At 43.8% G+C, this 57,671-nt stretch carries 46 protein-coding genes and 1 pseudogene (1 of these 47 running past the window's edge); 30 read left to right on the top strand and 17 right to left on the bottom strand.

Annotated features, from left to right (window positions below; genetic code table 11):
- A protein-coding gene (locus QO189_RS13410) for a DUF4105 domain-containing protein (RefSeq protein ID WP_371533111.1) crosses the window boundary here: on the top strand, positions 1 to 1,087 show its 3' portion. 224 nt of this gene lie to the left of the window's left edge; only the last 1,087 of its 1,311 coding nucleotides appear in the window; the start codon falls outside the window, past its left edge; it ends in the stop codon at positions 1,085 to 1,087.
- 33 nt (positions 1,088 to 1,120) lie between these two features.
- Here the strand turns inward: QO189_RS13410 and QO189_RS13405 are convergent, their stop codons facing one another.
- On the bottom strand, positions 1,121 to 1,918 hold the full coding sequence (locus tag QO189_RS13405) for a hypothetical protein (RefSeq protein ID WP_371533110.1): 798 nt from the start codon (positions 1,916 to 1,918) through the stop codon (positions 1,121 to 1,123).
- A 45-nt stretch (positions 1,919 to 1,963) separates the two neighbouring features.
- On the bottom strand, positions 1,964 to 2,557 hold the full coding sequence (locus tag QO189_RS13400) for a YcgN family cysteine cluster protein (RefSeq protein WP_371533109.1): 594 nt from the start codon (positions 2,555 to 2,557) through the stop codon (positions 1,964 to 1,966).
- A gap of 144 nt (positions 2,558 to 2,701) precedes the next feature.
- Here QO189_RS13400 and QO189_RS13395 point away from each other — a divergent pair, with 144 nt between their 5' ends.
- The 5 genes from QO189_RS13395 (at position 2,702) to mutY (ending at position 10,769) form a co-directional block, all read left to right on the top strand.
- Positions 2,702 to 3,439, top strand: coding sequence for a dienelactone hydrolase family protein (locus QO189_RS13395; RefSeq protein ID WP_371533108.1), 738 nt, complete (start codon positions 2,702 to 2,704; stop codon positions 3,437 to 3,439).
- 170 nt (positions 3,440 to 3,609) lie between these two features.
- Entirely contained in the window at positions 3,610 to 6,768 is a 3,159-nt protein-coding gene (locus QO189_RS13390) for a DUF2339 domain-containing protein (protein ID WP_371533107.1), read from the top strand.
- Positions 6,769 to 6,893: 125 nt separating this feature from the next.
- Entirely contained in the window at positions 6,894 to 7,850 is a 957-nt protein-coding gene (ylqF, locus tag QO189_RS13385; protein WP_371533106.1) for a ribosome biogenesis GTPase YlqF, read from the top strand.
- Positions 7,851 to 7,979: 129 nt separating this feature from the next.
- On the top strand, positions 7,980 to 9,377 hold the full coding sequence (locus tag QO189_RS13380) for a P-loop NTPase fold protein (RefSeq protein ID WP_371533105.1): 1,398 nt from the start codon (positions 7,980 to 7,982) through the stop codon (positions 9,375 to 9,377).
- 105 nt (positions 9,378 to 9,482) lie between these two features.
- Positions 9,483 to 10,769: an A/G-specific adenine glycosylase gene (gene mutY, locus QO189_RS13375; protein WP_371533104.1), complete on the top strand. Its 1,287-nt coding sequence runs from the start codon at positions 9,483 to 9,485 to the stop codon at positions 10,767 to 10,769.
- Between the two features lie 94 nt (positions 10,770 to 10,863).
- On the opposite strand, the gene QO189_RS13370 is transcribed toward mutY, so the two are convergent.
- Positions 10,864 to 11,766 carry an acyl-CoA thioesterase gene (locus tag QO189_RS13370; protein WP_371533103.1) on the bottom strand — a complete coding sequence of 301 codons (903 nt, stop codon included), beginning with the start codon at positions 11,764 to 11,766 and terminating at the stop codon, positions 10,864 to 10,866.
- Between the two features lie 430 nt (positions 11,767 to 12,196).
- Positions 12,197 to 15,085, bottom strand: coding sequence for an RNA polymerase-associated protein RapA (gene rapA / locus QO189_RS13365; RefSeq protein ID WP_371533102.1), 2,889 nt, complete (start codon positions 15,083 to 15,085; stop codon positions 12,197 to 12,199).
- Between the two features lie 450 nt (positions 15,086 to 15,535).
- Between rapA and QO189_RS13360 the strand changes: the two genes are divergently transcribed.
- Positions 15,536 to 16,492, top strand: coding sequence for an NAD(P)-dependent oxidoreductase (locus tag QO189_RS13360; RefSeq protein WP_371533101.1), 957 nt, complete (start codon positions 15,536 to 15,538; stop codon positions 16,490 to 16,492).
- On the opposite strand, the gene QO189_RS13355 is transcribed toward QO189_RS13360, so the two are convergent.
- Both QO189_RS13355 and QO189_RS13350 read right to left on the bottom strand, forming a co-directional pair.
- Positions 16,482 to 18,044, bottom strand: coding sequence for a flavin-containing monooxygenase (locus tag QO189_RS13355; protein WP_371533128.1), 1,563 nt, complete (start codon positions 18,042 to 18,044; stop codon positions 16,482 to 16,484). The genes QO189_RS13360 and QO189_RS13355 overlap by 11 nt on opposite strands.
- 146 nt (positions 18,045 to 18,190) lie before the next feature.
- Complete coding sequence (locus tag QO189_RS13350) at positions 18,191 to 18,904, bottom strand: RluA family pseudouridine synthase (protein ID WP_371533100.1); 714 nt, start codon at positions 18,902 to 18,904, stop codon at positions 18,191 to 18,193.
- 407 nt (positions 18,905 to 19,311) lie between these two features.
- Between QO189_RS13350 and trxA the strand changes: the two genes are divergently transcribed.
- The 3 genes from trxA to QO189_RS13335 all read left to right on the top strand — a co-directional run bounded on the left by trxA (position 19,312) and on the right by QO189_RS13335 (position 21,969).
- Positions 19,312 to 19,638 (top strand): thioredoxin, encoded by a 327-nt coding sequence (gene trxA, locus QO189_RS13345; RefSeq protein WP_201600264.1) that lies wholly within the window; start codon positions 19,312 to 19,314, stop codon positions 19,636 to 19,638.
- Positions 19,639 to 20,163: 525 nt separating this feature from the next.
- A complete protein-coding gene (gene rho / locus QO189_RS13340) occupies positions 20,164 to 21,432 on the top strand; it encodes a transcription termination factor Rho (protein WP_055125334.1) in 1,269 nt (422 codons plus the stop codon).
- Positions 21,433 to 21,738: 306 nt separating this feature from the next.
- Positions 21,739 to 21,969: a glycine zipper 2TM domain-containing protein gene (locus tag QO189_RS13335; protein WP_201600262.1), complete on the top strand. Its 231-nt coding sequence runs from the start codon at positions 21,739 to 21,741 to the stop codon at positions 21,967 to 21,969.
- 161 nt (positions 21,970 to 22,130) lie between these two features.
- Here the strand turns inward: QO189_RS13335 and QO189_RS13330 are convergent, their stop codons facing one another.
- Positions 22,131 to 23,021, bottom strand: a complete 891-nt coding sequence (locus QO189_RS13330) for a neutral zinc metallopeptidase (protein ID WP_371533099.1) — start codon at positions 23,019 to 23,021, stop codon at positions 22,131 to 22,133.
- A gap of 530 nt (positions 23,022 to 23,551) precedes the next feature.
- On the opposite strand from QO189_RS13330, the gene QO189_RS13325 reads away from it, so the two are divergent.
- The gene (locus QO189_RS13325; RefSeq protein ID WP_201600258.1) at positions 23,552 to 23,926 is read left to right on the top strand and encodes a hypothetical protein; all 375 of its coding nucleotides are present in this window, start codon (positions 23,552 to 23,554) and stop codon (positions 23,924 to 23,926) included.
- A 236-nt stretch (positions 23,927 to 24,162) separates the two neighbouring features.
- On the opposite strand, the gene QO189_RS13320 is transcribed toward QO189_RS13325, so the two are convergent.
- From QO189_RS13320 to rpmI, 5 genes are all read right to left on the bottom strand, one after another.
- Positions 24,163 to 24,462 (bottom strand): integration host factor subunit alpha, encoded by a 300-nt coding sequence (locus QO189_RS13320; RefSeq protein WP_201600256.1) that lies wholly within the window; start codon positions 24,460 to 24,462, stop codon positions 24,163 to 24,165.
- Between the two features lie 248 nt (positions 24,463 to 24,710).
- Positions 24,711 to 27,116 carry a phenylalanine--tRNA ligase subunit beta gene (gene pheT, locus QO189_RS13315; RefSeq protein WP_371533098.1) on the bottom strand — a complete coding sequence of 802 codons (2,406 nt, stop codon included), beginning with the start codon at positions 27,114 to 27,116 and terminating at the stop codon, positions 24,711 to 24,713.
- 102 nt (positions 27,117 to 27,218) lie between these two features.
- The gene (gene pheS, locus QO189_RS13310; protein WP_371533097.1) at positions 27,219 to 28,274 is read right to left on the bottom strand and encodes a phenylalanine--tRNA ligase subunit alpha; all 1,056 of its coding nucleotides are present in this window, start codon (positions 28,272 to 28,274) and stop codon (positions 27,219 to 27,221) included.
- 327 nt (positions 28,275 to 28,601) lie between these two features.
- Positions 28,602 to 28,958, bottom strand: coding sequence for a 50S ribosomal protein L20 (rplT, locus tag QO189_RS13305; RefSeq protein WP_011281252.1), 357 nt, complete (start codon positions 28,956 to 28,958; stop codon positions 28,602 to 28,604).
- Positions 28,959 to 29,093: 135 nt separating this feature from the next.
- On the bottom strand, positions 29,094 to 29,291 hold the full coding sequence (gene rpmI / locus QO189_RS13300) for a 50S ribosomal protein L35 (RefSeq protein ID WP_062845610.1): 198 nt from the start codon (positions 29,289 to 29,291) through the stop codon (positions 29,094 to 29,096).
- A 435-nt stretch (positions 29,292 to 29,726) separates the two neighbouring features.
- On the opposite strand from rpmI, the gene QO189_RS13295 reads away from it, so the two are divergent.
- The 7 genes from QO189_RS13295 to QO189_RS13265 all read left to right on the top strand — a co-directional run bounded on the left by QO189_RS13295 (position 29,727) and on the right by QO189_RS13265 (position 36,049).
- Positions 29,727 to 30,170, top strand: a complete 444-nt coding sequence (locus QO189_RS13295) for a thioesterase family protein (RefSeq protein ID WP_371533096.1) — start codon at positions 29,727 to 29,729, stop codon at positions 30,168 to 30,170.
- Between the two features lie 201 nt (positions 30,171 to 30,371).
- Positions 30,372 to 31,229: a phosphoribosyl-AMP cyclohydrolase gene (hisI, locus tag QO189_RS13290; RefSeq protein WP_371533095.1), complete on the top strand. Its 858-nt coding sequence runs from the start codon at positions 30,372 to 30,374 to the stop codon at positions 31,227 to 31,229.
- A 225-nt stretch (positions 31,230 to 31,454) separates the two neighbouring features.
- On the top strand, positions 31,455 to 31,697 hold the full coding sequence (tatA, locus tag QO189_RS13285) for a Sec-independent protein translocase subunit TatA (protein WP_201600244.1): 243 nt from the start codon (positions 31,455 to 31,457) through the stop codon (positions 31,695 to 31,697).
- A 26-nt stretch (positions 31,698 to 31,723) separates the two neighbouring features.
- Entirely contained in the window at positions 31,724 to 32,389 is a 666-nt protein-coding gene (gene tatB / locus QO189_RS13280; RefSeq protein ID WP_371533094.1) for a Sec-independent protein translocase protein TatB, read from the top strand.
- Positions 32,389 to 33,276, top strand: a complete 888-nt coding sequence (gene tatC / locus QO189_RS13275; RefSeq protein ID WP_371533093.1) for a twin-arginine translocase subunit TatC — start codon at positions 32,389 to 32,391, stop codon at positions 33,274 to 33,276. The genes tatB and tatC overlap by 1 nt, the downstream gene beginning before the upstream one ends.
- A 162-nt stretch (positions 33,277 to 33,438) precedes the next feature.
- Positions 33,439 to 34,938, top strand: a complete 1,500-nt coding sequence (locus QO189_RS13270; RefSeq protein WP_371533092.1) for a UvrD-helicase domain-containing protein — start codon at positions 33,439 to 33,441, stop codon at positions 34,936 to 34,938.
- A 76-nt stretch (positions 34,939 to 35,014) separates the two neighbouring features.
- Positions 35,015 to 36,049, top strand: a complete 1,035-nt coding sequence (locus tag QO189_RS13265) for a tRNA dihydrouridine synthase (protein ID WP_371533091.1) — start codon at positions 35,015 to 35,017, stop codon at positions 36,047 to 36,049.
- A 46-nt stretch (positions 36,050 to 36,095) separates the two neighbouring features.
- On the opposite strand, the gene QO189_RS13260 is transcribed toward QO189_RS13265, so the two are convergent.
- Together QO189_RS13260 and QO189_RS13255 are read right to left on the bottom strand one after the other, a co-directional pair.
- The gene (locus QO189_RS13260) at positions 36,096 to 36,524 is read right to left on the bottom strand and encodes an MAPEG family protein (RefSeq protein ID WP_371533090.1); all 429 of its coding nucleotides are present in this window, start codon (positions 36,522 to 36,524) and stop codon (positions 36,096 to 36,098) included.
- Positions 36,525 to 36,535: 11 nt separating this feature from the next.
- Positions 36,536 to 36,949: an OsmC family protein gene (locus tag QO189_RS13255; RefSeq protein WP_075106436.1), complete on the bottom strand. Its 414-nt coding sequence runs from the start codon at positions 36,947 to 36,949 to the stop codon at positions 36,536 to 36,538.
- A gap of 451 nt (positions 36,950 to 37,400) precedes the next feature.
- On the opposite strand from QO189_RS13255, the gene QO189_RS13250 reads away from it, so the two are divergent.
- On the top strand, positions 37,401 to 37,922 hold the full coding sequence (locus tag QO189_RS13250; protein ID WP_114701778.1) for an RNA pyrophosphohydrolase: 522 nt from the start codon (positions 37,401 to 37,403) through the stop codon (positions 37,920 to 37,922).
- Between the two features lie 148 nt (positions 37,923 to 38,070).
- On the opposite strand, the gene QO189_RS13245 is transcribed toward QO189_RS13250, so the two are convergent.
- Both QO189_RS13245 and QO189_RS13240 read right to left on the bottom strand, forming a co-directional pair.
- Positions 38,071 to 38,913: an NRDE family protein gene (locus QO189_RS13245; protein WP_371533089.1), complete on the bottom strand. Its 843-nt coding sequence runs from the start codon at positions 38,911 to 38,913 to the stop codon at positions 38,071 to 38,073.
- Between the two features lie 90 nt (positions 38,914 to 39,003).
- The gene (locus QO189_RS13240) at positions 39,004 to 40,659 is read right to left on the bottom strand and encodes a DUF4139 domain-containing protein (RefSeq protein WP_371533088.1); all 1,656 of its coding nucleotides are present in this window, start codon (positions 40,657 to 40,659) and stop codon (positions 39,004 to 39,006) included.
- Between the two features lie 388 nt (positions 40,660 to 41,047).
- Here QO189_RS13240 and urtA point away from each other — a divergent pair, with 388 nt between their 5' ends.
- The 11 genes and pseudogenes from urtA (at position 41,048) to QO189_RS13185 (ending at position 55,943) form a co-directional block, all read left to right on the top strand.
- Positions 41,048 to 42,400, top strand: a complete 1,353-nt coding sequence (urtA, locus tag QO189_RS13235) for an urea ABC transporter substrate-binding protein (RefSeq protein ID WP_371533087.1) — start codon at positions 41,048 to 41,050, stop codon at positions 42,398 to 42,400.
- Positions 42,401 to 42,832: 432 nt separating this feature from the next.
- On the top strand, positions 42,833 to 44,428 hold the full coding sequence (urtB, locus tag QO189_RS13230) for an urea ABC transporter permease subunit UrtB (RefSeq protein WP_371533127.1): 1,596 nt from the start codon (positions 42,833 to 42,835) through the stop codon (positions 44,426 to 44,428).
- 10 nt (positions 44,429 to 44,438) lie between these two features.
- Positions 44,439 to 45,509: an urea ABC transporter permease subunit UrtC gene (gene urtC / locus QO189_RS13225; RefSeq protein WP_371533086.1), complete on the top strand. Its 1,071-nt coding sequence runs from the start codon at positions 44,439 to 44,441 to the stop codon at positions 45,507 to 45,509.
- Between the two features lie 35 nt (positions 45,510 to 45,544).
- Complete coding sequence (gene urtD, locus QO189_RS13220) at positions 45,545 to 46,354, top strand: urea ABC transporter ATP-binding protein UrtD (RefSeq protein ID WP_371533126.1); 810 nt, start codon at positions 45,545 to 45,547, stop codon at positions 46,352 to 46,354.
- A 118-nt stretch (positions 46,355 to 46,472) separates the two neighbouring features.
- Positions 46,473 to 47,171 (top strand): urea ABC transporter ATP-binding subunit UrtE, encoded by a 699-nt coding sequence (gene urtE, locus QO189_RS13215; RefSeq protein WP_371533085.1) that lies wholly within the window; start codon positions 46,473 to 46,475, stop codon positions 47,169 to 47,171.
- A 306-nt stretch (positions 47,172 to 47,477) separates the two neighbouring features.
- The gene (gene lgt / locus QO189_RS13210; protein WP_075106443.1) at positions 47,478 to 48,362 is read left to right on the top strand and encodes a prolipoprotein diacylglyceryl transferase; all 885 of its coding nucleotides are present in this window, start codon (positions 47,478 to 47,480) and stop codon (positions 48,360 to 48,362) included.
- A gap of 153 nt (positions 48,363 to 48,515) precedes the next feature.
- Positions 48,516 to 49,145, top strand: a pseudogene (gene thyA / locus QO189_RS13205) (thymidylate synthase); the annotation flags it as partial.
- A gap of 99 nt (positions 49,146 to 49,244) precedes the next feature.
- Positions 49,245 to 50,480: a tyrosine-type recombinase/integrase gene (locus QO189_RS13200; protein WP_102092489.1), complete on the top strand. Its 1,236-nt coding sequence runs from the start codon at positions 49,245 to 49,247 to the stop codon at positions 50,478 to 50,480.
- Positions 50,477 to 53,332, top strand: coding sequence for a tyrosine-type recombinase/integrase (locus tag QO189_RS13195; RefSeq protein WP_371533084.1), 2,856 nt, complete (start codon positions 50,477 to 50,479; stop codon positions 53,330 to 53,332). The genes QO189_RS13200 and QO189_RS13195 overlap by 4 nt, the downstream gene beginning before the upstream one ends.
- Complete coding sequence (locus QO189_RS13190; protein WP_371533083.1) at positions 53,332 to 55,440, top strand: site-specific integrase; 2,109 nt, start codon at positions 53,332 to 53,334, stop codon at positions 55,438 to 55,440. The genes QO189_RS13195 and QO189_RS13190 overlap by 1 nt, the downstream gene beginning before the upstream one ends.
- The gene (locus tag QO189_RS13185; RefSeq protein ID WP_371533082.1) at positions 55,437 to 55,943 is read left to right on the top strand and encodes a hypothetical protein; all 507 of its coding nucleotides are present in this window, start codon (positions 55,437 to 55,439) and stop codon (positions 55,941 to 55,943) included. Before QO189_RS13190 ends, QO189_RS13185 begins: the two co-directional genes overlap by 4 nt.
- Positions 55,944 to 56,114: 171 nt before the next feature.
- Here QO189_RS13185 and QO189_RS13180 read toward each other — a convergent pair whose 3' ends face one another.
- On the bottom strand, positions 56,115 to 56,966 hold the full coding sequence (locus QO189_RS13180; RefSeq protein ID WP_371533081.1) for a thymidylate synthase: 852 nt from the start codon (positions 56,964 to 56,966) through the stop codon (positions 56,115 to 56,117).
- Positions 56,967 to 57,671: the final 705 nt, after the last annotated feature.

Below are 57,671 nucleotides of genomic sequence, written 5' to 3'. Positions count from 1 at the left end.
CGTACTCACTTGGCTTGCAACACTCATCATCGTGGGTATATTAGCCGCACTGCTTGGTACGCGTTATTGGCATACAGTCACAAAGATACTGCTCAGTGTCTCATCGGCTGATAAAGCGTCCATTGGTAAAAAGTCGGTTGGTAAACATACAGCTACTAAGCGGCTAATTGGTTTATACGGAGCAACTTGGCTCATAGGTCTAGGCTGGTTTTTTTCTATCGAACCCAAGCAAGATCGCGACTGGATGGCTGAGGTCGACCAGCAAGTCTCTTATGAGCGCGATGCAACCAACCCTGACTTGATTACCTTAACCAATGTCCGTAATTTTGATTGGCAAAATAAAGAAGACGCCACAGAGCATTGGGAGACGCGCACGATTGATTTATCTAAACTCTCTGGCGTTGATGTGACCAACTCTTACTGGATGGGGCCGCTGATTGCTCATACTTTGGTCAGTTTTCGCTTTGAAGACGATAGACCACTTGCCTTCTCATTTGAGATTCGTAAAGAAAATGGCGAGTCGTTTTCGGCACTGGCAGGATTTTTTCGACGGTATGAGCTGAGCCTGATTGCCGCAGAAGAGCGTGACATCATCTATACGCGCAGCAACGCACGCGGTGAGCAAGTCTATCTATTTCCTATCAGCAATTTGCAGCAACATGAAGTGCGTGCGCTGTTTGAGTCTTACCTAACCGCGATTGATAGGCTCAATACCAAACCCGACTGGTACAACACGCTGACGAGTAACTGTACTAATATCATCTTTTATATGGCGCGCATCGTTAGTGGCGATCGCCTGCCGTGGGATTATCGGATTTGGGTATCGGGCTGGTTGCCCAATTATTTATACGACGTCGGTATGCTCGATGCGGCACCAACAAAAGACAATCAGCCTTGGTCGATGGATACGTGGTATGAGCGCACCCATATCAATCCAAAATCTATGGGCTTCAACAACCTGCACTCTGTTGCCAATAGCCGTGAGTTCTCTCGGAAAATTCGTCAAGATATTCCGATACCACCACTGGCCGGCTCTCAATCTAGCGCTGAAGCACAAGCCAAATCGACTGCTCAGGCTTCTCAGTAATAGTATTGATCGTATGTTAAATAGCCCTAACCATTAAAGCGTAGTTATCCGATATTGCGTAAATTCAACCATTACCAAGTAACCGATAAGGTCAGTCAACTCATTCTCTATGCGTTGGCGCTCGATTTCATTAGACGTTGGGCGGTAAATCGTCACATTAATAGTATTGGTCATTGGGCTAAAACCAATACTTTGAGCGTCAGGATAACGCTTTAATATCTCAGGCCACGCTTTTTCTTGCAATGCAACAATCTGCTGATGCGTTTTATCACTAGTGGCTTGGATATAAATAGGAAAAGAATAATTTTCAAATTCCTTTTGCTTAAAGTGATACACGTATTTTGGCGGGACGGCTTTAACCTTGGTTAGTGTCGTTACTTTAATAGAAAATTCATCAGGGTCATTATTATCATAATAAACGGCGGCAACATTTGCGCCTAAGTGCTCTGTAATTGAGTTAATCAGCGGCGAGCTAATCCCTTGCAATAATAATCGACGCTGCGCCTCTTCAATAGAAACATTAAAATCTTGTGCATAAAACCAAGGCGCACCATTCCTTTCTTCCTCGGATAAAATATTTAGATAATAGTCAGCCAATGGCTCGTCTTCATATTTTTTATCTGCGGCTGCCTCTATCTTTTGCCAATCCACCACAACTGGCGCGTCTAATGCAGGCGCACTCACAGATGTTAATCCACCTTTTACAGGTATTACTTGTGCAGTTTGATGAGTAGGAAAATTGGTCTCAGACAAGTGAGCAATATTTGAGCAGCCAATTGACAAAAAAGCAGCACTGAATATCAAACCTGTTGTACGGCAAACTTTATGCATATTCCAATCCTTGGATCATAACTTTTTATATCAGCAAATAATGAACTACGGCTGTACCCAATGTACCACGCGCGTTTCCATTTCTTCATCAGACATACTGGTTTCAGACACACAGCGGCCAGCGACACCCACATTGGCGGCGCGCATTTCGTGCTGAGTGACTACAGCATCCTCAGTCAATAACAGATGCCAGCTTGGTAACCCCTGCCCTTTATACAAACGCTTATAGGCGCAATGCGATGGCAGCCACATCATGTTGGGCAAGTTGTCCATGGTCAGCTGAATACAGTCTGGCACATGCTCTTGGCGCGTCGCATAGTGCTGACAGTATCCTGTTGCGCAGTCCATCAGCTGACACGTCACATCGGTATATTCAACCAACGTTTCATCGTTGTCATCATCGATATATTTGATTAAGCAGCAGCTGCCGCAGCCATCACACAACGCTTCCCATTCGCTATGATTTAGCTCGTTTAAGGCAAACCGCGACCAAAACTGCGGACGCAGTGGCTCAGACTTAGAATCAGTGTCAGCATTATCAGGAAATAAACTTATCGATTGCGCAAGCTTACCATCTAGATTGACGCCTGAATGCAAGCCTGATTGTTCATTATTTTTGTTTAAGAAATTTATAGTCATAGGGTCGCAGTAGCATTTTGATAAAGAGCGTTACACTATTATAGCTGTTTTTGCTAGATATGGGCGTTAAGGTAGTACGAGTTAGAAAACGAACTATCATAATGACGAATAATTAAAACTCATAACATAAAAAGGGACAATCCTATGTCAGTTAAGACTTTCGAGTTAATCAGTACCACCGAAAACGGTGTTGAGCTTATCAGCTATGTCGCACTACCAGAAGGGGCCTCAGATGAGAACCCAGCAGCAGGTATTTTGGTTGCGCCAGAATGGTGGGGCGTGGTTGATCATCCCAAATCTGTGGTCGAGCGCTTGGCAGAAGCAGGCTACGCAGCAGTCGCAATGGACGTTTATGGCGAAGGCAAACTCACCACCGATGCGGCGCAAGCCAATATGTGGATGGAACAAGTACTGGCTGATCAAGACATGCTCATGTCACGCTGCCAGTTGATCCTCAATGACTTTAGCGATCAGTTATCAGTCGATGGTGACAAGCTTGCGGCAATTGGTTTTTGTTTCGGCGGCAAGGTGGTATTAGATATGGCTCGCGAAGGCATGCCACTAAAAGCGGTTGCTACCTTCCATGGTAACCCAACGCCAAAACATCCAGCAGATAAAAACTTTAAAGCAAAAGTATTGGTCGCGCATGGCCGTGATGACTCAATGGTATCAATGGATGCCATCGAGGGCCTAAAATCAGAGCTAGACGCGGCTGACGTGGACTACACAATCGATGTCTATGACAATGCTAAGCATGGCTTTACCAACCCACATGCCGATGAGCGCGCGGCAAACAATGATGTGGATCTTGGCTATAACGAAGCCGCTGCTAAGCAAAGCTGGGAAAATATGCTTGAGTTTATGAAAGCCAATTTGGCATAAGAACCATTTGATATAAAACTCATCGAGAAGGGCAGCTTAACTATTAAGCTGCCCTTTTATTTTGCGTTTTATTTGACTAATAGATGCTCAGATGAGTTATCAGCGTGCTCTTGTACTTCTTACCAAATCGCGTCATTATCACACTACTATCAGCTGGATTGAGCAACAAGATGTTATACCTATGGATGACCCAGTTAGGTTGGCTGGCTTTTACAATTTTATTGATTGTAGTAGTCGCTTTATACACCAAAATAAAGCGAGAAATCACGTATTTGCGCCGCGATGTGACAAAACTACAGGATGAGCTTGAGCAGCAAGCAAAACGTAGCATAACATCCTCTGCCACGCAGTTGGTTGATGACGGTGCCCATACGCGCAAGAATTTTTCTAAAGACGCTGATGCCGTTACTGAAACGGATACGGTTGCTGGCACTAGGGATAACGCTACCCAAGACCCCATCGTTGACTCAAACCGTCGAACTCCTATATCGTCGCCACCGCCACTACCTACTACTGACTCGACACCAACCAACGATATAAAATCAGACGCTTCTGATCAGAAATCCGTAGACCCTCTTGACCCAGTAGCAGCAAAAAACAACGACAAAAACACCCCCATTGAACCTGATGAGCGCTCACTTCCTATCGTCACCTCGCTCATGCACTCAATCAAAAACTGGTTTTTTGGCGGCAATCTTGTCGTACGAGTTGGCGTATTGGTACTGCTGGTGGGTGTGGTACTGCTGCTGCGCTTGCTCAGCGAATATATCGAGATCTCAATTACCACAAAGCTTGTCACCATCGGCGCTGCAGGTTTGGCATTGGCAGCACTGGGACTCAAACTCACCGCAAAACGCTTCTCGTATGGTATTACGCTACAGGGCGCAGGCTTAGCGATTACATATTTGAGCACCTTTTTTGCTTACAGCGTTTATGAAATCATGCCAAGTGTACCGAGCTTTATTGGGCTTGGAATACTATCTGCCATCACTATCGCTCTTGCTGTACGTCAAAACGCTTTTCCGCTCGCGTTGTTAGCATTGTCTGGTGGGTTTTTTGCGCCGATTTTGACCAGTGAGGATACGGGAAGTTTGACGGCGCTTTTTGGTTATTATCTGCTTCTCAATATCACCATCGCTGTCATCGCCCACTATCGCCCGTGGAAAGTACTGAATCTGCTTGGGGTCACTGTCACGTTTGGATTGGCCTACTATTGGGGCTTGACCGAAGACTTAACCGCCATTATTGAGACGCAGCGCTGGTCGTTGGTACTGATCACTGCGCTGCACGTGCTGCTGTACTTGTTTGTGGTCATTCGCTATGCGCAGCATGTTATTGACTACAACACTACCAGTACTACCAACGATCAAGCGCCCGACAGGCTATCTTTAGCCAACTCACCATCGCAAGCAATCTTCCCGATAGATACCAGCTTACTGTTTTCAGCACCCGTACTGGCCTTTGGGGTGCTGGCCGCCTTGCTTGATGGCGTGTCGCATGGATTGACGATTACTGCTGGTATTTTGGCATTGCTGTACTTAGGCACAGGATATGTCTTTGTCAAACAAAGCCCGCGTTATCTACTGGTGACCGAGAGTATGCTGGCGTTGGGTGCTGGGTTTTTGGCGCTGATGATTCCGCTGGCGCTAGATGCGGAATGGATTGCTTTTGGTTGGTCGGTGCAAGGACTTGCTCTGGTATGGTTTGGCAGGCGCTCGCTGCGGTCATGGTCTGTATTATTCGGCTTGCTATTACAGCTTGTCAGTATCGGTATGCTCGTGACCACAGCGATATTCTCTAGCAACGACTATCCCGTTTTAGCCTTTAGTATTTCAGCAATTGCTTATCTGGCGACCGCCTTTATCTTACGCGCCAGCAACTCCCCTGCGATGTTAATGAATAAGCTGCATAACAGTAATAGTCAAAATCATGACGCTATAACGCCTTTTACCACAAAGGCACAAAAGTGTGACAACCCATCAGATACGATGACCAATTACGCTCATGCACTGGGTATCAACAATCAAGCAGCACAGCAATGGCTGAACGCTATCAATCATCAAAGCTATGCGTTCAAACTCGTCTGGCACAGCCCTAGATTAATAAAGTTTTTAACATTGACGGCGATAGCGTGGATGCTACAAGTGCTGATACTTGATTTGCATCATTGGTTTGATAGTTGGCAATCAGATACGACGGTAATTGCACTAGCAGCACTCATCAGTCTGGCCGCCTATTGGGTCATCAACCGCTATCGTCCGTGGGCGGAGGTTAGACAGCTGAGTCGTGGATTACTAGCCCTGTTCTACTTCATGCTAGTGCTACAACTGCCACAAAAATTCGAGCGAAATCTAACGTGGGTAACAGCGGAGTGGTTGGTATTCATAGGTTTGATAATCGGCTGGTTACTGATAGGTCAGCTATGGCTGAAAACTTGGTCTGATAATAACAACAAGGCACGTTACACTGAGGTAAGCTGGCTCGGTACAGGGCTGTTACTGATTGCTGCCGCGGCGCATTATGGCCTACCAGATTCTGATGGCGTGATGGCTATCTTGTTTTCAGCGACACTCATATTATTTGGGTTATGGTTCAATCTTCGTTATCTCAGTCAAAATGAAGAAAATACATCAATTAATAAAGCTTCAAAACAAGGTCTGCTGTATTGGTTTGATTGGCAACAGGCACTATTAGGATGCGCTGCCATTTTTGCTCCCATTGCTTTACTGTGGGTTGTTCTTACCAATTGGTCTTATGATGGTGTGATTTGGGGACTGTCTTATTTTCCATTATTCAACCTATATGACCTCACCGCTTGGTTGACGCTGTTGGTTGGCTTTAGTCTCTATTATATAAGCCAAAAAAACCGTGACGAGACACTTATCGAAGCAAATGCAGCTGCCAAATCTAAGCGCGTATTCACCACTGAGAGTCTGCTAATTGTATTGGGACTGATCAGTTTTTGGTTGATTTCCAGCATATTGGTCAGAACGCTACACGCCTTTATTGGTACGCCACTTTGGAATGACTATCAAGGCGGCGCATGGCAGAGCGAGAAAGTACAAACAGGACTGACGATTTTGTGGACGCTCTTGGCATTGGTCGCCACCATCATGGCGAGTCGCTACTGGCAACGCGCGCTTTGGTTTATGGGTATTGGATTGTTAGGTATCGTCGTACTTAAGCTTGTCTTGGTAGATTTGTCACAGACTGAGGCAATTTGGCGAGTGATATCCTTCCTTGGTGCAGGCAGTTTAATACTATTAATTGGTTACCTTGCCCCATTACCACCCGCGCATGAGGAAACAGAAAACCAAAATCAAGCGTAATCACAAAGCTGGTTGGGTGAAATTGTACCGTGAGCAATGTGGTTCTGTAGTAAACTGGACACCATTAGAAAGTAAACGTTGATTGTTTTACTTTTAGCATTTTTTATAAAAGGTTATGAAAGCAGATGGATAAGAGAGCAAGTATTCAGTGGTTCCCTGGGCATATGAACAAAGCCCGTAACGAAATCAAAGAAGTCATGCCGCAGATGGATTTGGTCATCGAGGTCATCGATGCGCGTATTCCATATAGTAGTGAAAACCCAATGGTCGCAGCACTGCGCGGCGAAAAACCTGTTATCAAAATCCTGAACAAAGCTGACCTTGCCGATCCTGAGTTGACTCAAGCATGGATGGATTATCTCGAGCAGCAAGATGGGGTCAAAGCCATTGCTTGCGATACTGAAAAAGCCAATGATGTAAAACGCATCATCGCCATCTGTAAGCATCTCGTACCCAATAAAGTCGGGACTGGTCGTCAAATCAAAGCGATGATTATGGGTATTCCAAACGTTGGAAAATCAACGCTGATCAATACGCTAGCAGGACGCGCTGTGGCAAAGACAGGTGATGAGCCAGCTGTAACCAAATCGCAGCAGTTGATTAAACTCGACGATGACATCATGCTCTACGACACGCCCGGTATGCTATGGCCAAAGGTTGAAAATGAAAACTCGGGCTATCGTCTAGCCGCAACGGGCGGCATCCGTGATACGGCGTTTGATTTCGCTGATGTGGCAAGCTATACCGCTGAGTACTTGATGCAAGCCTATCCTGAGCTGTTAAAAACTCGCTATAAAATTGAGGAACTACCCAAGACCGATTGGGAGTTTTTTGAAGTGGCTGGACGTAATCGCGGCTGTGTACGTTCGGGCAATCAAGTCGATACCTACCGCATGTCTGAGATTCTCATCAACGAGCTGCGTAGCGCAAAGATTGGTCGCATCACGCTAGAGACACCAGCGATGACTGAAGCGGAAGAAATCGTCGTCGCAGAGCAACGCATCGCTGCTGAAGAGAAGAAAAAAGCTCGTGAGGAAGAAAAGCGATTACGTCGTCTAAAGACGCGGAAGAATCGGAAGTAAGTTTAGATCAAGGCTCATTACTCAAAAAATAATTGCCTATATAAAAGCCCTTGTGGGCTTTTTTTATGCCTTTATTCTCTGTATAACATAAGTATCGTATGTCAAAAATACAAATATAGAGAATAAGTAATGACAGATTACAACTTAATGAAAGATTTCACATTTGATGAAAGAGATGAGTTTACACGTAAGCCTATTGCCGAAAAAATCATTAAGTTATTAGATTCAGCTATTGATGTGTCACCACTTATTATTGATGGTAAATGGGGGACAGGCAAAACCGAGTTTTGCTTCAAACTTAAAAATCTGATTGAAGCAGATAATACGAATGACTATAAAGTTGGCTATGTAAATGCTTTTCAAGCTGATCATGCCAACGAGCCGCTCTTAACACTTATAGCTGAGGTGGCTAGTTTCTACGATGAAAAAGACGACAAGCGAAAGAATTTTATAAAAAATGCAGTGCCTTACCTAAGGCTTATTTCTGGTATAGGTCTCAAAGCAGGATTAGGATTTGCATTCGGTAGATACGCGGCAGATATTCCTGATGCACTAGCAGATGGAATGGAAGAAATAAAGGATGGGTCAAAATCTCTTATCGACCAGTCACTTGAGTCTATGATTAAAGATCAAGCAGAAGCGGAAAAGAATTTATCAACATTGCGTGATACTCTATCAGATATTGCTTCCACCAACCCTATCATTTTACTCATTGATGAGCTTGATCGCTGCCGACCAGATTTTGCAGTGGCAATGCTTGAAACCATTAAGCATGTTTTTGACGTTGAAAACGTGCAAATTATCCTCGTTACCAATGCAGATCAACTAAAGGCGACTATTAAACATAGCTATGGCAACGAGACCGACTCGAATAGCTATTTATATAAATTTTTTAAGTATCAAATTAACCTACCTACGACTAGTAAAGGTGGGGAGAATCAAGCGATTGACAACAACGACACTTACTTTAGAAAAGTAGTACAAGACAGCAAGGTGATTCCACACACACTTAAAGACAACCAGTTCATCTATGAGATTCCAAAATTTTTAGATCTCGGTGAATTATCACTTCGTAATATCGAACAAGTTGTACGTTGTATTGAAACATTGATTGTTTTTGAAGATAAAGACAAAAGTAAATCTCCCATTGCTGAGGAGATTTTTATGGTCTTTCTATCTTTTGTTTATATGATGGATAAAGAGCTACTAAACCAAATCGTAACAAGACATATAAACTCTACTAAGTTTTCAAATTTTACTAATAGTTCTAGGTTAGATATAAGCCATCCACATTCTAGGTCTGACATTCTTAATGACTTGTCCGTTAAGCATCTTTTCTTGTTCGTATTTGATGGGTATTTTATAAACTCTTTTTTAGATCTGCCAAGTAGTACTATTGAACGACAAACAGTGCAAAGGCATATTAAGATTAGTTTAGGCAAATATGATTATGTCAGCGATATACATAATGATGAATATATTAAGCAGGTAATCAATAACCTCTTACTCTTCGACATTATTAAGTAGTTATTTTTATTACATTATTTAATAGCATTACGTTAAAGTTGGGTCGTAGCAAATACGCCTATCAGGTATAATTACCTACCTTCAAAAAACCAAATAATAAAGCCTATGACCCAGCCAACTGCCAATTCTGAATCTTCTAACACGACTTTTAACCACACTACCTCTTCCCTCAATGCCTTCGCCACGCGCCTTCTCGATTGGTTTGCCAAAAACGGTCGCCATGATTTGCCGTGGCAACAGCACCAAACTGACACGCCCAACCCTTATATCGTTTGGCTATCTGAAGTCATGCTCCAGCAAACGCAGGTCACCACCGTACTGCCCTATTTTGCACGGTTTATGGATACCTTTCCTACTGTGCAAGATTTAGCCGCAGCAGAATGGGATTTGGTTGCCGAACACTGGGCAGGGCTTGGCTATTATGCGCGCGCGCGTAATTTGCATAAAGGCGCGAAGCAGCTGGTTGAGGTAATCGAGGAAACGGGCGAGTTTCCACAAACACTCGCAGGTTGGGAGGCGATTTCTGGCGTTGGCCCATCAACGGCTGGCGCGATTATGGCGATGGGATTGCACCGTTATGGCGTCATCTGTGATGGCAATGTCAAACGGGTATTGACGCGCTGGGCAGCGAATGACGGTGACATTACCAAATCTACTACCACCAAAGAACTATGGGCATTGGCAGAGCGACTGACACCGACAGAGAACTCCGGACTGTTTGCGCAAGCCATGATGGATATGGGTGCAACGCTATGTATTCGCCGTAAGCCTGCGTGCCTGTTATGTCCATTGCAAGCCGACTGCCTAGCCCATGCCGAGGGGCGCGAGACTGATTACCCCGTCAAAGCGAAAAAGCAGCCCAAACCTAGTAAATTCAGCGATGCGTTACTTATTGAAAGTGCAGACGGTAAAATACTATGGCTACAACGCCCTGATAATGGCATTTGGGGCGGTTTGTGGAGTTTGCCATTACAGTTCGTAGAAAAAGTCGACGGTAAAGCGAATAGCAAGGCAACTGGAAAAACTGCTGATAAAAAATCAGTCACGAGTGCTGATAAGCCATCGAAAGTAGCAAGTGATGTCCGTAGTCATGAAAAAATATACGAAGCAGAATTTACCACGGCTGAGCAAATTATCAATGAATGGCTCATAAAAAACGAGTTGGTCACCCAATCAGTCAGTAAGTCATTGCTTGATGATGCTCCCATTAAGCACTCACTAACTCATTTTCATTGGTATTTAACCCCGCGCAAACTAACGGTTGACTCTGCGCAAATACTAGAGCTCAATGAAAAGTTAGCATCGGCTGAGATTGATTTTAAATGGCTGACCGAACAAACAGCGCAAGACAATCTAGGGTTGCCTCGCGCGATGATTAAGATCTTAGAATAAAAATTAGCATAAAAAAAACGACTCATTATCAATAGTGAGTCGCTTTTTTATGATGACAGTATAACGGGAGCTAATAACTACTCTAAGGCTAGGGTTAGGACTTTGGCACACGCAAACGCATTAGGCCTTCTTGCTGCACGGTGGCGACCAGTTTGCCATCTTGCCAAAACTGACCATGGTTCAACCCTTTCGCATTGGACGTTGTATCACTCCACATGTCATAGAGCAGCCAATCATTCAAATCAAATTCACGGTGAAAGTGCATAGAGTGATCGATGCTAGCGGCTTGCAAACCACTGGTCATAAAGCTTACGCCATGTGACATCAGCCCAGTACCAACCAAGTAAAAATCAGAAGAAAACGCCAATAGTGCTTGCTGAATAGCCACGGGCTGATTGCCAAGCTTGTGGATACGCAGCCAGTTTGCTTGCTTGGGTTTCATCGGTTCTGGATTGATCGGATTACGCGGTTTGACGGGTTTTATCTCGACGTGACGACGGCGCATAAAGCGTGCTTTGAGCGCGTCTGGTACTTTGCCGACATAGTCTTCTTTTAAATCTTGCTCGGTCAATAGATCTTCTGGCGGCGGATAGACAGGCATGTCTTCTTGATACGCAAGGCCATCCTCCATCGGTGAAAACGAGGCAATCATCGAAAATATCACCTGTTCAATCGGTGGCTTACCGCGCACTTCTTTATACTGAATGGCAGTCACTTCACGGGCAGATAGACTGCGGCCGTCACGCAAGCGGCGCACTTGATAGATCACTGGTTGATTGATATCACCGCCGCGCAAAAAGTACCCATGTAGCGAGTGACAAGGCTTATCTTGGTCTAAGGTATGCGCCGCGGCCATGATGGCTTGGGCAAGCACCTGCCCACCAAATATACGACTGCCCACATAATCATGGCTCTTACCCTCAAAGACATCTGGGGTAACCTCAATAAGCGCGATGGTAGATAGCAGCTCATCAATCAGTTGTGAATTATCGGACATGACAATATGTTTCCTTATTTTTATCAAACACGCTCAGCATCCAAATATACGCATCTAACAATCTCGATGCCATATAGACGCTGCGCTTGAATGTAAAATAATATGAGATCACTTGCTAGGGCGTGTCCCTATTTTAAAAATGGTGATAAACGATTGAATTATGAACACGCCCTAACATACGCAATAAAAATTTTAGAACAAATAGACAGCCACAGCCAGTAGGACTATCGCCATGTATTTATTTTTGGTAGAAAAGGGGAACATCTTACCCAATATTGTTGGTTTTTACTAGCTACTGTCCGCTTACTCATAAGTGTTACTTCACTATTTGCACGAGACAAATCGCGCTTAATACGTCACTTCAAGCAATTTGAGTCATAAAAAAACGAGATGTCTAGCAACATCTCGTTTTTGATAACCTTCTCAATACTTATGGCTTGACGGCGACCAGCACACGGATAGAATCTGGCACTAATGATAAGTTACTTAGCGCTTGCTCACCTTGGGCTTTGAGCTGCTCTAGGCGCTCAATCTCTTCAGGACGTACGTTTGGATTAATGGTTTGCAAGTGTTTGAGACGTTTGATCTCGCGTGACCACTGCTGGCTAAAGCGCGCGCTTGCTTGCTCACCAATCTCAGCGATTTGCTGACGAGCGATATCTTCAGCCTCGTAATAACGCTGCTCTATCACATCACCGCGCACTTTAATCACTTGGCGGGCACGGTTTTTGTCCAAGCGTTCCACATGCGGCATGATCATATCAGCACTGATACGAGCGGATAGATCACTGCCCTGCTCACTGATAAAGACACGGATATTTTGCGTGGTCAATGTCGCTGGCAGATTAAGCACTTTTGGCGCGATGGCTTCAACACGGAAGTTCACCTCTAGCAGTACCATACCTTGCGGTACAGCGGCACTTTTTAGCATAGCAACGGTCGTATTACCAAAGGTGCTGGTACTCGCCAGCTCATAGATGGCACGCATCAATGGATGCTCGTGCGTGATAAAGTCGATATCTTCACGTTGGAGCGCTTGCTCACGCTCAAAGGTCAACGTCATACCGTCTTCATCACCAAGCGGCAAGCCATCGATATAGTCACTGATCTCAGTACTATCGATCGGTGCAATGACCCACGAGCCATCACGTTGAATATTATGATCGATATTGGCAGACGCAAAGAAACGCTCCATAAAATGTGGCAGCAAGTTATTGCCATCAAAGTCACGCATGGCATCAGCGATACGACCAGCGACACGCGGACGGCATGAGTTGTACTCTAGCAGGCGATCACGGCCAGCTTGCAGCTGTGCTTCTAGCCCCAATCGCGTCTGTAACGCCTCATCAATGACGTCTTGTAGAATGACATTGTTTTCAGCAGTATCTGCGCCTTCCAGCATTGGCTTGAGCTCTTGGATATACTGCTCTTGCACGCTTTGTGCCGTTGGCGATATCTGGTTAAACATATTTAGTGCATCGTTATACCAATGATACAGACGCTCTTGCGCCGTGCCCTGTACATAAGGCACATGCAGCATGATCTGCTGTGTCTGACCGATACGATCTAGGCGACCGATACGCTGCTCCAAGGTATCTGGATTAGCTGGTAAGTCCCATAGGATCAGCTGGCTAGCAAACTGAAAATTACGACCTTCTGAGCCAATCTCTGAGCACAGTAATATTTGTGCGCCTTCGCTATCCGCGAAAAACGCTGCTGCTTGGTCACGCTCAAGCAAAGTCATCTGCTCAGTAAAGATGGCGGTTTTGATACCCGCATGCAGACGCAATACCGCTTCTAAACTCTCTACCGTCGCACCACTACGAGCGATTAATAGCACTTTTTGTTGCTTAAGCTCACCGCGTAAGATATCAACCAACCAAGAGACGCGTGGATCATCTTCTAGCCAGCCACCATCTGGTTGGTTTTCTTCACCCCATAGCTGCTCACGCAATTTTCCATTGGTTTGATAGCTGTCTTTCCATGCGTCAGGGAGTGGCAGTGGGTGCGGCTGGCTGCTACGACCATAGAACCCTTTCACACTCTCACGCGTATTGCGGAACAAAATACGACCGGTACCGTGACGGTCTAATAGCTCGTTGAGCGCATAGGTGCGCAGTTTGTCGTCTTCATTGATCGTGGATAGCTCATCCATACTGATGTCTAATAAGCTACTCAAAGCAGCGATTTGACCGTCATTGAGCGGCTTGTCTTCTATTAATACACCAGCGACTGCTGCCGTTTCCGCAAACGCTTCTTGACCATCGATAAACTCATCTAGATCATCGAAGCGATCTGGATCAAGCAGACGCAAACGGGCAAAGTGACTTTGCGCGCCAAGCTGCTCTGGTGTCGCTGTCAATAGCATCACGCCTGGGGTCTCTTCTGCAAAGTCTGCCACTAGGTCATACTTATCATTGCCGCCTTGTGCCTCATCCCAATGCAGATGATGCGCTTCGTCCACGACCAATAGATCAAATCCTGCCTCCATCGCTTGATCATACAAGTCTGGATGGTCAATCAACAAGTCCATACCGGCGATGATACATTGCTCAGTGGTAAAGACGTTTTGCTCAGGATCATGTTCTTTAATCGCAGCCGTACGTACCAAGTCAAATAATGCAAAGTTTAGATTAAAACGACGACGCAGCTCAATCATCCATTGATACTGCAAGCTATCTGGCACCAAAATCAAAACGCGCTCAGCTTTACCCGTTAGCAGCTGCTGATGGATAATCATGCCCGCTTCGATGGTTTTACCAAGGCCCACTTCATCAGCCAATAGTACACGCGGCGCGATACGCTTACCGACTTCGTGTGCGATGTACAACTGATGCTCGATGATATCAACACGTGCGCCCATCAACCCTTTAAGTGGATGGCCTGCCAACGCTGATTGCATACGCAAGATATCTTGGCGCAGCTCGTACCAATCACCGCGCTCGATACGACCCGCGAGCAAGCGCTCAAGCGGCTTGGCTAGCGTAATGTTAGCAGCAAGACGGGTCTCCATAATACCGCGCTCATGCTCATCGACGCCGTATTTGAGTACGCCCATGACTTCATCGACGGCATTGACCGTATAGCTTTTGCCATCTTGGTCATAGATAGTATCGCCAACCTTAAACACCACGCGCGATAATGGCGCAGAGTTTTTTGCGTAGACGCGCGTCTCTTCACTTTGTGGAAATAAAATATGCACACATCGATCATCGACATCGATAACCACACCTAAGCCAAGCTCAGACTCCGTATCAGATAAATAACGTTGGCCAACGGCGAATTCAGTACTGTGCAATGAAGCAATAGAGATAGTCATAAGGCGATGTCTTTTGTACTCAGATAATTAAAAATTAGATAGCAATGGTGGCTTGTGATAGCAGTCAGGTTAAAAATGAGGCAAATCGTCAATAAATGCAAACGCAGTGTCATAATCTTAGTAAAACCGAAACCAGCAGCCAAGCCGTACCATTATATAACGTTAGCGGCTAGATGAGTGCGTTAAGTTCAATTTTCAAGAGGTGGCTTATGATACCCATGACTTTATGAGGTCTTTGAGCCCAATCATGCTAAGTGAATCCGCTTATGATATAAATTACTTTGTTTTTTAAACGCTTATGCCGACTTAACCAAGAGGCGCTTATACCAACTTAGCCAATATTTAATGGATTCGTTTTTGACTAAAAACACCAACGTGCTACATTAAGCCGATAACGATTCATTTGACAACTATTACCATCTATAGGACAACAATAAATAAGGAATCACGATGCAAGCCGTTTTTTTGGATAAAGGCACTTTTTCTGATGGTATTGACTTACCTGCACCGGCAGGCGTGAGCGATTACATCACTTATAACGACACACCAAAAGACACAGACCTCATCATTGAGCGTTGTAAAGATGCCGATATCATCATCACCAATAAAGTGCAAATTGGCGCGGAGGTGATCGCTGGCCTACCTAAGCTAAAATTGATTCAATTGACCGCTACTGGCATGAATAACGTCGATCAAGCCGCTTGCGATAAACATGGCGTAGCACTTTATAATGTGGCGGGATATGCAGTCAAAAGCGTGCCTGAACATACCTTTATGTTAATGCTGACAGCGATGCGTGCCGGTATTCATTATCATCAAAAAGTCGCTGATGGCACATGGCTAGCAAACGGGAATTTTTGCCTGCTGGATATTCCGCTGATAGATTTGGAAGACAAGACGCTAGGCATCATTGGTATTGGCACCATTGGCAAACGCGTGACCAAAATCGCCCGCGCTTTTGGTATGACAGTTCTATGGGCCGAGCATCAAGGGCGCACGCCTCGCAGCGATGAGTACACGGCATTTGATGAGGTGCTGGCTCGTGCAGATGTGATTAGTCTTCATTGCCCATTGAATGAGCAAACCGAGCATCTCGTTAATAAAGACACCTTGGCAAAAATGAGCAAGCAGCCGCTCATCGTCAATGTCGCTCGTGGCGGTGTCGTCGACAGCCAAGCATTGACCGACGCGATCAATAACGAGCAAATCATCGGTTATGCCAGTGACGTGTTCGAACAGGAACCCATCGCTGACAATGACCCACTGCTCAGTCTCAGCGATCATCCGCGCGTCATATTTAGTCCGCACAATGCTTGGGGCAGCAAAAGCGCCCAAGAGACCTTGTGGCAGATATTGAGCAAACAAGTGGCTGATTTTATCGATAACCCGCAAACAACTAACGACTAAACCGCAACCAGTCGTCTTTTATTTTGCGGTATTTGAGCATCACACGGTCGCTTAGATAATTGTTGGTCACGTACCACGGATAGCGATCGCCTTGCTTAGGCAGTCTGTCTTTGGCACGTCTGACATATCCAGACGATAGCGAGCCCATCACCGTATCTGCTTGAGCATAGACGGTAGCATTCGCCGTCTGTGCCTGTGGCAGCGCGACTTGGTAGCGGTTTTTGTGCATATAACTCAGTAGCCGAACCAAATACTGACACGCTAAATCAATCTTTAGCGTCCATGAAGCGTTAGTGTAGCCAAATAAGGCAGCCATATTGGGTACGCCTTCGATCATGACCGCTTTATAAGTCATACGTGTCCCAATATCAATAGCCTGCCCGTCGATATACACAGCTGCCCCGCCTAGCATTTGCAGCTTTAACCCCGTTGCTGTGACGATGATATCAGCGTCCAGATGCTCGCCTAATTGCAACATGATACCTGTCTCGGTAAAGCGGTCGATCTGATCGGTCACCACTGCTGCACGTTTACCGTGCAAAGATTTAAATAAGTCACTGTCTGGTACAGCGCAAACGCGTTGATCCCAAGGATTGTAGTCGGGCATAAAGTGCTCGATATCAACGCCACTGCCTTTTAACTCTTTAGTCACGCCGCCTTTTAGGACGGCTTTCATCAGCTTCGGCGCATGAGTGGCTAATTTATACAGCCCTTGCTGCCGTAACACGTTGCGGGCACGTAGTGCCGTATAGGCCTGCTCTTTTGATAAAGGAGAAAACTTGCCCGATAGCCAGTCGATAGCATGATCATCACCCTGCACGCTTGCCACATAAGTGGGCGTCCGTTGTAGCATCGTGACATGACGCGCACATTGCTCGCTGTCTTCATCCACTAACGCCGGTAATAGCGTCATAGCGGTAGCACCGCTGCCAATGATAACCACTTTTTTGTCGTTATAATCTAAATTATCCCAATGCTGTGGATGGACGATACGACCACGGAAATCTTCTTCTCCATCAAAATGAGGACGATAGCCTTGCTCATAGTCATAGTAACCCGTAGCACCCACAACGAATTTTGCGGTTTTGACGAACACTTCTCCGCTCGCATGATTTTTTATGGTTGCTGTCCATAATTGATCCATACTCGACCATGATATTTTCTGGACTTCATGCTCATAGCGAATATGCTCAGTAATACCAAACTCGCGCGCCGTATCAGCGATATAACGCTTGATATCGCCACCTGCTGCCAGCATTCTATAATCTAGCCACGGTCTGAAGTTATAGCCAAAGGTCAAGGCATCAGAATCAGAGCGAATACCAGGATAGGTAAATAAATCCCACGTCCCGCCGAGATCGGCACGCTTTTCTAATATGGCAAAGCGCTGCGAGGTTTTGTTCTTGTTAACTGATTTGTTCTGCCTTTGCTTTTTTCCACTTTTATGACCAAATAAATTTTTATGCTGTAGTTGCTGTAAGCGGCAGGCCATACCGATACCAGCAATACCAGCACCAATAATCAGCACTTCATAATCGGCCAGCTTGTCCATTTGCGGCTTTTTACGTGTCAGGCGACTTTTGATCGCCTGTTTTGTAGTGGTAATATCAAGCATATTCTCATCCTTGTGTTTGCATGATTGGCGATAGCGCTTCTATTAATCGCGCGCTTCGACTTCACATTCAGGCAGCTAATGCATCAAAATGGGCATGGACTTTCCCAGTCCATCCAAGCACCCAATACTGGATGCTTTAAGCGCAATTGCTGCGCATGTAAATTCAGCCTTGGCGCAATCTTGAGTGCCACGCCTTCAGCATAGATCGGATCACCAATCATCACGTGACCTGCATGCACCATATGCACGCGTAGCTGATGGCTGCGACCTGTCACTGGTTTTAGCATCACTCGAGTGACGGTCTGACCATTGCATTCTTCATGCGCCATAACTTCATACAGTGTTAATGCATGCTTTGACCAGTCGTGATCAACGATATGACGCGGCTTGGTAGTCGGCTCATAGCGTACTGGCACCGATATCTCACCCGTTGCGCCGACTTGCTCCCACGCGCCAAAAACGCGTGCTTGGTACTTTTTTTGCGGTAGACGTTCAATAAATTGCTTACTGATATTGGTTTGGGCAGCGGCATTTTTTGCAAAAATAATCAGACCTGAGGTATCCATATCCAGTCGATGAATCAGTTTTACCGCTGGATTGGCACGCTCAAGCCGAGCAAGTAGACTCACTTTGAGGGTCTTGCCATCGACGCTTAACAGCCCTGCTGGTTTATCAACCACCCAAATATCATCGTCTTCGTAGACCGTAATTTCTTGCGCAAAATCCTTGAAAAATTCAAGCGGATAGGCATTTTCTTGCGCGTTAAGAGCGTCGACTTCTTCATCGGTAAAAGGCATAACAGTAACTACTTATATAAATTGAATGAAATACGTGGATTTTTGACTGCTGGTGTATTTGGTACAATGGCGGATTTTTTATTAAACTCAAAACAGGAAAGCTCAATACCGTAAACAACCACTGGAAAGTTATTAAAATAATGCTTTAGAGCATTTTTTAGCAGAGCGCTGGTGTTAAGTAACAGAGAAAACCGAACCTGTGTCATTCTGTTTTGATTTATTGTGCTAATCGTAATTGTTAAACAATTTAACCAGCCTGAATCTGTCAAGACTGAGCAAACATGTTAATATAATGGCACATTTTCACCATTTCTAAACGATTCTTTGACCACTGACCAGCTTATTATTAGACCAATATGACTGCTTGCTCGTGGTGACAGAATAAATAAAACAAGAGAGATAAAATTATGTCAGACCTTATTGTTAATACTACCGACACAAACTTTGACCAAGACGTTCTAGAATCAGATGTGCCTGTATTGGTAGATTTTTGGGCAACTTGGTGTGGTCCTTGTAAAGCGATTGCGCCTATTTTAGAAGATTTAGCGACTGAGTACCAAGGTAAAGTTAAGATCGTTAAAGTTGACGTGGATAGCAACCCACAAGCAGCGAGCCGTTTTGGTATCCGTAACATCCCAACGCTATTTGTCTTCAAAGATGGCGAAAAAGTTGACTCAGTCATGGGCCTACAGCCAAAAGCTGAACTAGCTAAAGTATTAGACAAGCATTTATAAGCTGAATCTACTCGTTTCGGATGACTTTCAACGGACGAGATAGACTCATCAAGAAAGCCATTATCTGACTATGATAGTGGCTTTTTTGCTTGTTTTTTGTGCAAAAAACTTGATTATATGATTTTTTTGGCAAAATTTATTGACAACGCTATTGTGAAGACCGTATAGTCTGCTGACAAGAGAAAACCAACTGTTTTCCTAGTATCTTGTCGCTATTCTCCTCGTGTTTATCAACAAAAACACAATCGTCATTATAAACACCATTGCTGAACAAAATGACTAAACGCAATTACTGATATTGGGTTTTTGACGCAGACTCTTATGTAGCCTTTTTTTATCCTTATTTCTTATGACCTTGCATCCCATGATTGCAGTGAGTACATAAGCAGACATGCAAAACCAAAACTACATAAAATACAGCGCTGTGCTCACACCTATATCATCATATTACTGTTATTTTAATCACTGTCGTGATTTGTGCTGCTAATGGCATCTCTCATCTGATCAATTGCTAATGACCTATCTATGAATCTTACTGAATTAAAGAAAAAATCAATCGCTGAGCTATTGGCTATCGCCAAGGAAATGGGTCTTGATAATATGGCGCGTAGCCGTAAACAAGACATTATCTTTGCTATCCTAAAAACCCATGCGCGGAACGGTGAAGCTATCTATGGTGATGGCGTACTTGAGGTTCTTCCTGATGGTTTTGGATTTTTGCGCTCATCAGAAGGCTCATATCTAGCCGGTCCTGACGATATCTATGTCAGCCCTAGCCAAATTCGCCGCTTTAGCCTAAAAACTGGTGACAGTATCGCTGGTACGATTCGCCCACCAAAAGATTCTGAACGTTATTTTGCGTTATTGAAAGTCGGCGAGATTAACTTTGATACGCCAGATCGCTCACGTCATAAGCTTATCTTTGAGAACCTAACGCCGCTATTCCCAACTGAGCATTTAAAACTTGAGCTTGGTAATGGAACCACTGAAGATCTGACTGGTCGTATCATCGATCTAATCGCTCCGATTGGCAAAGGTCAGCGCTCTATCATCGTCGCACCGCCAAAAGCGGGTAAAACGATGCTGCTACAGACCATCGCTCAATCAATTACCCGTAATAACCCTGAATGCTACCTAATCGTACTATTGATTGATGAGCGTCCAGAAGAAGTCACCGAGATGGTACGTACGGTACGCGGCGAAGTGGTTGCCTCTACCTTTGATGAGCCGCCACAGCGTCACGTACAAGTGGCTGAAATGGTGATCGAAAAGGCCAAGCGTTTAGTGGAGCACAAGCAAGACGTAGTTATTTTGCTTGATTCAATCACTCGTCTCGCCCGTGCTTATAACACGGTTATCCCATCATCAGGTAAAGTACTAACTGGTGGTTTGGATGCCAATGCCCTAGAGCGTCCAAAGCGTTTCTTTGGTGCTGCGCGTAATGTCGAGGAAGGTGGTAGTTTGACCATTATTGCCAGTGCATTGATCGATACCGGTAGTAAAATGGATAGCGTTATCTTTGAAGAGTTTAAAGGTACAGGCAACCAAGAAATTACCCTTGAGCGTGACTTGGCCGAAAAACGCGTCTTCCCTGCGATTAATATCAAAAAATCTGGTACACGCCGCGAAGAGCGTTTGCTTGATGAAGACAAGCTGCGTAAAGTCTGGATCTTGCGTAAGTTGCTGCAACCGATGGATGGTGTTCAAGCCACTGAGTTCTTGCTAGATCGTCTCAAAGAAGCAAAAACCAATGATGAGTTCTTTGAGCAGATGAAGCGCAAATCACAGAATTAATTTGCGAGCTTTATTCTAAAATTATTTATATTAAGACTGCCAATAGGTGGTCTTTTTTATTTCCGATTGCCAAAATACTCGCCTACTTATTTTTGAGCTAAGTACCTCATATAAGCAAGCACCTGTTTGATGATACAGTCTGGAAACATCAATTACATGTTGTTTGCAAAGTTTAGCGCTTTTACTACGACTATATATTCAGCTACCGACTATCATGGCAGATAGTAGGAATACATTTGAAACTACCATGGACATTGTTTTTTAAAGGTCTTACATTTTAAATTTGATGGATAAATAGGTGATAATATGAAATTTGCTAAAACGATCGCAATGACAGCAATTACGAGCTCAGCCCTAATCATGACTGGTTGTAATTCATATGGTGGCGGTATGAGCAATACTGCTAAAGGTGCTACTGCTGGCGCTGCTGCTGGTGCTCTTATCAGAAGTAAAGGCGATAGCAAAGACATCGCTCGTGGCGCATTAGCTGGTGCAGCTATCGGCGGTGCTGGTGGTTACATTCTTGATAATAACTAAATCCTTCTACTCTGATATCTCATCATTATTAAATTGAGTGATATCAATCAGAGGATAAAAAAGGCCTGCAATTGATTGCAGGCCTTTTTTATGTCAACTTTTTGCGTGGTTAATATTATACTGACAACCCATAGGCGGAGTTGTAAAAAATAACCTTACTTTTAAAGCGCACCACTAAAGGTATCGCAAGATTGTACGTTACCACTCTCTAGGCCACGAGTGAACCATTCAACACGCTGCTGGCTAGTACCGTGAGTGAAGTTATCAGGCGCGACCGCTCTCCCACTCGCCTGTGCCAATCGATCATCGCCGATCTGACCAGCAGCATTGATAGCCTCATCAATATCGCCCGCTTCTAAAAACTGTACACGCTCTTGGTTACGCTGCGCCCAAACGCCAGCAAAGCAATCTGCCTGCAGCTCTTGTAACACTGATAACTTATTGGACTGTGCTTGGGTCACTTGCTGACGGGCTTCATTGACTTGCTGACTAATCCCCAATAACGTCTGAACATGATGTCCAACCTCATGTGCGATGACATAAGCCTGCGCAAAATCACCCGCTTTGCCTTGGTTTTCTTGACTACCTGATCCTTGCTGATCACCTGAAATACCGAGGTTTTGACGCATCTCCACAAAGAAAGACGTATCTAAATAAACCGTCTGATCCCCTGGGCAGTAAAACGGACCTGTTGCCGCGCTAGCACCACCACAAGCTGAATTCACTTGACCATTGAACAGAATCAATGAAGGCTCTTTATAAGTACTACCCGCTTCGTTAAATATCTGATGCCAGACCTCTTCGGTATCCGCCAGCACAACTTTGACAAACTGGGTATCTCGATCATCGCTTGTCGCAGGCTCGCTAGAGGTTCCATTACCATCACCACCAGCGATTACCTGACCTGTTTGCAGCGCAGTCATGGGATTTACCCCAAATACCAGCCATAAAATACCTGCGATAATGATACCGCCGATACCACCACCTATCATTTTCCCGCCGCCCGTACTGGAGCGCACGTTAGAACTGCCGCGTCTGCCTTGCCATTTCATAGTTTGTTCCTCAAATATACGATATATAGCCGTTCGTATCAGTCATTATTTATTTTGTACCGTTTCTAGCCAGATCCTTCAAATCAAGATTTTAGCCAGCTGCATTTCACTCGATTATCATAAAAGCAGGCGATCTAAAAACACTTTATGATAAGGTCAATCATTATTGACTCCCAATACCTCAATAATCAGCGTATTTACTTCTATTTTGCTCGATAAAACATGATAAACACTAAAAAATCATGATAATGAATGGACACTAAAAGTTCTCTGCTATAGGCTGATGTCATTGATTATACGTCGATTAATTTGGTTTGTTGTATTAAAAATACTATCGAACAGCTGAAGTAAAATATTATTTTAAATATTATTGTTACTTAATTGTACGACCCTATTTCCATTTTCATATAAAACATATAGAATGCGTGGAAGCTGAGTAGCTGTGACTAAGACTAGTTGAATTCTGAGAAATCTCGGAATTCGACCTTTGTTGCTGCTACTGCTCATTTCATTTTTCCGGAGAAAACCTTATGAAACTTAAATTACTTGCTCTAGCTGGTATCATGACTGCAACTATGGGCCTAACTGCCTGTGACAGCAACAAAGAAAACGCTGCTGAAGATTTATCTGACGCGCAAGAAGAAGTGCAAGACGCTTCTGCAGAGCTAGATGATGCTGCTGCTGAAGGCGAAATGACTGCTGATGCTGACGCTGCTGTTGCTGACGCTGAAGCGAACATCGCTGATGCACAAGCTGCAACTGCTACTGACGAAATGGACGCTGAAGTTCCTGTAGACGGTACTACTACTAGCGTTGACGTAGCTAGCGAAACTGACACTGCTACTGCTGATCCTGCTGCTGTTGAAGCTGCTGACACAGTTGTTGTTGAAGAGCCAGCTCAGTAATTTATTGTTCATACAATAAATAAACGGTAATAAAAAAAGAGAGCATATGCTCTCTTTTTTTATGTCTGCAATTTATGACAGCTAGTTACCCATAACCATACTTGGTATTTATTGGCTATACAAGATACATGCAGCGCAATATATGAAGAATCATAATCACAGTCACGTGCAAACACATATCAATAGTTTTACAAGGTTATAGCGAAAACAAGCAGGTTTTCATACTCAATAACGCATTAAGTATCGAATAAACGCTCATCAACTTTCTGACGAAATTTTTGTCCCGTTTTGAACGTAACCACGCGGCGCGCGGATACTGCGACAGGCTCCCCTGTTTTAGGGTTACGACCTGGACGGCTGTTCTTGTCTTTAAGCTCAAAGTTGCCAAAGCCTGAAAGCTTGACCTCTTTGCCATCAATCAAACTCTCTGACAGCTCATCAAAAAAGTTCTCCACCAGACAGCGACCTTCTTGGCGTGTCAGATTTAGATGACTCATTAAGTGCTCAATCATGTCAGATTTGGTTAAGGTGCTCACAGTACGACTCCTATGCTATGTCGTGATGTCGAATATCATGGTTTAGCGGTATGAAGGTTAAGTCTAATTATTATAAAGGTTTTTTTGAGCAGTTTTTAACAAACTATGCATTAAAATCCTTTATTAATAATGACTTAACTTATTCTACAAGTAAAAGGGTTATAAATAATAGTTTTTATGAATAGCAATGCTCCATAGCCTCATAACTGAAAAGGCTATAGAGCATTGGGTATTTTAAAGATTAAATATTAGCTGTCACGTAACTGGACTGCGTGTTGAGCCGTTAATGCCTGTACAACCTTATTGGTGGCAGTTTTTACAGCTTCATCCGATAGGGTTTGTGTAGCATCTTGCCATACGAGTGCAAACGCTAATGAACGCTGACCTGCTGGTACTTTATCGCCTTGATACACATCAAATAGCCACAGATCAGTCAACAGATCACCTGCCGCAGCTCGTACCGTCGTCTCTAACGTCTGCAAACTTATATCACTGTCTACTAAGATAGCAATATCACGGCGTACTTGTGGGAACTTGCTTGGCGTCGTAATCGCATGCTGCTCACGAGCAAGCGTCAATAGCGGTGCCAGTGACAATTGAGCGACCCATGTCGTCGGCAGATCTAACTGCTTAGCAGTATTTGGATGTAGCTGACCCAACCAACCAACATATATATCATCGATATATAACTCAGCGCTTTGTCCTGGATGGAGGAAGCTCAGCGTACTACGCTCGTAGCGGATGCGTGCACTATCGATCTGCGCTGGTAATAACTGTTCAATATCTTGTTTTAGATCATAAAAGTCTAGCGCACGATTTTGATACGCTTGCTCGCTCCATATATCACCCACTGCGACCAAGGCAATGCTTGGGGTTTGTATCAACTCGCTGATACTTTGTCCAACAAAGCTAAGACCCGTCTCAAAGAAACGTACGCGTGGCTGCTGACGATTCAAGTTATATTGCACGCAAGGCAATAGGCTCGATAGCAAGGTACGACGCATGACCGCCAAATCACTAGAGATAGGGTTTGCCAGTGCTAACACCTCCCCTAACGCTTCATCATCAAGCAATGCTTCTAATTTTGCATCACTAAAGCTAAAACTGATCGCTTCCATATAACCGTTATCGACCAGTGCTAGCTTCATTCCATGAGTCAAATCTGCAGTATCGTCATAATCCATGCTAACTTGCAAATGTGGCAGGACGCTTGGAATATTGTCATAGCCATAGATACGGGCAATTTCTTCGATGAGATCTTCTCGGATACTCATGTCGAAGCGATAAGACGGTGGCTTGCAAATTAGTGCGTCGTTTTGCTGCTCTACCTCAAAACCTAATTGAGTTAAGATACGCACCATCTCTGATGGATCGATATCAATCCCAATAACATCACGTACTTTCGCGATTGGCAATGTAATCGGTGCGCGTGCTGGCAAATGCTCAAGGTTTTCGGTCGTGACTATTTGTCCTGCTTCGCCGCCCGTAATGCCTGTGATCAAGTCACAAGCTCGTGCCAAGGCAAGTTTTGGCAATTCAAAATCGACCCCACGCTCAAAACGCTGCGAGGCATCGGTGTGCAATCCAAAACGGCGTGCGCGCGCAGCGATAGCCAGTTGATTAAAGAAAGCGCTTTCTACAACGATATTGGTCGTACTATCAGTGACACTACTACGCTGACCACCCATGATACCAGCGAGTGCCAAGGCACCTTTGTCGTCAGCAATCACAAGCTCATCACCGGTTAGCGTAACCGTTTGCTCGTTGAGTAAAGTAATGGTTTCATCAGGCTGTGCCAAACGCACAACGATATCACCGACGATGGTATCAGCATCAAAAGCATGTAGCGGCTGACCCAATTCCATCAATACATAGTTGGTCACATCGACCAAGAAATTGTGTGAACGTAGTCCTGACTGTACCAATGCATCTTGCATCCATTTCGGAGTATCGATGCTACGATCAATATTGCTAATCGATTGCAACAGATAGCGAGGGCACGCGTCTACCGCATCAACGGTTACAGCAGGCGTTACACCATTATCAGAAGCGACTACATTGTCAGGAATCTCTGGCAACTGTACAGGCAAGTCATTGATGACTGAAATCTCGCGAGCGATACCACGAACGCTAAAGCAATCACCACGGTTTGGAGTGATAGAGATATCCAATATTTGATTATCTAGGCCCAAATATTCACGGATATCGGTACCAACTGGTGCGTCTGCAGGCAACTCAAGCAGTCCATCGATATCATCGACCAAATCAATTTCAGAGGCGCCGCATAACATGCCGTTTGAGGCCACACCGCGTAGCTTGCTCTTTTTGATTTTAAACCCTGTCTTATCATCGCTTGGCAATACCGCACCAACGGTAGCAACCGGCGCTTTCATACCGACGGTCACATTAGGCGCGCCACAGACAATTTGTAGCGGCTCAGCGTCGCCAATATTTACCTGCGTGACTCGCAGTTTGTCTGCATCTGGATGCTGCTCAACGCTGATGACTTCACCGACAACCACACCGCTAAATTCGCGGGCAACTGCGTAACGATCATCAATTTCAAGACCTGCCATGGTCAGCTGTTCAGCCAACTGCTCGCTGGTATTTTGGGGGTTTACCCATTGACGTAGCCACTGTTCGCTAATTTTCATAAATATCTCGGATCAGAATTTTATAATAAAGATGTTGGAGTAAAGCTTGGCAAATTAACTTGTTGTATTAACAAGGAGCACTTTTATATCAACAAAAGCTCTCTAGCCAAATTGCTTTAAGAAGCGCACGTCATTTTGGAAAAATAAACGCAAGTCATCAATACCGTAATACAGCATCGCAAAACGCTCGATACCCATACCAAACGCAAAGCCTGTGTATTTGTCGCTATCAATACCGCAGTTGGTCAATACTTGTGGATGTACCATACCGCAGCCCATCACTTCAAGCCACTTGCCATTGTCATCTAAAATATCCACTTCTGCAGAAGGCTCAGTGAATGGGAAAAACGAAGGGCGGAAACGTACGGTCAGCTCTTTGGCAAAAAATGCTTCTAGAAACTCACTAATCAGGCCTTTTAGCTCAGCAAAAGTGCTCGACTCGGTGACCATAAGACCTTCTAGCTGATGGAACATCGGCGAGTGGGTTTGGTCTGAGTCGTTGCGATAAACACGGCCTGGGCAAATGATGCGAATCGGCGGCTCATTCTTTTCCATGGTACGAATCTGGACAGGACTGGTATGCGTACGCAGTAGATAATGCGCATCGAAATAGAATGTATCGTGCATCGCGCGCGCAGGATGGTGCGACGGGATATTCAATGCTTCAAAGTTATAGTAATCGCTCTCAACTTCAGGGCCAGTTGCGACATTGAAACCCGCTTGAATAAAATACTGCTGCATACGCTGCGTAATCATCGTTACTGGATGCAGATGACCTTTCTGACCACCGCGAGCAGGTAAAGTAATATCAATGCTCTCTGCTTCTAGCTTGGCATTGAGCGCGGCCACTTCTAGTTGCTGCTGCTGATCGGTCAATGCTTGCTGAATACGGCTACGTACCTCATGCAACCAGCCACCGTAAGTTTTTTTATCATCAGCATCGAGTTTGCCCATCTGCTTTGACCAGCCCGTCAATGGGCTCTTTTTGCCAGTCAATTGCACACGCAAATCTTGCAACGTACGCGCATCAGTTACTTGTAGAATCAAAGCTTCAGCAGCACTCGCAAAGTCAGTAAGCTGAGCTTCATTGAGCTCATTTAGCTCTGAAGACAAGGTCGGTAGCGCCGACAAGTCGTTGGTAGCAGCAGGGTTAGTCATAAGACGCATTATTCCTGATTTGAACGGACTATTAATTGTAGGGGTTTGACCAAATATTGCAAACCATTTATCCAGTTATGTTTATATAAAAAATTGATATAAATACTGTTTACAAGAATGGCTTGAGTATTTAGTCGATGACAAACGTATTTCGTATCGACAAAGCCTCGACGTCGAACAGGCATAGAATAATTTCATATAAAAAAAGCCACCGACCAGCGGTAGCTTTTATTAATATCGTACTATTAATCAATATTAGTTCTATTCGTTTAGATGCTTACTTAGATAAATTTTATATCTACTTAATCTCTAAAGAGTAGTTAATATTTATGCTAGTTCCGCTTTTGCTTTTTCGACCAATGCTGTGAAAGTCGCTGCATCATGCATAGCGATGTCTGCTAGAACGCGACGATCGATTGCGATGTTTGCTTTTTTCATGCCATTGATAAAGCGGCTATAGCTCAAACCGTTTAAGCGTGCACCAGCATTGATACGTGCGATCCAAAGACGACGGAAAGTACGTTTTTTGTTGCGACGGTCACGATAAGCATATTGACCAGCTTTGGTCACTGCCTGTACCGCTACGCGGTAAACACGTGAACGGGCACCGTAGTAGCCTTTTGCGCGTTTTAAGATTTTTTTGTGACGGCGATTTGCCTGTACACCACGTTTTACACGGGCCATAATTTACTCCAAGATTTTGTAATCACTGTTAAGCGAGTGATGATGCTGTCAAATAACAAACATCATTGTCAGATTGCAAAGTCAAATATCATTTCATCAGATAGTTTTCAATCAAAGATAGATGACAGTAGGCTATTAGATGTATGGGCACATACGACGAACTGCTGCTTCGTCAGATTTATGTACCAACTTAAGACCACGCAACTGGCGAATACGCTTAGGTGATTTCTTGGTCAAAATATGGCTTTTGAATGCTTGCTTACGTTTAAAGCCGTTTGCTGTTTTTTTGAAGCGTTTAGCGGCACCGCTTCTGGTTTTCATCTTAACTTTCATGATGATTTGCCTCTTTTTCTGTTTTAGAACCTGGTCGTCAAATAGTTATACCGAATAATCGTTATATAAATAACAACTAAACCTCTATTTGCCTCGAGGTGGGAGGCGCTATTTTAGCAGATAGTGCCTTGTTTTGCCAAGTAAAGTTTTGGCCAACCTTTACTTGGCAATAAAGACAGTTAGCCAGCATAAGTAGAACTGCAGCGCGGCTCTCAAAAACCTCATGAAAATGGTCAATTTTCATCCAAATAGATTGAATGTCAGCTGAAGCTGTGCTTAAGTAGATACTTAAGTTACATCATAATATGAGTGTCATGGAAGCACACTCATTTATTAAGTGTATACAGCCTTATTATCTGTTCATCATTATTATGATTCTGCCAACCTATCGCATGATAAGTAGCATAATTGTTTGCCATCACTTTAGGAGATAGTGTGTCAAAGCAAGAGTTGGTATTTGAGGATTGCTTATTTGTTTTTGAGACAGTGATGCGCGTGCGTCATACCGAAATCGACTTAGGACAGCATGTGACCATCGAATCTCTGACCGCCCTTCTGTCCGAAGCGCGACTAAGGTTTCTACAGGCTAAAGGTATTAAAGAAATCAATTCAGATAAACAGGGCTTGATTATTGATGCATTGCAGTTGGTTATTTTGAGCCGTATACAAGCGCGTGAAGAGCTTTTGTTTGAAGTCGGTGTTGAGCCAATATATGATAATGGCGGTAATATAGTGATAAAAGTTACCCGTATGCACACGGGCGAAACGGTCGTAAAAGCACGGCAACATTTTAGAAATTATGATTTTAATCTCAATAAAGTGATTAAGCTCGATAACACGACCAAAGAGGCCCTATATCCTCATTTATTTAGGCTGTAAAATAGTGAGTCAATAGCATCTTTCTCATTCTTATGCTCACGCAGCTTTCATATGACATCATATTTCAGAGCATTTCAGAGCATTTTAGACAATCTCCTCGCTCTAATCATAACTCGCTCTAATCATAACTCGCTCCAATCATAAGTAGTATAATTACTTATTGATATTTTTATTCTCTAACTACAAGACGACACATACATTATGACTCTACCTGCTTGGCTGACTGCCGTAACTTTTAATGCTGATGGTTTGATTCCTGCAATTGCTCAAGATCACGAGTCAGGCCGTATTTTGATGATGGCTTGGATGAATGCAGACGCATTACAGCTCACCGCACAAACGCAGACCGCGGTTTATTTTTCGCGATCGCGTGGCAAATTGTGGCACAAAGGCGAATCATCAGGTCATACGCAAACCGTCCACGATATTCGTCTAGACTGTGACGCAGACGTGATTGTGCTAAGCGTGACTCAAGCGGGCGGTATTGCTTGTCATACAGGCCGCGAGTCTTGTTTTTATCAGCGTTTAGATTTGTCTGGTCCAACGCCAGAGTGGCAAACTGTCGATAAAATATTAAAAGACCCTGCGGATATTTATCATTCTGATAAATCTGCTAGCACCAGTTCTGAAAACGAAAATGCTAGCGCGACCACCGACTCGAATAACACTCAAGCGCAAGTCGATACTACTCAAGCGCCAATTGATAAAGGCTCTGTGCTACAACAGCTAGATCAGGTATTGGCAGAGCGCAAACAAGCCGATGCCGACAGCTCTTATGTCGCCAGTCTATACGCTAAAGGCTTGAATAAAATATTAGAAAAAGTCGGTGAAGAGAGTATAGAGAGTATCATCGCTGCCAAAGATTTTGCTCACTGTGATGAAGGTAAAGACAAAGCAAGCTATGATGAGGCACGCCATGAGCTGATCTATGAAGTGGCAGATGTCTGGTTTCATACTTTAGTCGGACTGGCATGGTTTGACATAGAGTCAGATGCGGTATTGAACGAACTGGGTCGACGGTTTGGCTTATCAGGTATCGACGAAAAAGCGGCTAGATAGTTATTGAGATACAAAAAAAAGCATCGACCCTGTTTGATTATTGTTGATTTCACCTATTTGTAATAACTGCGGGTTATAATATAGCTCTGTTTTATCTCGCATTATATGTGATGCTTTTTTTTGATACAAAAATCTTTTATCAACACAAAGCAGGTTTTATCAACACAAAGCAGACATATAAAGACTGAAAACTAAGTCACAAAACCAGGTCACAAGGATACCATTATGGGTAGTTTTTCTATTACGCATTGGCTGATACTATTGGTCGTCGTCGTTGTCGTGTTTGGCACTGCAAAACTAAAAAATGCTGGCAAAGATTTGGGCGGTGCGGTTAAAGGCTTTAAAGAAGCGGTCAAAGATGAAAACACAGAGCATGCCAAAAAACGCGTGGTGCTTGACCATGATGGCACTGCCCATACCGACGAGCGCCCAACAACCACTAAGGTTGATGACAAGCATAATGTATAGCCTCTAGACAGTGACATCGGACCATTATGTTTGATATCGGGTTTTCTGAACTACTTCTCTTTGGTGTAATCGCCCTAATCGTCTTGGGCCCAGAAAAACTGCCACAGGCAGCGCGTACGGCTGGGCAATGGTATGCCAAAATTCGCCGCACCGTCTCCACATTACAGTCTGAAATAGAGGCCGAACTGGATTTGGCTGAGACACGCCAGCAAATGCAAAAAGAACTTGCCAAAATTCGTCAAACCGAAGCCGATATGAGGCGTGAGATGGCGGAGATGCGCGGTAATATGAAAGCTTTTGAAAGCTCACAAAGCCATTCTCTAAAAGCATCGAATGAAGCGGAAGCGGTCGCGAATGATAGAAATAGCAAAGCTAACGACACAAAAAATCATCAGCAATCAGCCATACCAAAAGCATTCGACTATTCTTATGCAACTGACGAGAATCAAGATACATTAGAGAACGGTCAATTATCAAAGCGCGGTAACAGCAACGATGATAGTGATATGGCCGCTCCAGTTACTCAAATCCTTAATACCCGACCATGGGAAAATATGTGGTTCCGTTTGGGTGCTTACGATAAAGCCCGTCGCCTCCCAATGCCGCCTTACCTACCAAACTATAAAGCCGATACCTTACTAAATAGCTCGGTAAGTACGCAGACTTCTGATAATAAGCAGGGGACTGACTGATGCAACTACTCAAACGAAAAAAAAGCCGCCAAGAAAAACTCACTGATTCAGATATTCCTGCTTTAGATGGCATTAATCAAGACGATAAAGCAACAACTGATAGCACTCAAAATGAATCATCAGAGGATGTTTTAAGCGCATTGGGTGACATGCCTATCACTGAGCATTTGATTGAGCTACGCCGCCATTTAATCAAAATATGCGTGGCTGTCTTGATCATCTTTTTGGGTTTGGTCGGTTACTCACGTGAGCTGTATAATTTTTTATCAGATCCGTTGGTGGCGCAATTGCCTGCCAATTCGACCATGATTGCCACAGATATCACCTCGAACTTTATGGCACCGATACGTTTGACGGTCTTCGTCGCCGCCTTTTTGGCGATGCCTTATATTCTTTATCAAATTTGGTCGTTTGTCGCGCCAGGGTTATATAAGAAAGAAAAGAGAATAGCTATTCCAGTGCTGCTGTCTTCCATATTTTTGTTTTATGCAGGTGTGGCTTTTTCTTATTTTATTGTGCTCAAAGGGGTATTAAAATTCTTCATTATGTTTGCCCCGCAAAACGTATTACCGATGACGGATATCGATAGCTATCTAAGCTTTGCCCTAAAGCTATTTATGGTGTTTGGCTTAACGTTTGAGATTCCAGTTGTGACCTTGCTATTGATATTGGCAGGGATTGTCTCCATTCAGAGTCTAGAAGAAAAACGTCGGTATATCATTGTGGGCTGTTTTGCTGTCGCTGCCGTGGTCACGCCGCCTGACGGAGTATCGATGCTCATGCTAGCGATCCCAATGTGGTTACTGTTTGAGCTGGGGTTATTTTTGGCCAAAATTTTGATCAAAGAAGAACCTAGCACTGACCTGATATCAACAGTCAAAGAATAAAGCACTTACCCGTCTGACTTATCTTGTTTTCTTCTTGCCTCACGCGTAAGCTTAGTGCTTATTGTCACGATTGAGTACCACCATCTATAAGCCATTGTTTATCCAGTGGCTTTTTTTGCCCCTTGTGTTTTTAATCACTTCTTGTATTTAGGTAGCTTTATTATGTCCGCATCGATGCCAGCTTATATGAGCGATCCCACTGATGAGCAGCTCGCCGCGCTGAATATGGCGATGGACCACAAATCATTTAAAGTGGTCGCTTATGCAGGCGCTGGTAAGACCACGACACTCAAGCTAATCGGTGAGCGTTTACGGGGTCGCGGACTGTATCTGGCTTTTAACAAAGCGATTGCCAATGATGCTCGTTCAAAGTTTCCTCCCCACGTCGAGTGTCGTACCTTTCATTCATTAGCCTATCGTCATGTCGCCCGTGATATCACCGCCAAGCTATCTTTGCCACGCTTCTCTCCTAAGCGTCTGGGGGATGATTTGGGCTTGCAGCCTGTACAAGTCCGTCGGCAGATGGAAGGGGTTAATAAATATATTACGCTCACGCCAGCGCGTTTGTCTCGGTTCGTCAGCGATGCGGTCAGTAACTTCTGTAGTACGCATGCCAGCTATCCTGCGCCAAGGCACATCCTGTTCCCCAGTTGGCTCGATGCCTCAGACGCGGAGCAGCTACGCGAGATGCTCTACCCTGCCGTAGAGCAGCGTTGGTTACAGTCGATCGATGCGCGTCATCCTGCGGGTATTGGGCATGATATTTATCTCAAACTATGGGCATTGTCCAAGCCGAGTATCCCTGCGGACTTTATTTTGTTTGACGAAGCGCAAGATGCTGATCCACTGATGATGGGTATCTTGACCCAGCAGTCGAGACAAGTCATCTATGTGGGCGATGCGCATCAGCAGATTTATGAATGGCGCGGCGCGGTCAATGCGATGAAAAAACTGCCATTGCCGCAAACCTTATTGACGCAGTCTTTTCGCTTTGGTGAGCCGATTGCAGAAGTGGCAAATACCTTACTAAAAGCACTGCAAGAAGACGTGCCGTTAAAGGGCAATCCAAACAAACAGTCCTCTACTGATAAAGGTATGGTACACAGTAAAAAGGACGCCATTCTCTGCCGTACCAATGCTGCGGCGATGTCGCAGTTGTTGACAGGACTAAAGCACGGCCATCGCGTTGCGCTACAAGCCGATACCGATCGCATGCTCAAATTCTGCCAAGCAGCAGAGAACTTAAAAAATGGTAAATCGGCTTACGGTGTGCCTGAGCTGGCCTATTTTTATAATTGGGGCGATGTACAAGAGTACGCTGAAACCAACGAGGGCAGTGACCTCAAAACACTGGTCAAACTGGTCGATGACCATGGAACTAATGTACTCAGCCAAGCGGTCAATAGTCTCACTAGTATCGAAAATGCCGATTATGTCATCTCTACCGCGCATAAAGCCAAAGGGCTTGAGTGGGGTAAAGTACAACTAGATGATGATTTTTACTACGATGTGACGACCAATGCGGTCAAGATAAGTCCAGAAGAGCTGCGCTTGCTCTATGTCGCTTGTACTCGGGCGCAGAATAATCTAGATATCCACAATATTAAAGACTTAATATCTGGATTACAGACGGGCAAAAAAGTGATTTTTGGCAATACTTAGTCACTTTTCATATTTGCCAATTTAAGTCCCTAGTCTATTTCTATTTATAACGACCTTTTAGCAGTGAATAACCAGCATGAATCAGAGCCAACAACTTCAAGAACGCCAAAATACCGTTAACCAGTTATTTGCAGCTCCCGTCCGCCTCCTCGCACCCATGGAAGGCTTGACCGATCCATTAATGCGCCAAATATTAACCCAAATTGCGTCTGACTTGGGTCGTCCTTATGATTGGTCAGTGAGCGAGTTTATTCGCATCACGCAACATGTCTTGCCGGCGCATGTCTTTTATAAATACGTGCCTGAGTTACATCACAATGCCAAAACCGCCTCCGGCACGCCGATTCATGTGCAGATATTGGGTAGCGACGCGCAGCTCATGGCAGAAAACGCTGCTTATGCTGCCGAGCTTGGCGCGCCTGCCATTGATATCAATTTTGGCTGTCCGGCCAAAACCGTCAACAGTCATCGCGGCGGCTCAGTGCTACTTGATGAACCCGAGACCATGTATCAGATTATCAGCGCAGTACGTCAGGCCGTTCCTACTCATATTCCCGTATCTGCCAAGATTCGCTTGGGCTATACCGACACCTCACGGATGGATGATATTCGCGGCGCAATTGCTGCAAGTGGCGCGGATTGGCTAACCATTCATGCACGCACCAAAACCCAAGGTTATAAGCCGCCTGCCTATTGGGACAAAATCCAGAGTTTTAATGCGCTCGATATTCCAGTCATTGCCAATGGCGAGATATGGACAGCAGCGCAAGCAAACGATTGTATGACTCAGGCAGGAACGCCACATCTCATGTTAGGTCGCGGCGCAGTGACACGACCTGATTTGGTGGCGCAGGTCGATAACTACATTGAAAGCAATGCCAATAGCTTAAAGAATACGGCAACCTTGTTATGGCAAGACTTGATTGCGCATCAAATTAAGTTTTTGGAAGGTGAGGCAAAGAACGATGTGGTGTTGGTTGGTCGATATAAGCAATGGTTAGGGATGCTCACCAAAGGCTATGCTGAGGCGCAAACAGTGTGGGAGAGTATCAAGCGAGAGAAAAACAAAGCGGTGATTATTCGTGCACTACAAGCGAGTGTTCAAGAATAATCACCTATTCTGATCTGATGTATTTGATAAGTATGGATGGGCAGCGCTATACACTGACTCGTATTGCCAGATAGAACAGCATCAGACAGCATGCCATTGATAATACCCAAAGGATAGAGCGAAACGTCGATAAGTTGGTGATGTACGCGGTGCAATAACCAATCCGAATGATCACATACAGCCAAGCCAATACATTGATAATAGATTGTGGTACAAAGAACAGCATAGCCACCAGCACTGCCGCCAAAAATACCGGCAAAGTCTCATAGCTGTTTTTTTGTGCAGCATCAGCACGTGCCGCCATCCCTGTTGCATTTTTAAAAAAATCGCGAGGATGTGCATTATTTCTGACCCTAAAGCCGCCAGATACTTTTGCAATTATTGATACAGCCCATGGCAGTAAGCTCGCTACCACCATCGCCCAAATGGCAGACGCAACTTTATCAGAAACCAAGTCAAAAAATGCACTGATCATTATATAAGTCCTTAGCCTGCAATCACTTCAAAATCATGGGTGATATTAACCCCACCCGCGACCAGCATGCGACTGGCTGAGCAGTATTTTTCTGCGGATAGATGAATGGCTTTTTCGACCTGTTTGTCTTTAATGTCTTGACCAGTAACCACAAAATGCAGGTGAATATCGGTGTAAACGGCTGGTGTGGTTTCGGCACGTTGCGCAGTTAGCTCACAACGCACATCCGTCACTGCTTGACGTGATTTTTGAAGAATTGACACCACATCGTAGCTCGCACAACCACCCAACCCTAATAAAACCAGCTCCATTGGGCTTGAGCCTTTTTCTTTGTCCGCATCGATTTGTACGTTATGTCCTGATGGTGACACGCCCATAAAGGCTTTGTTTTCTTGCCATGTGACGCTTGCTTTTGATTCTGACATTGTAAATGTTCCTTACTTTAATTGGCATATTGCCTATTTTTATTGTTTGAAATATATGCAGCTTTGCTAGTGTAGCATAAGCCAAAGCAAGATTTTATAAAGCCATTGTTTGGCTATGGTGTCGTGAGAAAACAATTTCTTGGTTTTACCCTCTTCTTCAATAAATGATTTGAGCACTATGCAGCTATCGTTACTCGCATCGATATTTATTAAATTTTTATTTAAAAAACCTACAAAAGTCTGTTTATAAATAGTTGATTTTAAAAGGTAAAACTCGTGAAACATTTTATAGCAAAATACTGTTACACATTTTGCTTGTTTCTTGGTTTAATAACGGTAATGAATCTTGTTTTGAGCTGATATCGATAACAATCACCTTATAATAATTACGATTGCTGTCATGGTTTTAATTCAAAACAAGCTATTTTTAAATAAATTAAAAGGTTTAGTCATGATAGATGCAGACGGCTTTCGCGCCAATGTCGGCATCATCTTGGCAAATACACAAGGGCAAGTTCTGTGGGCAAAACGTATTGGTCACAACGCTTGGCAATTTCCGCAGGGTGGTATCGACCGCGGGGAGACGCCGATGGATGCAATGTATCGCGAACTCTGGGAAGAGGTCGGTTTACATCCGCGTCACGTAGACTTATTGGCAGTCACGCAAGACTGGCTGCGCTATCGTCTGCCAAAACGTTACGTACGCCATGGCCAGCACCCCTTATGTATTGGGCAAAAACAAAAATGGTTTTTGCTACGCTTAGATGAGCCGAATACCCAACACATTCGCTTTGATGAAGGGAAACCTGAATTTGACCATTGGCAATGGGTCAGCTACTGGTATCCACTCGGACAAGTGATTCACTTTAAACGAGGCGTTTATCGTCGCGCCTTACAAGAATTGGTACGAGAACTTCCCTTAAAGCAAGAACTGATCATTCCTGAGCAAAATAATCATTTGATCCAGTCTTAATTTATGAGATGTCCTTTTACCTTTTTATATAAATGATGAAAAGCCTGTATCCAGTGATACAGGCTTTTTTGTGTGAATGGTTTTAATAATGATGTATAGGTTCTCGTGAAATCAGTAGAAGTTATCACTGACATTGAATAATAAGTTTTTACTCACTAGCCATTGAATGCGGATACTCTCGACTGACAATGTGAGCGGTGAGCTCTGAGCCTTTTCCCTTCTCTTGCCTCAAAGTTAAAATACTCTGGGTCCGTGTGCCATAAGTAGGCTTGCTGGTGTCAGCATTGCCAAAGCTCACAGGCTCAATATAAATAGAGGATAAGGTCTGTTCAAGCTCAGTGCTCATCCCTGTATCTGGTAGCTGATCGGCTGGTGCTTTGGTATTATCTGACAACACATTGAATGCGGCTGCTTGCCAGTAGCTAGCCGCGCTGTCTTCGGCAATTAGCGGTAGCACTTCTTGGCGCAAACGACCACGCAACCGCTCGGTCTTAAACCAACTGTCCTCTGGCTGACCGTTTGAAATCACATGCAGACCTGCATGCAGTGGCGTGGGTGCATGACCGCGATTATTAATGATAACGGCTTGAGTAGCATCACCGACGATCAGATTAAAGCCTGCATAATTGCGCAAATCAATCTGCCGTGCAAAGACCATCGGACTGAGCGTACTGGTCAAAAAACGCGTGACCAACTCACCACGTGAACGCTCATTAATACCTGCCTGCACACCATCGCGAAAATTCAATACGGCCGCCCAGCGTCCATTTTTCTGATAAATAGTGTCATCCTCGCCTACTGTATCTGTTAGCGACTGCTGATGAATACCTAGCCATGTGCCGCCACTTTGACGGTCACGCCCTGCATAAATCGGCTGATCAGACCATTGATGCAGAGGCTCCGTCGGACGCTGCAAAAACTCATCGCGATTAGACAATAGCACTAATGGCAGCTCGTCAAACAACTGCCAAGCAATGGCGACAATACACATAGGATTCCTTTTATAATGGTTTGTTGGGCGCGAGATCTTTGGTAAGAACAAAAATCATCGCTTAAAACTGACTTGCTGAGCAGGCCTCATTTATCGATCACCACTCAATATCTTATTGGCAGGGTAACTGATTTGAGACGTTGTACGTATTACCTGTGACTGCTTACTTGGCACGTTAAACTCCCACGCTACCATGCCTTGATTGTCATTCCAATTGCGCTCAGTGACAGGCGGCGTGTGGGTGACTGCGACTTTGAGACTGTCATCACGGCTAATAGGCTCGCTACCCAATACTTGCAAGCGCACAGTGCGGTTATGCTGATTGGTAAATTGATAGGCCTTAGTCATTGTTAAGGTTTGTGTACGGTTTAGCACGCCTTTTTCACCTTGCTTGTCTTCATTGATCAGCTCTTTGACCATCATGCTTGGATCACGACCAAAACCAATCCCCTGCTCTTTTAACATCTGATAGTTGTAGCGCGATTGTCCAACGTAATTATCATCACGGTATAGCTGTAGTGAGCCATCCACCCAATCTGGCGTCAAGAACGGCGCTGATGCGTACCAATAGGCCGCCGTCTCGACGCTCGGGGTACTACGAACCCACAGCTTACTGCTGCCAGACTGCTCACCAATGACAGTGCGCACTCGCCTGCCACCACTGGGTATACTCACTCGCTGCGGCAAACGATACTCAATGATACCGTTTTTATTTTGGCTACTGACCGTAAAGTTCGGCAATGGTGCCATATTTGGTGCTCTAGAATCGTCGCTATAACCCTCTCTGGCAGATACTACGACAGGCGTGTTATCCGACATAGGTATTGCATACTCAACATTTTGGTTTTCTTCATAGAGTGATAGGCGCGGCACATGAGGCAGTCGCCCTGTCGCACTTTGGTTAGGGTTAGCAGTACTAAGAGTCACAGGGACGTTTGTCCAGTTCTCGCCCGTTTGCTGGGCAATGATCGCAGAAGCGGTGATATTTAGCTGCTCGCTATTGGTGTTGAGACGCGCTTGATAGGTGGGCTCCCAGCCTGCGCCTTGCACCTGATAATGCAATTTAATGCTACTTGGCGCGCGACTAGCAGTGCGTACACTCACTTGTGTCACATTACTCGCCGTTGACGTGACACTGCCTGCCATCAGCTGATTCAGTGTGTCTTGGGCGCGTGCTTGGCGCTGCTGAATGTCCAAAATCTTTTGGTTAAGACTGTTCGCTTGAGACTCTATATCGCGTGTGTTATTGGCGATAGTCCCTTCGGTATTGAGTTGCGTAACTGTGGTCAAATTCTGCAAGTAGGCTTTTGCTAAGCGCGCTGCCTCTAATTCCGCATTAATACTAGCTAAGGTATTTTGCTGTGTTTGTACCTTAGCGTCACCTTGATATTGGCACTGGATTGCTTGCTCTCCTGTTAACTCTTCAATACTGATTTCACCAATATTGACATTACCTATTGCCTGTACGCTGAGACTTTCTTTATCCATATAAGGTGACAGGCAAGAAAATATCACAGTTTGCTCACCGCTACCAGTAATGGGCAGTGCTCGTGTGACGCTTGCTAAGCCTTGATACACGGTCACTTGCTCGATACTGCTGGGTGCTGCTTGGGCGACGGGTAATGCCAGTACCGCACTGCCACCAAGCACAAGTGGCAAAACCATAAGGCGCAATCGTTGCGAGCGCCGTGATGAGGTGCGAGCAGGAGCCGTTAGGCCAGACCACTCGGTTGAATATGCGTTCATATATCTTTCCTTAGAAGTGAAATCGATCATGGCGTCAGCGTAATATATTCATGAGATAAGTATGTGAAATAATGTCTATTCTATAAGCATTACCGTAGCCGTTTTGCAGATTTTTAGCAATAAGTGCTTTTAGCAACCTATGTGCTTATATCAGCTCTTCTCTATGTCGTGACTTTGTTTTTACATTGCACCAATTTTTCATCTCCTTCCCCGTTATGGTGCAGCTTATTAACAATCGTGCACTAAATTAACGAAAATAACAGACAATATTTATTTATTGCTCAATTATTACGCGATTATTGGCTTTTTTGTCTTGGCACGGAACTTGAACGCTTAATAACTGTTCAGGAGCAGTACTTTATCTTTTGTGTCTATTTAGGAGATGTCCATGTTTTCATTACCAACTTTAGCCAATCCTCAGTTTATTGACGCTCAATCACACGGCAAAATCAAATCACGCTTTTCGTTACTAGCAATTGCCGTCGTTGGTAGTCTGAGCCTCGCTGGCTGTCAAAAGCCTGCCGAAACTGCGGCATCGACAGAGACAACGACTGAAACCACGACAGAGACAACGACCACTCCTGCCGCTGATGGCGACACGATCAAAGTAGGCATCTTGCACTCGCTATCTGGCACCATGGCCATTTCTGAAACCTCGCTAAAAGACACTGCACTCATGACCATTGACGAGATCAACGCCAATGGCGGCGTGCTCGGTAAGCAACTAGAGCCAGTAGTCGTAGACCCTGCGTCTGATTGGCCGTTGTTTGCTGAAAAAGCCCGTCAGCTGCTCACTCAAGATAAAGTGGATGTCATCTTTGGTGGTTGGACATCAGTATCGCGTAAGTCAGTATTGCCAGTGGTTGAAGAGCTGAACGGCTTGATGTTTTACCCTGTACAGTACGAAGGACAAGAGCAATCAGAAAACATCTTTTATACTGGCGCGGCTCCCAACCAGCAAGCCATTCCAGCAGTTGAGTATTTGATGAGTGAAGAAGGCGGCGGTGCAGAGCGCTTTGTATTATTGGGTACGGATTACGTTTATCCACGAACCACCAACCAGATTCTAAAGGCATTTTTGAAATCAAAAGGCGTGGCTGATGCAGACATCATGGAAGAGTACACCCCATTTGGTTTTAGCAACTACCAAACCATCGTCTCTAATATTAAGAAATTCTCAACAGGCAAAAAGACTGCGGTGATCTCTACCATCAATGGCGACTCAAACGTGCCGTTCTATCGTGAACTTGCCAACCAAGGTATCAAAGCCTCGGACATTCCCGTCATGGCGTTCTCAGTCGGTGAAGAAGAGCTGCGCGGTATCGATACCAGCTTGCTACAAGGTCATTTGGCGGCATGGAACTATTTTATGTCGATCAAAAACCCAACTAATAGCGATTTCACCAAACGCTATAAGCAATACGCTCTGGACAAAAACCTACCTAATGCCGACAAAGTCGTGACCAACGATCCGATGGAGGCCACCTATGTGGGTATCAATATGTGGAAACAAGCCGTTGAAAAAGCAGGAACCACCAATGTCGATAAAGTGCGTATTAGTATGGCGGGACAAACCTTTGATGCGCCTTCTGGCTATACCCTAAAGATGGATGACGAAAATCATCATTTATGGAAGCCTGTGATGATTGGACAAATTCGTACCGATGGTCAATTTGACATTATCTACAAAACTCCAGAAGTCATCCAAGCGCAGCCATGGAGCGAATACATTCCTAAATAAAAGGTCTCCTAAATAAATTTGTACTGAAAAATGCATGGATAGTCGGTAGATGGATAAATGAAATAAATAAGCCAACGCCTACTCTCCACATTGATTTTCAACACTTATTTTCAAAACTTTCAACACCTTCAAATCTTATCATCACCTCTACTGCTTAGTCCGCTAAGCAGCAGAGGCTAAGGGTTTGTTGTCTGTAAAAACAGGGAGCCGCACATGCAGCGCCATACTTTACGCCCATTTGCAGGGCAAACATCATCCGAACATGGTAATAGTCCAAAAGCATCAGTTAGTGAAGTCATGCGGTACGCGGCTCGTTTTTCCATCTATGCGCCACTACGGTTACTTGCCTTGATTGCATTATTTATATCCGCCACTGCCCATGCTGATAACGACTCCCAATCGGCAAATATCGCCATTGTCACCTCAGAGTCGATGACCGATGGTAGTGACACGCTACGCACCAATAATGAGCAATCATTGACTACGCCTACACAAGCCTCAACTGCCGCATCAGGCGATGCCATTCAACAATTTGTGGCGGGCGATTTTAGTAAGCGCCAAGCCATGCTAAGCGATTGGCCAGGGTCGATTGAGAGTTTGGACAGTTTTGTTGAGTTGATTGCCAATGATGAACTATATCAAGGCAACGGCGGACAGACTTATTTACTCAACGCAGAAGATCAACTATTTACGTATCCTGATAAAAAAGAAACGACCGATTGGCCAAGTGATCTATCACAAATCACCCTGACCAATGCCCTACGATCCGCGCTTATTTTTGGACAAGCGAAGGTAAAACTGGAGTCTGACAAGCCAGCACAGCGTCTGCAAGCGGTGGATATTTTGGCTGATAATATTGACCAAGTCGATCCAGCCATTATTACAGCCGCTGCCGCAAATGAGGACGACACCAACGTTCAAAAAGCACTAACGGCTCTACAGGCTCGTATTGATTTCAAAAATGGCGATTTGCCCACTCAGATTGCCGCTGTGAACCTACTTGCTGATAGCGATAATCCGCAGGTATTGGTTGATCTTGAATCTGCCCTTGCATCTGACAGCTTGGACCCCACGCTTGAAGCGGCACTTATCGATGCCAGAGATAGCGTGGCACGCCGTATTGAAATAAGCACATGGACAGGTCATATTTTCACTGGCATGAGTACAGCCAGCATTTTATTGCTCGCAGCGCTTGGTCTCGCGATTACCTTTGGCTTACTTGGTGTCATTAATATGGCGCATGGTGAGCTGATTATGATTGGTGCGTATACCACTTATATGGTGCAAAATTTCTTCCAAGCTTATCTGCCGAATATGGCGGGCTGGTATTTGCTTGCTGCTATTCCAGCTGCGTTTTTAGTCAGTGCCATCATCGGTATGATTATTGAGCGCATTGTGATTCGTCCGTTATACGGTCGTGAACTAGAGACGTTATTGGCAACATTTGGCGTCAGTCTAATCTTAATGCAATTGGTACGGATGATTTTTGGCGCGCAAAACGTTGAGGTCAGTAATGTGGCGTGGCTTAGCGGTGCGTATCAAGTGTCATCAAGTTTGGTACTGCCTTATAACCGTATCGCCATCATCGTGTTTACGGTCATCATCGTGGCGCTACTGGTGTACTTACTCAACAAAACTCGCTTTGGATTATTTATACGAGCCGTCACTCAAAACCGTCAAATGGCACGCGCCGTCGGTATCCCTTCTGCGCGCATCGATATGATGGCATTTGGTTTGGGCTCTGGACTGGCTGGTATGGCTGGTTGCGCGCTGGCTCAAGTGGGCAACGTCGGCCCTGATCTGGGTCAGACGTATATTATTGATACGTTTTTGGTCGTCGTCGTTGGCGGGGTTGGACAAGTATGGGGCGCGGTATTGGCCGCCTTGGGACTTGGCGTTAGTGGTACGGTGCTTGAGATTGGCATTGGTGCAGTATTGGCCAAGATTGTGTTGTTGGTTCTTGTGATTCTGTTTATTCAGAAGCGGCCACAAGGTTTATTTGCCCTCAAAGGCCGCTTTGTCGAATAAGGAGAACCCTATGATACTGACCAAATTACTGTCTGATACGCCGCGTAGTGCTGTTTTAATTGGGTTATGTTTTGCCGTACTACTGATACTGCCTTGGCTACACCTTATGCCAGAGACGTCACCCTTTCACCTATCCGCCTACTGGATTACCCTGATTGGCAAAATCATGGCACTGGCTATGGTGGCATTGGCACTCGATCTCGTCTGGGGCTATGCTGGCATCTTAAGCTTAGGGCATGGCTTGTATTTTGCGCTGGGTGGTTATGCGTTTGGCATGTACTTAACGCGTGAGACTGCTGGCGATGGCCTGCCTGACTTTATGCGTTTCTTGAGCTGGACTGAGATGCCATGGTATTGGGCCGGTACACAGCATTTTTGGTGGGCGATGGCATTGGTGGTTTTGGTGCCAGGTGTGATTGCCTTTATCTTTGGCTTCTTTGCTTTCCGCTCAAAAATCAAAGGTGTTTATTTTTCTATCATTACTCAGGCCATGGTTTATGCCGCCGCCCTGCTATTCTTTCGTAACGAGACAGGCTTTGGTGGCAATAATGGTTTCACTGGTTTCACTACCCTCTTAGGTTATGACATTACTGCTGCCTCAACCCGTGCGGTGCTGTGTTTTGTCACTGCTTTAGCGCTGTTGGTGTCTTACATGGGTCTACGTCATCTGATGAATCAGCCTTATGGACGCGTATTGGGCGCGATTCGCGATAGCGAGAACCGCTTGCAGTATTTGGGTTATCGAACCTTATGGTACAAGCTATCCGCTTGGGTGTTGTCCGCTGTCATTGCTGGTATCGCAGGTGCGCTCTATGTACCGCAAGTCGGTATTATCAATCCAAGTGAGATGAACCCTGTGAACTCAATCGAGATGGCCGTTTGGGTAGCGACTGGTGGTAGAGGAAGCTTAATTGGCGCGATTTTGGGAACGGGTGTGGTGAACGCAGTAAAAACCTACTTTACGGTCGCCTACCCTGAGTTTTGGCTATTGATATTGGGCGGGCTATTCGTTGTAGTCACCTTATTTTTGCCTAATGGCATCATGGGCTTGTTCGATCGCTTCAAAAAGGAGAAACAGTAATGCTAACTGATAAATCAACACCATCTGAGCAGTCGATCCATGAGTATGGGCGTACTCATGGTGGTACGGGTCGCAGCCACCCAAAGCCAGCAGGCGTCGATTTTAGCCATGGCATTGCGCTATATCTAGAAGAAGTGAGCGTTTGGTTTGATTCGTTTCGCGCACTCAACAATCTGTCGCTCTATATTGAGGAAGGCGAGCTGCGCTGTATTATCGGCCCCAATGGCGCTGGCAAAACCACGCTGATGGATGTCATCACTGGTAAAACTCGCCCTACCGAAGGCAGTGTATTTTTTGGTCAGACGCATAATCTTGCCAGTCTATCTACCGAAGAAATCGCTGAAGCAGGTATCGGGCGTAAGTTTCAAAAACCCACCGTGTTCGAAAACTTCACCGTCATGGACAATTTGCTACTTGCCGCGCCAAAAGACAAACGTGTGGTCAAAAGCTTGTTTAACAAACTCGATGCCGATACTCGCGATACCCTCGATGCCACCCTTGAGCAAATCCGCCTGACTGACAGAATCAATAAGCCAGCTGGCCTGCTCTCTCATGGTCAAAAACAGTGGCTAGAGATTGGCATGCTCCTTATGCAGAGTCCCAAACTGATCTTGCTCGATGAGCCTGTAGCCGGTATGACGGATGCCGAAACCGAGCATACGGCCGAGCTATGCCTGCGCCTAAAAAAGAACCATACCTTAGTGGTGGTCGAACATGACATGACTTTTATTGATGCCATTAGTGAAAAAGTCACTGTATTAGCCCAAGGGTCGATATTGGCCGAAGGCACCTTGGCTGAAGTGCAAGCCAATGAAGCGGTGATTGAGTCTTATTTAGGCCGATAATTGGCGCACTGGCTCAATACATTGCCAGCCCATAAACCGCGAAGCTATGCAAATGCCAAGCTATGCAAATGCGAAACCATGCAAATATTAAAAATTATTGAAAGATTAGGAGACCGTCATGTTACAAGTCAATGGCATCAATCAATATTATGGCGGCAGTCATATTTTACGAGATGTCTCGTTCACAGCGCCTGTCGGTGCGTGCAGCGTGGTACTTGGGCGTAATGGCGTGGGCAAAACCACGTTACTCAAATGCCTGATGGGGATATTACCGATCAAATCAGGACAAATTTTGCTCAATGACCAAGACATCAGCAAACTCTCCCCCGAGCAGCGCGTGCGAGCAGGTTTGGCTTATGTGCCGCAAGGTCGCGATATATTCTCGACACTAACGGTAGAAGAAAATATCTTGATTGGTATGGCAAAGTTTTCACGCGCTAAAGCCAAACAAATACCCAAGCATTTATATGATATTTTTCCAGTGCTTGATGAGATGAAACATCGCCGCGGTGGTGATTTGTCTGGTGGCCAGCAGCAGCAGCTTGCCATTGCGCGCGCGCTAGCCTCCGAGCCAACTGTCCTTATTTTGGATGAGCCAACCGAAGGTATACAGCCCTCTATCATCAAAGATATTGGCCGTGTGCTTCGGGACTTGGCTGACAAAGGGGATATGGCGATTGTGTTGGTCGAGCAGTTCTATGAATTTGCTGAAGAGCTGGCTGACAACTACACCGTATTATTACGTGGTAAGGTCGTCTCACAAGGTGCAGGTGATACGATGATCGATAACAAAGTACAAGAACTGGTGGCTATCTAGCTGCATTTACTTAACTGCATTTATTTATGAGCACTTGGTAGTGACCAATTAAAAACGATAGAGATCACATTTTTATCTTAAATTGTTAGCTACCAAGACTATATATCATCATGAAAACCCACCCCAATTAAAGTCAATTTTTTATCTCACTTTTTAGCTTTTTTAGCTCTCAGCCTAGACATTCTGCACTACCTCAAAAACTTAAATTGCCAATAACCTCTGATTGGGTTGGAGCAATTATGTATGCTGGGCGCACGAAATTTGCTATTATAGTCAGCACTTTATTATCAATATTATGACACTCTTATGATGATTCATCCTCAGTACGATCCTGTCGCCTTGGCACTTGGGCCTGTCGAAGTCCATTGGTATGGACTGATGTATTTACTGGCGTTTGCTGCCGCTTACGGTCTGGCATGGTATCGCAGCACCAAGCGTGAAGGCTGGACGACAGATATGGTCTCAGATCTCGTGTTCTTTGGTGCACTGGGCGTCATCTTGGGTGGTCGTGTCGGTTACGTATTGTTTTATCAATTTGGTGAGTTGCTACAAAACCCAGCCTACCTCTTCAAGGTCTGGGAAGGCGGCATGTCATTCCATGGTGGCCTGATCGGTGTCATGCTGGGCATGCTATATTTTGCTCGCAAATATAAAAAGACCCCGTTTCAAGTGCTCGATTTTATCGTGCCTTGCGTACCGACGGGCTTGTTGTTTGGTCGTATCGGTAACTATATCAACGGCGAGTTATGGGGCCGTGTCTCTGATGGTGGCTACAATTGGCTCACCTACTTTCCCCAAGCGGCTGGCTTTGATATGCAGCAACTACAGGCCAATCCTGAGCTACAAGAGGTGATGACTGAGGTCAATGGTCAGTATTTATTGCCTCGTCACCCATCACAACTGTATGAAGCCTTTGCCGAAGGTCTGCTGCTATTTTTATTCCTTTGGTGGTATTCATCAAAACCTCGTCCGCGTATGGCAGTGACTGGTGTCTTTATGCTGGGCTATGGCTTGAGCCGCTTCATCATTGAGTTCTTCCGTCAGCCAGACGTTGACCAAGGGTTTATTTTGTTAGGCTGGGTGACCAAAGGTCAGATATTGAGCACACCGATGATTATTATTGGTCTGTTCTTGATCGGTTACGCCTATAAGCGTGGCATCTACGATTGGGGTAAGCACGCCGCTTACTAAGGGTCTCACCTTACCGATAGAACGATTAATCACTTGAATAAGAGGGTACGCCTCATAACGCCTACCCTAGCAATACTTTTAACAATGATAGAGTCTATATGGATTATTAGCCTAATCTGTGGACGCTGTCAGCAGTAATTAAAGAGCACTTTTATGAGCAATGGCACCCAAAGTAACAACGAGCAAGCGTATCTTGATTTGCTACGCCACGTCTTAGACAATGGTACTGAAAAAGGCGATCGCACGGGTACGGGTACGCTGAGTCATTTTGGCGCGCAGCTGCGTTTTGACTTAGCAGCAGGTTTTCCATTATTGACGACAAAAAAAGTTCACTTCAAATCCATCGCCTATGAGCTATTATGGTTTTTGAGTGGCAGCACCCACGTTCAGTATTTGCAAGACAATGGCGTACGTATCTGGAATGAATGGGCGACAGCGGAGCAAACCGCACGCTTCAATCGTCCTGCGGGCGACTTAGGTCCAGTATATGGTCATCAGTGGCGTAACTATGGTGCAAGTAAAGGCGCGGACGGCAGCTATAACGATGATGGTGTCGATCAAATCGCACAGGTCGTTGAGCAAATCAAAACCAACCCCAACTCGCGCCGCTTGATTGTATCAGGCTGGAATCCGGGCGAAGCAGAGCAAGTGGCACTACCGCCGTGTCATACGCTGTTTCAGTTTTTCGTCGCAGACGGTAAGTTGTCCTGTCAGCTATATCAACGTTCGGCTGATCTTTTCCTATTATTCCCCTATAATGATAATTCACAGTATGAATTATTAGCAGCCTAGGAACATCTCATTCCTCTATACTTATAGTGAACATCAGGCCATGCATAATATGATATACAATTTAATCTATGTATTACTTTGGCCTGTATTATGGATATTAAGATTTGCTCCAATAGAGAGTTAGACCTATCAAAATCTTATTTAACTAATGAAATACCAGACCTATTACTGGATCAGAAAGTCAAAGTGAATGGGGTTGGTGTATTTGATGATAGTGGTAAAATCCTCCCTCTTATCTCTGAGTATCTATCATATCAATTCAAGCACGAAAAGATTGCTCATGAAACAGCAAATACATATGGCAAAAACCTAACTTACTTCTTAAAGTATATCCGTAGTCGTCCAGACTATAGCGATAATGAAACTGATGAGGTCTTCATTACAGTTCCAGGGTATGTAATTCAGGAATACTGTACTTTCTTAAGTGTTGAAGAACATAGAAGTTCAGCTACTATTAGAAATCGTGATGGAGCAATATACGCTTTCCTTCATTTCCTCTGCAGTCGCACAGAAGACCGTCAGCCGCTTAGAGAGGATAATCCATATAGTAATGGATACTTTTCAAAATTACCAAAGCGTACACCAATTACTTCATGCACTCTTGATGATCTTTTCATATTGATTCAATCTACTCGATTAGAACGAGAACGAGTAATACTTCAGTTTTTATATGACTCTGGCGTGAGGCGTTCGGAGCTGATCAGGGTTACTCTTAAAGATTTTAGAGATACTGTCAACTTTAACTCTGAAAAGTTCATTTCAGTAGAGTCCGATCAACCTATTCATGCAGACTACGTACCTTTAGCCATAAAAGGTAGCAAGGGGCGTGGAAATCAAATCAAACCACGATGGACGTTAGTTAGTTCGGCAACCATTAAACGTATACAGAAATATCATGCGTCTCCGCTTTACAAAAAACATGCTCGCAAATATGTAAATCCAGATGAAACCCCAGCATTTTTTAATGCTAAAGGCACTCCTTATACACGTAAAGCGATAAACGAGTTACTTGAACGTATCAGCAAACGTGCAATAAAGAAAGGTCGCCTCGATAGAATAATCTCTCCTCACAAGCTACGGCATGGTAATGCCTATGCAATATTGCAATCAAATGACCTAGGATCCGACTACCTAGATCGGCTCGTTATCGTACAAAAAAACTTAGGTCATAACCACCTCAGTACTACCCAAATGTATACCAGCATTCCTCAGGAAATTTATAATACTATTTGTGATGAGAATGGGGACTTACTAACTAGAGCTGAGAAGATGAGGCGCTTATCTGAACAGACACAATTGAAAATTGGCATTAAGGACATCAAATGAAAAAGGACGGAATAGCCACTGATCAATTGGTAAGTACATGGGTAGAGGGCTTATTAAAGAGTCCAAACCAACTCTTATCCTTACCACTTAGCAGCCATTTCAAGGATCCTTGGGGCGTCAATATCACATCTAAATTTTTAGCGAAAGAGACATCTATTACGGTCAATGAAGCTGATAGACGAAAGCACCTCACCGTTCCATTGATAGAGAAAATGGCTGAGATGAAGGTTGTCGTAAAAGGAGCTTCTAGTAGAGAGAATATAACTCGACAGAGAATATTATATTGGTATAGCAATTTAAGTTTTAGTGATAAGAAAAACCTTCCTCGTTTGACTAAATCTATAAACAACGTTTGCTTCAAATCAATAGGACACGAGCAGGACTACTGGAATGTTTTAGCAACTCAATATGAATTGGTAGCAAAAACAATCGATGAGATTCATGAAGATCTCTGTAGACTGGGAATTATAAGTGCCGGTTTTAATAAAGTCGAGTCAAGAAAGCGTCCTATTAGAGACGAAGCATCTGCTATCTTAGAGTGGGTATCAAGAACAGTCACAGATGTAGAAACACTGTGGGAAATACCCATTAGCAAGGCTAAGAACCTTTTAGGTTTTAGTGTCTCCGTAAAATATATACAAAATGCAGTAGGAATTTCATACCCTATGGCATATAAATACAGAGAGCTTACGAACCCTTTGATCGAAAAGATGATCAAAGAAGGGATTCTAGTAATACCAGATGGGAGCTATGAAGCTGCTGGCATCGAAAGCAGAAGGAAGCTACTGAATTGGTACAGACAGTTATCTAAAAAAGAAAAGCATACATTACCTATTTTTGGTAATAAGATTTCAGTTGGGAAAATGCCATTGGGACAATTTCCTATAAAAATATCTTCCTTATACTTTAATGCTGTTAAAGATGCTTGGGACTTCATTCACAAAGATCTTGAAAAACTTGGAATTATTGATCCAAATTATAAAAGCGTTGCTAAAAGAACAAGCGAAGCGAACATAAATAGAAAAAATCATAGTGAAAGTCAGATAGAACGTTTTCATAGACTGGCCACAAGAGAGTTACATGCTGCTGATAATTTCTTCTTTCCTTCAAAACTAGAACCTTTTATTCAGGTTGAGCAACTGTTTGCCTGTACTAGTAAAATTGTCTCTTCAGAATCAGGCAAGAGTAACTATAGAATTGCGAGTAATTCCTTTATAGATTTCTTATCTGAACTATATGGTAATTCACCTTTAAAAATTGTCACAGTTTTTGATGAGCATCTCCTATCTAGATATCGAAAATATTTAGAGAAAAAGATAATAAGTAAAGAAATATCAAGTCATCATGCAAATACACTTTTGAGTTCAGTACGCAGAACACTGTGTAGGCTGACCCAAGTACGGGATCTGGAGTATAGCTTTTTCGATATAAATGGCTTTGCTGTAAGTAGAGAAACAGACGCGAAAAAGCCATTTACAACGAACGAGCGGATTCAGGTATTAGATGCTATCGAAAAAGGATTGTGTCAGTCTAAAGCAGCTCTTATACCATACGAAAAAACGGGTATAGGTAAAAATCCTTTGAATGAAAAAGGTTTTGTAGTAAAAGGCCTTTCTACACTAGATAATGCGCGATGGCTGTTTGAAAACCCCTTGGGGTGTAAGCCAATCCATTACCATACAGCAGAGTCCCCTATCGAAAAATCTTTCTTGAGAATTATTGCCCGTTCAGACAAAGGTTTGAGCGGGATATATGATGAATGGGGTGTTACCCCGATGTTACATATAGATATACTCATACCCTACCTTTTAAGGCTAGCCCAAATTACAGGATTAAATGCAGATTCTTTACTTTCTCTCAACGTAGACGATTATCTAGAATCTCATCCAGCAACATCACGACCTTGTCTTAGATATTGGAAAGAGCGCTCTGATGGCTACAAGGAATACCCTCTGGATCTTTTCAATGCACAATTAACTTGGCTTACATCGAGTCAAGCGAAGTCTATAAAAATGATTTTCGAAGAATTAAATCAATTAACCTGTAGCTTTCGACCACATATTGAAGATGATACATTCAAAGACAGATTATTCATTTGGCAATCGAATAGTCCAAAAAAATATGGAAAAGTTTCTCCTATATCAGGAAGTAAAGAAGGAAACGCAAGTACCTTAGGCAATAGCTTATCCAGATTTGTTGAGAAGTATAATTTGAAGGACGACGCAGGAGAGCCGTTAACTCTTACAATAAGCAGGTTTAGACCAACTTTTGTTAGTGAAATGTTAGACAATGGAGTAGCTTTACGCGAAATTCAGCTCATGTTAGGGCACTCCTCAATTCAAACGACTATTGGTTATATAGACTCTTATGACTTCAATACGATAAGTAGAGTAAAGATAAACGATAAACTAAAAGAAATACATCAATCTACTTTGAATAGACAAACTCAAAAAGTACAAACTAGAGATACTAACGAATTAGCAATAACCTTCCATACCCCTTTAGCAGAATGCAGGAATATTTTTGATCCTCCAGATTTTGTAAAGAACCTTTCATCCTATATTCCTGGTACTCCATGCTCACAATATAATAAGTGTTTAGGTTGTGACAATGTCATTATTACGGCCAAAAACCTTCCTGAAATCTTTGCAATGAAGCGTGACTACACGCTTTTGACAGAGCATACTCGCGTTATGGACACCCCCTATGGACATGTCATTTTGGAAAATATGGAACTAATAAAAGGTATTACAGACCCAACATTGTCTGACTTTTCCTTAGAGGATCTAGAGAATGGACAGCGTTTAGCAGAGTACATTGAAACCACTACACTAGTTGATGGGGTAATTTGATGGACTATGAAAGAAAATTAGACGTGTTGACCGCTTTTGTAAAACATCGTTCCTATGTTTTGCAAGCTTTAAATCCTATTACGGATCAGAGGAATGAGTGCCTTCAGCATAAGCACACATTTGATATAGAGTATATAACTTCTCTTATGGACAAACCCATATCAACACTATCAAAGTTTTCTGATAGCGTTTGGAACTTTAATAAAGATTATCCTAATGCTGCAAGAAATGTTCAAGGTGCAAAGCTACGAATCAATTTTTCAAAATATACAGCGATTCCGGCATTTGTTTTGATAGAAATGAAAATTATATTCGAGTTGGCTTTGCTCAATAGTTCCATCTTCAAGCTGCAGAAAAACGAGGGTAAAAGCCGATCAAAAAAAATATTAAAAGCCAACTCCTTGATTACAACTTTTGAAAGTGGTTTAACATTTATCAATGAACTATTCAAACAAGCATCTCATGAACTAGGTTATGAGTTTGTTCAGACAAAGATTAAAACATTATCCGATATAACACCCGAACTGTACCCCATAGCGGCTAAAAACTATAATCGTGTAAAAGGTGCAGATTTAGATAGATTTTTTAAATACTTACGCAGCCCAGCTTCTGTTAAGTATGTATTTGGAAAGCCTATTGCTCATGTAGAGTTAGATAGCCTGAAATGGAAGAGAGTAGCGAATGTTGATAAAAAAAAGAAAGATCAAGTGTTACCAGACTTGGTCTTTGAATCTTTATCAAAGACTGCATCTTTTATTGTAGTAGATTTTTTAAACGCTATAGGAGACGGAAAAAAAATATCAGATGTCAACTCTTTAGAACGTTTCAATACGAGCGAATATTTATCATGGGCTAGTCAAGAACGTGTTACGCATGAAACTCTACATGGGTACATTGCTATGCGATTAAGAACCAAAAATTATTCTTCAAATTTTGTTATGAATGTAATCGAGCCTTATGATTGGATGCTAAATAAAGATTCTAAAGTTATGGCTGGGTCAACTTTACGTGAAAAATTGAGAGAACGCGGTTATAAAGCAGATAACCTTAGGAAATACGTTAATCTCGTAGCGTATGCCTGCACGTATTTAGTAGGTCAGTATACAGGTATGAGACCATCTGAACTATCAGAAGTAAGAGTGCAGAATTGTTCGTGCTTGATTCAAAGTGATGCCGTTTGGCTAATTGAAAGTACGGTCAAAAAACATAAAGATGAAGTTAGTACAGGTTTGTTTGACGATAGATGGGTAGCTATACCAATTGTTAAGGATGCAGTGTTGGCAGCTTCGTATATTTCAAAAATTAAGGCGTCGCCCTACTTAATTTCTAGTGTAGATACTGTTGAACCTGGCAATTCCCCTCAGTCAATGAATAGTACTGGTATTGTGTATCAAATGAATAATTTTATTAACCAACTATTAGGCGAAAAAATTGCTAAAGAACTAAAGTTCAATCCATATATGTTAAGACACACCTTAACATATCAACTATTCAAGGCTGAAGTAGGACTACCTCTAATATCGTTTCAATTGAAGCATTTTGTGGATAGCGTCTCTAACTATACCTCTGCTGGGTCTACTTCATTAGTAACGCTAGGGTATGGTGATATAGGTGAAATGCTGTCAAAAGATGGGAACCGAAAAGGTGATAAGAAATCATTGCGCCGAGCAGCTGAATTAGAGGCTATTAAAACAGCCCATAATCCAAATGGCACGTATTATGGTGGTAAAGCGAATGAGCATAAAAAAGGTCTAATTAAGACGTTTAGCGGATATATGGCTGAAGGCTACACGGAAGAGGAAGTATATGAGGCTATGGTAGATCAAGGTGTTGCCATAGTATATATGGGCCAAGGGATTTGCTATGGTAATAGAGCAGAAGAATATGACTCAAGCCTACCATGTATTGGTTCACTACGTTGCAACCCAGCTCGATGCAAACAAGCCGTCGTAACTACTAAACATGCCCCTAAATGGCGTGAAGTTTATACGTTAAACAAGCTTAATCTCAATAAACCAGAATATTCGCACAATCGTGAGCAAGTTCTAGCAGCAATGAACGAAGCCAGAATGGTACTGGAAAATCTTGGTGAGGAAGTTGAACTATGAATGCTTATGATCAAAAGAATAGCGATGACTATGATGCAAACACATTGCTATTGGAAAAGGCATTATCAGACATTAAAGGCAACAAGAGGTTGAAAGCCACTGTAGCACAACTTTCAGAAATGACTGGTATTCATCGGAATACCATCTCAAACCGCGTTTGGCCTGTCCAAGAGCTTAAACAGATCAGAGACTCTCGGAAAACCGAAGAGAAATCACGTAAAGAACAAGTACGTTTAAGCACTGCCAATGTAAAAAATGCGCTAGAAGCAAAGCTAAGTCGAGCACAAAGTGAGGTTATCTACTGGTTTAATGAATATCAAGATATAAAAAGGGTCGCTGAGCACTCAGACAAACGGTTACAAAAAATGAGAGAGTCACGAGATTACTATAAAACACTATCTGACACAGACAAAAGGTCACTATCAGAAGCTGAACAAGAAATTAAGAAATTGAGAAAAATGTTAGCCTTAGAAGATGCAAGATCGAAACAGCTTATGCACTAGTCTGTCAAAAATCATCTATGCTATAAAGAGCATAATCTTGATTTCCTCTTGCTTAAAAGCTAGCGAGAGCTTAGCTAATAAGCATATATCCCATAGTACAAATCACATATATTAATACTTCATGCCTAATAAAAGTTTATCAACCTTCTCAGCTTTCACTTTATGCTTATATCAAACTGAGAATGGATAGGCAATAGACTCATGATACTGGTATCCTTCAACTTTAAAGTCATCCAATGTTACCCATGTTTCAATATCTTCGAGAGACTTAATTTCAGGGTTAATATGAAGCTTAGGTGACGGATAAGGTTCGCGTTTTAATTGCACGTCACGCATTAATTCTAATTGATCTTCATAAATATGTGCATTTACGATCTTATGATAAGCTTTTCCAGCCTCGTGGCCCGTAATTTGAGCCATGAGAGCTAGTAAGGTAAACACTTGAATCTGATTAAAATTTTGACCTAATGGTACATCACATGAACGTTGTGATGAAGTCAAATAAAGCTTTCCACCTAGCAACGAAAATGTATGAGTATGCATACAAGGACGTAAACATCCCATATGAAACTCACCTGGATTGTAGAAGGTTAGAATTTCACCTCGATCATCAATACCGTTTCGCAAGTTATTATAAATCTTACGAAGTTGGTCAAACTCCTCTCCTACTGAATTACGCCATCTTCGTCCCTGTACACCATAAACTCGGCCCATATCATCCTTACCTTTACGATAAGGATTAGCTAGCCAGGCTGCATTTTCATTGGCATTGGCGTTCCATGTATTACATCCAATAGCTCGAAACTGATCTGCGCTATCATAACCACGTAGATATCCCAACAACTCTGCGATAGCTGCTTTCCAATAACTCTTTCGAGTAGTTACTAAGGGAAACTCATTAGCTCCTACGTTGTAGTCTAAATCAGCATTAATAACGGTTAAGCAACGTTTTCCAGTTCGTTCATTCTCTACCCATACACCCTCATCAACTATACGTTGACATAAATCTAGATACTGTTTCATTCAATAACCTTAGTTAGACTACAAACTTAGCTCAAAAGGTGATTTTTGTTGATCTGCGTGGACAATACATTTTACCTTTTGATTTCATTGAGCATTATAAAGTTTCAAGGTTCAATTGTACAAACCTGTTCGTAACAACTGATTGTCTTAATAACTTATCAACAGACTATGCCCCAATGGAGCCAATGAAACCGAATCCTTCTATCTAACATCATTTGCTATAAGATACTTTTATGGAAACAGTCGGCTTGTAGTGGTCGAAAAAGATGACTGGAAGTTAGGTGCTTACCATTGTCCAAAGTGTAATGCCGATACTGTTGATAGCTTCGTACTTGTCGATTATTATGAAAATGGGTGCAGGATTGTCGCTAAGAAGATAAAAGCCTATGATTTATTTAATAGAAAGTAACGCCTTAATAAACTACAGTGGAATTATTGGAGACTCAACAATCTGAGAGATAGCTGCTAGTTCGATACCTCTATAACGGACCAACCCAATAATTAATGAGGTGGTAATTGCCGAACTGATTGAATAAGTTCGGTTCCCTAGTGAGGACTTGAATCTTTGGCTGTGAGCTAATGGTATTAAGGTTTCAACTTGCTGAGATAGCCACAGTGTACTTCATGATGTACTTACCATAGATATTCTATCTATGATCGGTGCGCTAGTGAGGACTTGAAGAGACCATCCCAGATTCTGTGTAA

It is taken from the genome of Psychrobacter sp. Arc29 (genome assembly GCF_041431175.1).
Lineage (GTDB): Bacteria > Pseudomonadota > Gammaproteobacteria > Pseudomonadales > Moraxellaceae > Psychrobacter.
This window is presented reverse-complemented; position numbering and strand designations above follow the sequence as displayed.

Bases quoted from the DNA above. Each gene is read 5' to 3' on its own strand.
- QO189_RS13405 (WP_371533110.1), bottom strand. From the start codon at position 1,918: ATGCATAAAGTTTGCCGTACAACAGGTTTGATATTCAGTGCTGCTTTT.
- QO189_RS13400 (WP_371533109.1), bottom strand. From the start codon at position 2,557: ATGACTATAAATTTCTTAAACAAAAATAATGAACAATCAGGCTTGCAT.
- QO189_RS13395 (WP_371533108.1), top strand. From the start codon at position 2,702: ATGTCAGTTAAGACTTTCGAGTTAATCAGTACCACCGAAAACGGTGTT.
- QO189_RS13390 (WP_371533107.1), top strand. From the start codon at position 3,610: ATGTTATACCTATGGATGACCCAGTTAGGTTGGCTGGCTTTTACAATT.
- ylqF (WP_371533106.1), top strand. From the start codon at position 6,894: ATGGATAAGAGAGCAAGTATTCAGTGGTTCCCTGGGCATATGAACAAA.
- QO189_RS13380 (WP_371533105.1), top strand. From the start codon at position 7,980: ATGACAGATTACAACTTAATGAAAGATTTCACATTTGATGAAAGAGAT.
- mutY (WP_371533104.1), top strand. From the start codon at position 9,483: ATGACCCAGCCAACTGCCAATTCTGAATCTTCTAACACGACTTTTAAC.
- QO189_RS13370 (WP_371533103.1), bottom strand. From the start codon at position 11,766: ATGTCCGATAATTCACAACTGATTGATGAGCTGCTATCTACCATCGCG.
- rapA (WP_371533102.1), bottom strand. From the start codon at position 15,085: ATGACTATCTCTATTGCTTCATTGCACAGTACTGAATTCGCCGTTGGC.
- QO189_RS13360 (WP_371533101.1), top strand. From the start codon at position 15,536: ATGCAAGCCGTTTTTTTGGATAAAGGCACTTTTTCTGATGGTATTGAC.
- QO189_RS13355 (WP_371533128.1), bottom strand. From the start codon at position 18,044: ATGGACAAGCTGGCCGATTATGAAGTGCTGATTATTGGTGCTGGTATT.
- QO189_RS13350 (WP_371533100.1), bottom strand. From the start codon at position 18,904: ATGCCTTTTACCGATGAAGAAGTCGACGCTCTTAACGCGCAAGAAAAT.
- trxA (WP_201600264.1), top strand. From the start codon at position 19,312: ATGTCAGACCTTATTGTTAATACTACCGACACAAACTTTGACCAAGAC.
- rho (WP_055125334.1), top strand. From the start codon at position 20,164: ATGAATCTTACTGAATTAAAGAAAAAATCAATCGCTGAGCTATTGGCT.
- QO189_RS13335 (WP_201600262.1), top strand. From the start codon at position 21,739: ATGAAATTTGCTAAAACGATCGCAATGACAGCAATTACGAGCTCAGCC.
- QO189_RS13330 (WP_371533099.1), bottom strand. From the start codon at position 23,021: ATGAAATGGCAAGGCAGACGCGGCAGTTCTAACGTGCGCTCCAGTACG.
- QO189_RS13325 (WP_201600258.1), top strand. From the start codon at position 23,552: ATGAAACTTAAATTACTTGCTCTAGCTGGTATCATGACTGCAACTATG.
- pheT (WP_371533098.1), bottom strand. From the start codon at position 27,116: ATGAAAATTAGCGAACAGTGGCTACGTCAATGGGTAAACCCCCAAAAT.
- pheS (WP_371533097.1), bottom strand. From the start codon at position 28,274: ATGACTAACCCTGCTGCTACCAACGACTTGTCGGCGCTACCGACCTTG.
- rplT (WP_011281252.1), bottom strand. From the start codon at position 28,958: ATGGCCCGTGTAAAACGTGGTGTACAGGCAAATCGCCGTCACAAAAAA.
- rpmI (WP_062845610.1), bottom strand. From the start codon at position 29,291: ATGAAAGTTAAGATGAAAACCAGAAGCGGTGCCGCTAAACGCTTCAAA.
- hisI (WP_371533095.1), top strand. From the start codon at position 30,372: ATGACTCTACCTGCTTGGCTGACTGCCGTAACTTTTAATGCTGATGGT.
- tatA (WP_201600244.1), top strand. From the start codon at position 31,455: ATGGGTAGTTTTTCTATTACGCATTGGCTGATACTATTGGTCGTCGTC.
- tatB (WP_371533094.1), top strand. From the start codon at position 31,724: ATGTTTGATATCGGGTTTTCTGAACTACTTCTCTTTGGTGTAATCGCC.
- tatC (WP_371533093.1), top strand. From the start codon at position 32,389: ATGCAACTACTCAAACGAAAAAAAAGCCGCCAAGAAAAACTCACTGAT.
- QO189_RS13270 (WP_371533092.1), top strand. From the start codon at position 33,439: ATGTCCGCATCGATGCCAGCTTATATGAGCGATCCCACTGATGAGCAG.
- QO189_RS13265 (WP_371533091.1), top strand. From the start codon at position 35,015: ATGAATCAGAGCCAACAACTTCAAGAACGCCAAAATACCGTTAACCAG.
- QO189_RS13260 (WP_371533090.1), bottom strand. From the start codon at position 36,524: ATGATCAGTGCATTTTTTGACTTGGTTTCTGATAAAGTTGCGTCTGCC.
- QO189_RS13255 (WP_075106436.1), bottom strand. From the start codon at position 36,949: ATGTCAGAATCAAAAGCAAGCGTCACATGGCAAGAAAACAAAGCCTTT.
- QO189_RS13250 (WP_114701778.1), top strand. From the start codon at position 37,401: ATGATAGATGCAGACGGCTTTCGCGCCAATGTCGGCATCATCTTGGCA.
- QO189_RS13245 (WP_371533089.1), bottom strand. From the start codon at position 38,913: ATGTGTATTGTCGCCATTGCTTGGCAGTTGTTTGACGAGCTGCCATTA.
- QO189_RS13240 (WP_371533088.1), bottom strand. From the start codon at position 40,659: ATGAACGCATATTCAACCGAGTGGTCTGGCCTAACGGCTCCTGCTCGC.
- urtA (WP_371533087.1), top strand. From the start codon at position 41,048: ATGTTTTCATTACCAACTTTAGCCAATCCTCAGTTTATTGACGCTCAA.
- urtB (WP_371533127.1), top strand. From the start codon at position 42,833: ATGACCGATGGTAGTGACACGCTACGCACCAATAATGAGCAATCATTG.
- urtC (WP_371533086.1), top strand. From the start codon at position 44,439: ATGATACTGACCAAATTACTGTCTGATACGCCGCGTAGTGCTGTTTTA.
- urtE (WP_371533085.1), top strand. From the start codon at position 46,473: ATGTTACAAGTCAATGGCATCAATCAATATTATGGCGGCAGTCATATT.
- lgt (WP_075106443.1), top strand. From the start codon at position 47,478: ATGATGATTCATCCTCAGTACGATCCTGTCGCCTTGGCACTTGGGCCT.
- QO189_RS13200 (WP_102092489.1), top strand. From the start codon at position 49,245: ATGGATATTAAGATTTGCTCCAATAGAGAGTTAGACCTATCAAAATCT.
- QO189_RS13195 (WP_371533084.1), top strand. From the start codon at position 50,477: ATGAAAAAGGACGGAATAGCCACTGATCAATTGGTAAGTACATGGGTA.
- QO189_RS13190 (WP_371533083.1), top strand. From the start codon at position 53,332: ATGGACTATGAAAGAAAATTAGACGTGTTGACCGCTTTTGTAAAACAT.
- QO189_RS13185 (WP_371533082.1), top strand. From the start codon at position 55,437: ATGAATGCTTATGATCAAAAGAATAGCGATGACTATGATGCAAACACA.
- QO189_RS13180 (WP_371533081.1), bottom strand. From the start codon at position 56,966: ATGAAACAGTATCTAGATTTATGTCAACGTATAGTTGATGAGGGTGTA.